The organism is Enterococcus sp. DIV1315a (assembly GCF_051712325.1).
Classification (GTDB): domain Bacteria; phylum Bacillota; class Bacilli; order Lactobacillales; family Enterococcaceae; genus Enterococcus; species Enterococcus faecalis.
Window position 1 is genome coordinate 2,086,273 of sequence record NZ_JBIOOS010000001.1, and the last position, 57,671, is coordinate 2,143,943.

At 37.1% G+C, this 57,671-nt stretch carries 56 protein-coding genes and 1 other annotated feature (2 of these 57 only partly in view); of the genes, 18 read left to right on the plus strand and 38 right to left on the minus strand.

What is annotated here, in order from left to right; translation table 11 throughout:
* Together IGJ03_RS09875 and spxA are read right to left on the minus strand one after the other, a co-directional pair.
* Window positions 1-64: the beginning of an adaptor protein MecA gene (locus IGJ03_RS09875; protein ID WP_002356478.1), read on the minus strand. 599 nt of this gene lie to the left of the window's left edge; 64 of the gene's 663 nt are visible here — the first part of the coding sequence; it begins with the start codon at window positions 62-64; its stop codon lies beyond the left edge, outside the window.
* Window positions 65-406: 342 nt separating this feature from the next.
* A complete protein-coding gene (spxA, locus tag IGJ03_RS09880) occupies window positions 407-805 on the minus strand; it encodes a transcriptional regulator SpxA (protein ID WP_002356477.1) in 399 nt (132 codons plus the stop codon).
* Window positions 806-1,164: 359 nt separating this feature from the next.
* Here spxA and trpS point away from each other — a divergent pair, with 359 nt between their 5' ends.
* Window positions 1,165-2,175, plus strand: a complete 1,011-nt coding sequence (gene trpS, locus IGJ03_RS09885) for a tryptophan--tRNA ligase (RefSeq protein ID WP_002359559.1) — start codon at window positions 1,165-1,167, stop codon at window positions 2,173-2,175.
* A gap of 43 nt (window positions 2,176-2,218) precedes the next feature.
* Here trpS and IGJ03_RS09890 read toward each other — a convergent pair whose 3' ends face one another.
* A complete protein-coding gene (locus IGJ03_RS09890; protein WP_002384099.1) occupies window positions 2,219-3,934 on the minus strand; it encodes an ABC transporter ATP-binding protein in 1,716 nt (571 codons plus the stop codon).
* A 327-nt stretch (window positions 3,935-4,261) separates the two neighbouring features.
* Here IGJ03_RS09890 and IGJ03_RS09895 point away from each other — a divergent pair, with 327 nt between their 5' ends.
* Window positions 4,262-4,975: an HAD family hydrolase gene (locus tag IGJ03_RS09895; protein ID WP_002356474.1), complete on the plus strand. Its 714-nt coding sequence runs from the start codon at window positions 4,262-4,264 to the stop codon at window positions 4,973-4,975.
* A 36-nt stretch (window positions 4,976-5,011) separates the two neighbouring features.
* On the opposite strand, the gene elrE is transcribed toward IGJ03_RS09895, so the two are convergent.
* From elrE to IGJ03_RS09945, 10 genes are all read right to left on the minus strand, one after another.
* A complete protein-coding gene (gene elrE / locus IGJ03_RS09900) occupies window positions 5,012-6,037 on the minus strand; it encodes a transmembrane protein ElrE (RefSeq protein ID WP_010815254.1) in 1,026 nt (341 codons plus the stop codon).
* Between the two features lie 74 nt (window positions 6,038-6,111).
* Complete coding sequence (gene elrD, locus IGJ03_RS09905; RefSeq protein ID WP_002362542.1) at window positions 6,112-6,888, minus strand: WxL domain-containing protein ElrD; 777 nt, start codon at window positions 6,886-6,888, stop codon at window positions 6,112-6,114.
* A gap of 39 nt (window positions 6,889-6,927) precedes the next feature.
* A complete protein-coding gene (gene elrC / locus IGJ03_RS09910; protein WP_429861506.1) occupies window positions 6,928-7,710 on the minus strand; it encodes a WxL domain-containing protein ElrC in 783 nt (260 codons plus the stop codon).
* A gap of 1 nt (window position 7,711) precedes the next feature.
* On the minus strand, window positions 7,712-8,080 hold the full coding sequence (elrB, locus tag IGJ03_RS09915) for an LPXTG anchor domain-containing protein ElrB (protein ID WP_002384096.1): 369 nt from the start codon (window positions 8,078-8,080) through the stop codon (window positions 7,712-7,714).
* Between the two features lie 3 nt (window positions 8,081-8,083).
* Window positions 8,084-10,255 (minus strand): enterococcal leucine-rich protein ElrA, encoded by a 2,172-nt coding sequence (elrA, locus tag IGJ03_RS09920; RefSeq protein WP_282897075.1) that lies wholly within the window; start codon window positions 10,253-10,255, stop codon window positions 8,084-8,086.
* Between the two features lie 189 nt (window positions 10,256-10,444).
* Complete coding sequence (gene elrR / locus IGJ03_RS09925) at window positions 10,445-11,350, minus strand: Rgg family transcriptional regulator ElrR (protein ID WP_002389794.1); 906 nt, start codon at window positions 11,348-11,350, stop codon at window positions 10,445-10,447.
* A 67-nt stretch (window positions 11,351-11,417) separates the two neighbouring features.
* Complete coding sequence (locus tag IGJ03_RS09930) at window positions 11,418-14,615, minus strand: SNF2 helicase associated domain-containing protein (RefSeq protein ID WP_375804573.1); 3,198 nt, start codon at window positions 14,613-14,615, stop codon at window positions 11,418-11,420.
* Between the two features lie 19 nt (window positions 14,616-14,634).
* A complete protein-coding gene (locus IGJ03_RS09935; protein ID WP_282897076.1) occupies window positions 14,635-17,772 on the minus strand; it encodes an AAA family ATPase in 3,138 nt (1,045 codons plus the stop codon).
* Between the two features lie 4 nt (window positions 17,773-17,776).
* Window positions 17,777-19,045 carry an exonuclease SbcCD subunit D gene (locus tag IGJ03_RS09940; RefSeq protein ID WP_174121671.1) on the minus strand — a complete coding sequence of 423 codons (1,269 nt, stop codon included), beginning with the start codon at window positions 19,043-19,045 and terminating at the stop codon, window positions 17,777-17,779.
* Window positions 19,046-19,096: 51 nt separating this feature from the next.
* The gene (locus IGJ03_RS09945) at window positions 19,097-19,723 is read right to left on the minus strand and encodes a lysophospholipid acyltransferase family protein (RefSeq protein ID WP_002356461.1); all 627 of its coding nucleotides are present in this window, start codon (window positions 19,721-19,723) and stop codon (window positions 19,097-19,099) included.
* A 188-nt stretch (window positions 19,724-19,911) separates the two neighbouring features.
* Between IGJ03_RS09945 and IGJ03_RS09950 the strand changes: the two genes are divergently transcribed.
* On the plus strand, window positions 19,912-20,646 hold the full coding sequence (locus IGJ03_RS09950; protein ID WP_002356457.1) for a tRNA1(Val) (adenine(37)-N6)-methyltransferase: 735 nt from the start codon (window positions 19,912-19,914) through the stop codon (window positions 20,644-20,646).
* Window positions 20,636-20,902 (plus strand): GIY-YIG nuclease family protein, encoded by a 267-nt coding sequence (locus IGJ03_RS09955; protein WP_142956531.1) that lies wholly within the window; start codon window positions 20,636-20,638, stop codon window positions 20,900-20,902. Before IGJ03_RS09950 ends, IGJ03_RS09955 begins: the two co-directional genes overlap by 11 nt.
* A gap of 66 nt (window positions 20,903-20,968) precedes the next feature.
* Here the strand turns inward: IGJ03_RS09955 and IGJ03_RS09960 are convergent, their stop codons facing one another.
* The 3 genes from IGJ03_RS09960 to IGJ03_RS09970 are packed head-to-tail and all read right to left on the minus strand — an operon-like array spanning window position 20,969 to window position 22,557.
* Window positions 20,969-21,664, minus strand: a complete 696-nt coding sequence (locus IGJ03_RS09960) for a 5'-methylthioadenosine/adenosylhomocysteine nucleosidase (protein ID WP_002356454.1) — start codon at window positions 21,662-21,664, stop codon at window positions 20,969-20,971.
* 15 nt (window positions 21,665-21,679) lie between these two features.
* Entirely contained in the window at window positions 21,680-21,976 is a 297-nt protein-coding gene (macP, locus tag IGJ03_RS09965; protein ID WP_002356451.1) for a cell wall synthase accessory phosphoprotein MacP, read from the minus strand.
* Entirely contained in the window at window positions 21,973-22,557 is a 585-nt protein-coding gene (locus tag IGJ03_RS09970) for an NUDIX hydrolase (RefSeq protein ID WP_002356449.1), read from the minus strand. The genes macP and IGJ03_RS09970 overlap by 4 nt, the downstream gene beginning before the upstream one ends.
* 403 nt (window positions 22,558-22,960) lie before the next feature.
* On the opposite strand from IGJ03_RS09970, the gene IGJ03_RS09975 reads away from it, so the two are divergent.
* The 4 genes from IGJ03_RS09975 (at window position 22,961) to IGJ03_RS09990 (ending at window position 26,373) form a co-directional block, all read left to right on the plus strand.
* Complete coding sequence (locus IGJ03_RS09975) at window positions 22,961-23,641, plus strand: 5-bromo-4-chloroindolyl phosphate hydrolysis family protein (protein WP_002356448.1); 681 nt, start codon at window positions 22,961-22,963, stop codon at window positions 23,639-23,641.
* A 19-nt stretch (window positions 23,642-23,660) separates the two neighbouring features.
* A complete protein-coding gene (locus tag IGJ03_RS09980; protein ID WP_002356447.1) occupies window positions 23,661-24,848 on the plus strand; it encodes a toxic anion resistance protein in 1,188 nt (395 codons plus the stop codon).
* A gap of 144 nt (window positions 24,849-24,992) precedes the next feature.
* On the plus strand, window positions 24,993-25,832 hold the full coding sequence (locus IGJ03_RS09985; RefSeq protein ID WP_002384084.1) for an NUDIX domain-containing protein: 840 nt from the start codon (window positions 24,993-24,995) through the stop codon (window positions 25,830-25,832).
* 16 nt (window positions 25,833-25,848) lie between these two features.
* A complete protein-coding gene (locus IGJ03_RS09990) occupies window positions 25,849-26,373 on the plus strand; it encodes a GNAT family N-acetyltransferase (RefSeq protein ID WP_002407244.1) in 525 nt (174 codons plus the stop codon).
* A 44-nt stretch (window positions 26,374-26,417) separates the two neighbouring features.
* Here the strand turns inward: IGJ03_RS09990 and IGJ03_RS09995 are convergent, their stop codons facing one another.
* From IGJ03_RS09995 to recX, 4 genes are all read right to left on the minus strand, one after another.
* A complete protein-coding gene (locus IGJ03_RS09995) occupies window positions 26,418-26,903 on the minus strand; it encodes a hypothetical protein (protein WP_002356444.1) in 486 nt (161 codons plus the stop codon).
* Between the two features lie 137 nt (window positions 26,904-27,040).
* Window positions 27,041-28,165 carry an LCP family protein gene (locus IGJ03_RS10000; RefSeq protein WP_010821792.1) on the minus strand — a complete coding sequence of 375 codons (1,125 nt, stop codon included), beginning with the start codon at window positions 28,163-28,165 and terminating at the stop codon, window positions 27,041-27,043.
* Window positions 28,166-28,345: 180 nt separating this feature from the next.
* On the minus strand, window positions 28,346-29,530 hold the full coding sequence (gene mutY, locus IGJ03_RS10005; RefSeq protein WP_010821793.1) for an A/G-specific adenine glycosylase: 1,185 nt from the start codon (window positions 29,528-29,530) through the stop codon (window positions 28,346-28,348).
* Window positions 29,520-30,320: a recombination regulator RecX gene (recX, locus tag IGJ03_RS10010; protein ID WP_002356439.1), complete on the minus strand. Its 801-nt coding sequence runs from the start codon at window positions 30,318-30,320 to the stop codon at window positions 29,520-29,522. The genes mutY and recX overlap by 11 nt, the downstream gene beginning before the upstream one ends.
* A gap of 131 nt (window positions 30,321-30,451) precedes the next feature.
* On the opposite strand from recX, the gene rlmD reads away from it, so the two are divergent.
* A complete protein-coding gene (gene rlmD / locus IGJ03_RS10015; protein ID WP_002384079.1) occupies window positions 30,452-31,822 on the plus strand; it encodes a 23S rRNA (uracil(1939)-C(5))-methyltransferase RlmD in 1,371 nt (456 codons plus the stop codon).
* A 71-nt stretch (window positions 31,823-31,893) separates the two neighbouring features.
* On the opposite strand, the gene IGJ03_RS10020 is transcribed toward rlmD, so the two are convergent.
* The 3 genes from IGJ03_RS10020 to IGJ03_RS10030 form a co-directional block, all read right to left on the minus strand.
* Complete coding sequence (locus tag IGJ03_RS10020; protein WP_002356434.1) at window positions 31,894-32,142, minus strand: GlsB/YeaQ/YmgE family stress response membrane protein; 249 nt, start codon at window positions 32,140-32,142, stop codon at window positions 31,894-31,896.
* Window positions 32,143-32,322: 180 nt separating this feature from the next.
* Entirely contained in the window at window positions 32,323-35,445 is a 3,123-nt protein-coding gene (gene ebgA / locus IGJ03_RS10025) for a beta-galactosidase subunit alpha (protein WP_016616069.1), read from the minus strand.
* Complete coding sequence (locus IGJ03_RS10030) at window positions 35,378-36,877, minus strand: amino acid permease (protein ID WP_002359464.1); 1,500 nt, start codon at window positions 36,875-36,877, stop codon at window positions 35,378-35,380. The genes ebgA and IGJ03_RS10030 overlap by 68 nt, the downstream gene beginning before the upstream one ends.
* A gap of 148 nt (window positions 36,878-37,025) precedes the next feature.
* Between IGJ03_RS10030 and IGJ03_RS10035 the strand changes: the two genes are divergently transcribed.
* Together IGJ03_RS10035 and IGJ03_RS10040 are read left to right on the plus strand one after the other, a co-directional pair.
* Entirely contained in the window at window positions 37,026-37,856 is an 831-nt protein-coding gene (locus IGJ03_RS10035) for an AraC family transcriptional regulator (RefSeq protein ID WP_002356429.1), read from the plus strand.
* Between the two features lie 194 nt (window positions 37,857-38,050).
* Window positions 38,051-39,553 carry a glucosyltransferase domain-containing protein gene (locus IGJ03_RS10040; protein WP_010777886.1) on the plus strand — a complete coding sequence of 501 codons (1,503 nt, stop codon included), beginning with the start codon at window positions 38,051-38,053 and terminating at the stop codon, window positions 39,551-39,553.
* Window positions 39,554-39,674: 121 nt separating this feature from the next.
* Here the strand turns inward: IGJ03_RS10040 and rplL are convergent, their stop codons facing one another.
* The 5 genes from rplL to lsa(A) all read right to left on the minus strand — a co-directional run bounded on the left by rplL (window position 39,675) and on the right by lsa(A) (window position 43,771).
* Entirely contained in the window at window positions 39,675-40,043 is a 369-nt protein-coding gene (gene rplL / locus IGJ03_RS10045; protein ID WP_002382519.1) for a 50S ribosomal protein L7/L12, read from the minus strand.
* A gap of 62 nt (window positions 40,044-40,105) precedes the next feature.
* Entirely contained in the window at window positions 40,106-40,606 is a 501-nt protein-coding gene (gene rplJ, locus IGJ03_RS10050; protein ID WP_010821795.1) for a 50S ribosomal protein L10, read from the minus strand.
* Between the two features lie 130 nt (window positions 40,607-40,736).
* Window positions 40,737-40,866 (minus strand) — a sequence feature (ribosomal protein L10 leader region).
* Between the two features lie 62 nt (window positions 40,867-40,928).
* Window positions 40,929-41,618, minus strand: a complete 690-nt coding sequence (gene rplA, locus IGJ03_RS10055) for a 50S ribosomal protein L1 (RefSeq protein ID WP_002356425.1) — start codon at window positions 41,616-41,618, stop codon at window positions 40,929-40,931.
* Between the two features lie 111 nt (window positions 41,619-41,729).
* The gene (rplK, locus tag IGJ03_RS10060) at window positions 41,730-42,152 is read right to left on the minus strand and encodes a 50S ribosomal protein L11 (RefSeq protein WP_002356424.1); all 423 of its coding nucleotides are present in this window, start codon (window positions 42,150-42,152) and stop codon (window positions 41,730-41,732) included.
* 122 nt (window positions 42,153-42,274) lie between these two features.
* A complete protein-coding gene (gene lsa(A), locus IGJ03_RS10065) occupies window positions 42,275-43,771 on the minus strand; it encodes an ABC-F type ribosomal protection protein Lsa(A) (RefSeq protein WP_048949453.1) in 1,497 nt (498 codons plus the stop codon).
* A 375-nt stretch (window positions 43,772-44,146) separates the two neighbouring features.
* Between lsa(A) and sdaAB the strand changes: the two genes are divergently transcribed.
* Both sdaAB and sdaAA read left to right on the plus strand, forming a co-directional pair.
* Window positions 44,147-44,815, plus strand: a complete 669-nt coding sequence (gene sdaAB / locus IGJ03_RS10070) for an L-serine ammonia-lyase, iron-sulfur-dependent subunit beta (protein ID WP_002414070.1) — start codon at window positions 44,147-44,149, stop codon at window positions 44,813-44,815.
* Between the two features lie 22 nt (window positions 44,816-44,837).
* A complete protein-coding gene (gene sdaAA, locus IGJ03_RS10075) occupies window positions 44,838-45,710 on the plus strand; it encodes an L-serine ammonia-lyase, iron-sulfur-dependent, subunit alpha (protein WP_048949452.1) in 873 nt (290 codons plus the stop codon).
* A 64-nt stretch (window positions 45,711-45,774) separates the two neighbouring features.
* On the opposite strand, the gene IGJ03_RS10080 is transcribed toward sdaAA, so the two are convergent.
* Genes IGJ03_RS10080 through IGJ03_RS10090 form a run of 3 tightly spaced genes read right to left on the minus strand, consistent with a single transcriptional unit; the run spans window position 45,775 to window position 49,362 of the window.
* Window positions 45,775-46,620, minus strand: coding sequence for a M55 family metallopeptidase (locus IGJ03_RS10080; protein WP_010823125.1), 846 nt, complete (start codon window positions 46,618-46,620; stop codon window positions 45,775-45,777).
* On the minus strand, window positions 46,617-47,720 hold the full coding sequence (locus tag IGJ03_RS10085; protein ID WP_429861497.1) for a M42 family metallopeptidase: 1,104 nt from the start codon (window positions 47,718-47,720) through the stop codon (window positions 46,617-46,619). The genes IGJ03_RS10080 and IGJ03_RS10085 overlap by 4 nt, the downstream gene beginning before the upstream one ends.
* Window positions 47,721-47,733: 13 nt before the next feature.
* The gene (locus IGJ03_RS10090; RefSeq protein WP_002387190.1) at window positions 47,734-49,362 is read right to left on the minus strand and encodes a peptide ABC transporter substrate-binding protein; all 1,629 of its coding nucleotides are present in this window, start codon (window positions 49,360-49,362) and stop codon (window positions 47,734-47,736) included.
* A 77-nt stretch (window positions 49,363-49,439) separates the two neighbouring features.
* Between IGJ03_RS10090 and IGJ03_RS10095 the strand changes: the two genes are divergently transcribed.
* Window positions 49,440-50,162: a MurR/RpiR family transcriptional regulator gene (locus tag IGJ03_RS10095; RefSeq protein WP_002387191.1), complete on the plus strand. Its 723-nt coding sequence runs from the start codon at window positions 49,440-49,442 to the stop codon at window positions 50,160-50,162.
* 92 nt (window positions 50,163-50,254) lie between these two features.
* Here IGJ03_RS10095 and IGJ03_RS10100 read toward each other — a convergent pair whose 3' ends face one another.
* The 4 genes from IGJ03_RS10100 to rpmG all read right to left on the minus strand — a co-directional run bounded on the left by IGJ03_RS10100 (window position 50,255) and on the right by rpmG (window position 52,266).
* Window positions 50,255-51,142, minus strand: a complete 888-nt coding sequence (locus IGJ03_RS10100) for an alpha/beta hydrolase (protein WP_429861496.1) — start codon at window positions 51,140-51,142, stop codon at window positions 50,255-50,257.
* A gap of 110 nt (window positions 51,143-51,252) precedes the next feature.
* Window positions 51,253-51,798 carry a transcription termination/antitermination protein NusG gene (gene nusG, locus IGJ03_RS10105; protein ID WP_002384070.1) on the minus strand — a complete coding sequence of 182 codons (546 nt, stop codon included), beginning with the start codon at window positions 51,796-51,798 and terminating at the stop codon, window positions 51,253-51,255.
* Between the two features lie 124 nt (window positions 51,799-51,922).
* Complete coding sequence (gene secE / locus IGJ03_RS10110) at window positions 51,923-52,093, minus strand: preprotein translocase subunit SecE (protein ID WP_002356409.1); 171 nt, start codon at window positions 52,091-52,093, stop codon at window positions 51,923-51,925.
* A 20-nt stretch (window positions 52,094-52,113) separates the two neighbouring features.
* Window positions 52,114-52,266: a 50S ribosomal protein L33 gene (gene rpmG / locus IGJ03_RS10115; protein WP_002356408.1), complete on the minus strand. Its 153-nt coding sequence runs from the start codon at window positions 52,264-52,266 to the stop codon at window positions 52,114-52,116.
* A gap of 285 nt (window positions 52,267-52,551) precedes the next feature.
* Between rpmG and cbpA the strand changes: the two genes are divergently transcribed.
* On the plus strand, window positions 52,552-53,190 hold the full coding sequence (gene cbpA, locus IGJ03_RS10120; RefSeq protein WP_002365057.1) for a cyclic di-AMP binding protein CbpA: 639 nt from the start codon (window positions 52,552-52,554) through the stop codon (window positions 53,188-53,190).
* Window positions 53,191-53,264: 74 nt separating this feature from the next.
* Here the strand turns inward: cbpA and murB are convergent, their stop codons facing one another.
* Window positions 53,265-54,152: a UDP-N-acetylmuramate dehydrogenase gene (murB, locus tag IGJ03_RS10125; protein WP_002387193.1), complete on the minus strand. Its 888-nt coding sequence runs from the start codon at window positions 54,150-54,152 to the stop codon at window positions 53,265-53,267.
* A gap of 86 nt (window positions 54,153-54,238) precedes the next feature.
* Window positions 54,239-55,153 (minus strand): Gfo/Idh/MocA family protein, encoded by a 915-nt coding sequence (locus IGJ03_RS10130; RefSeq protein WP_002356402.1) that lies wholly within the window; start codon window positions 55,151-55,153, stop codon window positions 54,239-54,241.
* 206 nt (window positions 55,154-55,359) lie between these two features.
* Between IGJ03_RS10130 and IGJ03_RS10135 the strand changes: the two genes are divergently transcribed.
* The 3 genes from IGJ03_RS10135 to IGJ03_RS10145 all read left to right on the plus strand — a co-directional run bounded on the left by IGJ03_RS10135 (window position 55,360) and on the right by IGJ03_RS10145 (window position 57,394).
* A complete protein-coding gene (locus IGJ03_RS10135) occupies window positions 55,360-56,115 on the plus strand; it encodes an exodeoxyribonuclease III (protein ID WP_002367205.1) in 756 nt (251 codons plus the stop codon).
* Window positions 56,116-56,149: 34 nt separating this feature from the next.
* Entirely contained in the window at window positions 56,150-56,683 is a 534-nt protein-coding gene (locus IGJ03_RS10140) for a 3'-5' exonuclease (RefSeq protein ID WP_002356400.1), read from the plus strand.
* 120 nt (window positions 56,684-56,803) lie between these two features.
* Window positions 56,804-57,394, plus strand: a complete 591-nt coding sequence (locus IGJ03_RS10145) for a hypothetical protein (protein ID WP_025193825.1) — start codon at window positions 56,804-56,806, stop codon at window positions 57,392-57,394.
* Window positions 57,395-57,493: 99 nt separating this feature from the next.
* Here the strand turns inward: IGJ03_RS10145 and IGJ03_RS10150 are convergent, their stop codons facing one another.
* On the minus strand, window positions 57,494-57,671 hold the end of the coding sequence (locus tag IGJ03_RS10150; RefSeq protein ID WP_033627541.1) for an FAD-dependent oxidoreductase. 1,505 nt of this gene lie beyond the right edge of the window; only the last 178 of its 1,683 coding nucleotides appear in the window; the start codon falls outside the window, past its right edge; the stop codon is at window positions 57,494-57,496.

Consider the following 57,671-nt stretch of genomic DNA (forward strand, 5'->3'; position numbering starts at 1 on the left):
CCGCCAGGTCTTCGTTGCCAATTAACACACGAATCGTATTTTCATTAATATGTTCCATTTCCATAGCGCTACACCTCTCTTTGCTTCAATCAGGAAACTTCTTACGTTCATTGTAGCGAAAACTACACAAAAGTAAAGTGGAAAGTCTGTAAATCCTAGAAAACTAGCGAACGTTTTATAAACTTTGAACTTTTTTAACGATTGGTTTTTCGCTCCTTCTACCTCTTCATCTTAACGCAGTCTCTCCAAAAAAGATACTATTTTTCCTTGACCACGTTCTGCCAAATCAAATGAATACAAGTTCTAAATATGTATTAAAAAGCCAGAGATAAAAATCCCTGGCCCTAAATTCATATGAATCGTTCTTTATTACAATTAACAAATAAAGAACAAAATTTTATATTTTTTATAAACCTGCCATTAATTGTGCTTGGCGCAATTCCAGTTGTCGAACATCTCTTGGTAAGAATCGACGAATTTCATCTTCGTTAAAACCGACTTGTAATCTTTTCTCATCAATCATAATTGGCCGACGCAACAATCCAGGGTTTTCTTGAACCAACTCTAATAAATCTTGAAGTGGAAGCTCGTCCAAATCCATATTTAATTTTTGGAAAACTTTAGAGCGAGTAGAGATAATCTCTTCTGTTCCATCTTCTGTCATGATTAAAATTGCTTTTAATTCCTCAATATTTAAAGGTTCAGAAAAAATATTTCTTTCTTTAAAAGGAATTTCGTGCTCTTGCAACCAGGCTCTAGCCTTACGACATGACGTGCAACTCGGGGAAGTATAAAGTGTCAACATTGTGCATCACTCCTTTTCGCGAATCATCGCGTTTCTGAAACAGGGAACTGTACTGTTCCTCTATTTAAAACCAGTATACCTAATTTCTAATAAAAATACTAGGGGTTTTTAAACATTTTTTATTAACTTTGTTTATTTTTCCTTCATTACATCCGTGTAAAATTAGGGTTAATTTTTATGAAATTTTATGGATATTCGTTATGATTCTGTAAAAAAGTAATACAGTTTTCTATTTTTATGGTCGCTGTTATAATTTACTTCTCTTGGTGATTTTTCAAGAAGTTCCCATGTATTTTTTTCTAATAAAATGTATAATAGAACTATTCACTATCTTAAGTCTAAAGTCAGGTGGTTATTTAATGAAAACAATTTTTTCTGGTATTCAGCCCAGTGGTACTCCGACAATCGGAAATTACATTGGTGCAATGAAACAATTTATCGAATTACAAAATGAATACAATTGTTATTTTTGTATTGTGGATGAACATGCCATTACCGTTCCCCAAGAACCGCAAAAGCTACGCCAACAAATTCGTAGCTTAGCAGCTCTTTACCTAGCGGTTGGTTTAGACCCACAAAAAGCAACAATTTTCATACAGTCTGAAGTGAGTGCGCATGCAGAAGCTGGTTGGATCATTCAGTGCAATACTTCTATTGGTGAGTTAGAGCGAATGACACAATTTAAAGATAAATCACAAAAAAATGGTCGTGCTGGCGTAAGCGCTGGTCTTTTAACATACCCTCCGTTAATGGTTGGTGATATCGTGTTGTACAACGCTGACTTAGTGCCAGTCGGAGATGATCAAAAACAACATTTAGAATTAACACGTGATTTTGTGGAACGCTTCAATAAACGTTATGCCCAAAAAAATCAAGAAATTTTAACGATGCCTGAAGTAAAAATCGCTGAGCAAGGTAGTCGAATTATGAGCTTACAAGAACCAACGAAAAAGATGAGTAAGTCTGATACAAATGTGAAGGGCTTTATTTCAATGCTTGATGAGCCAGCAGTGATTCGCAAAAAAATCCGCTCTGCTGTAACTGATTCAACTGGTGTAATTGAATATAATAAAGAAGAAAAGCCTGGCATTACTAACTTACTAAATATTTATTCTGCTGCGACAGGTCAAACTGTTGAGGAACTTGTTCAAGCTTACGAAGGCAAAGGCTATGGAGACTTCAAAGCAGATTTAGCAGAAGCAGTAGTTGCCTTATTAGAACCTATTCAAGTGCGCTACCAAGAGCTTCTAGCTTCAGAAGAATTAGATATGATTTTAGATGAGGGTGCAGAAAACGCTCGCCAGGTAGCCAACAAAACACTTCAACGAATGAAAAATGCTGTTGGTTTGGGAAGAAAAGTTCGACGCTAACTAAACATAATAAAAAACCGCGAAGTTTTATTCGCGGGTTTTTTTATGTTCTAAATTGAGCATCGTACAGTCGACGATAGTGGCCTCTTTGCGCGTACAAAGTTTCATGTGTCCCATCTTCTAAAATTCCTTGGTCACTCACTACGATTATTCGATCAGCATGTTTAATCGTTGCCAGTCTGTGGGCAATAATTAATGTTGTTCGCCCGTCAGCTAACGAGTTTAATGACTCTTGAATCACTTGCTCTGTTTCTGTATCTAATGCAGAAGTCGCTTCATCTAGAATTAAAATCGGCGGGTTCTTCAAGAACATTCGCGCAATTGCCACTCGCTGCTTTTGACCGCCCGATAATTTCACGCCACGTTCGCCAATAATTGTGTCCAAGCCATCTGGCATTAGCTGAATTACATGTTCTAAATGTGCTAATTTCACCGCTTGTTGAATGTCTATTTCTGTAGCATTTAAATTCCCATAAGCAATATTTTCTCGTAATGTTCCAGGGAATAAAAACACATCTTGTTGAACAATTCCAATCTGCTTACGTAATGAAGCCAAGGTCATTTTCTGGATATTTCTACCGTCAATCGTAATTTCACCACTACTGACTTCATAAAAACGAGGCAACAGATTGCACAAGGTCGTTTTTCCTGAACCACTTTGGCCAACGAAAGCAACGGTTTCACCAGGTTGAATTTTTAAATTGATATGGTCTAAAACTTTTGTGCCATCTTCATAAGCAAATGAAACATCTTTATAGGCAATCGTTCCTTCTAAATGCGGAACAGCAACAGCTCCTGGCAAATCTTTGATGGACGGTTGTTTGTCCATTTCTTCCGTAAAACGTTTAAAGCCAGCAAATCCTTTGGGATAGCTTTCAATCATATTGTTGACTTTTTCAATCGGCCGAATAAAAATATTGGCTAATAAAATAAATCCTACAAACTGTCCTTCTGTAATTTCTCCTTTAATTGTATAATACGCACCAAAAATTAATGAAAATAAATTTATCAGACGAATTAATAAGTAATTATAGGCGGAACTGACACCCATCACCTTATAAAAATATAATTTCGATTTTCGATACATTTGATTTAAATAATTAAACTGTTTTCGTTCAAATGGTTCATTTGCAAAAGATTGCGTGACACGTATCCCACTTACTGACGCTTCAATCCCAGCATTAAATTCACCTAAATTATCGTAAATATCCGTATTCGCTTTTGTCATTTTCTTATTAAAATAACCTAGCGCAATCGTGATAAATGGCAATAAAATAAACGTAGCGATGGCTAATTTCACGTGAATGGTTAACATTAATAAAAAAGAACCTGCTAACGTCATAATCGTAATAAAGACGTCTTCTGGACCATGATGCGCCACTTCTGAAATTTCAAAAAGATCAGTGGTCAAACGGCTCATTAATTTCCCTGTTTTTTGATTATCATAATACTCAAACGGTTGTTTTTGCAGATGTTGATATAATTCTTCACGCATATCTGTTTCAATATTCACGCCTAACATATGACCAAAATAAACCACAATAAATTGTAAAAACGTATTGATTATATAAAATGCAAATAAGCCCGCACTAGCTAATGCAATGAGGCGAAAATCTCCTTTTGGCATAATCTTATCAATTACTTGGTTGACTGCTACTGGAAAAGCCAACTCTAACAGCCCCGCAAAAACGGCACACCCAAAATCCAAAATAAATAATCGACGATACGGCCGATAATACCCAAAAAAACGCTTTAACATAACTCCCTAACTCTCCCCCTTCATTCTCATTCATTATACGGAAAAAGACTGTCTCTTGCAAAATTCTAACTTCTATCAGAACACGTGTTATTTAAGTAACTTTGACTCAAAATCATTTTCACAAACTTTTCATTATCAGAATATTTTTTCATTTATCGTTTCCATTTTTTCGGTAAAAATAACTATAATTGTCTTTCCCCGCAAGGCTTTGATTTCTGTACAAAACCTTGAAATACAGTGAAAAATACTCTATTTATTTGTGAAAATATCGGCTACAATATAACATATGAAAAGTTTTGTAAAAAAGTTAAGAGGTGCACTTGTTAAATGAGAACCATTGTTTTTGATGTTGATGACACGCTGTACGATCAGCAACAACCCTTTCGAAATGCGATGACTAAAATTTTCCCAAACGTTGCGACAGAGGATATGCATGAATTGTATCTTCGTTTTAGACACCACAGCGATGAAACGTTTCCGAAAGTTTTAGCCAATGAATGGTCCCTAGATTTCATGCGGTTTTTCCGGATGAATGAAACATTAAAGGATCTAAACTATCCAGGAATTTCACAAGAAGAAGGAAAAATTTTCCAACAAGTTTATGAAGAAGAATTGGATAATATTACGATGCATCCAGAAGTTACTAAGCTTCTTGATACTTTACAAGAGAAAGAAATTCCGATGGGGATTATTACAAATGGTCCAACAGACCATCAATTTAAAAAAGTTAAACAATTGAATCTTGAAAAATGGGTTCCAAGCCAAAATATCATTATTTCTCAAAGTACGGGTTTTCAAAAACCTGAAAAGGAAATTTTTGATTTAGCCTGTAATCAATTTTGTATGGAACCTGAACATACTTTATATGTTGGTGATAGTTATGACAATGATATTGTAGGCGCACGTAATGGTGGCTGGCATTCTCTTTGGTTTAACCACCGCTCTCGTGAACTACCAAGTTGCCAACCTGCATCACACCTTGCAGAAGTCACTTGTTTCACCGAACTTTGTCCGACTGTGGAGAAATTATTTAATCTTTAAAAAAAGCCGTTCTTCAATTTGAAGAGCGGCTTTTTTTTATTTATTTTTTTGTTTTTTCAGACGTAAAATGATGAACAGGCAGATTATCAGTAAAAGGAGCAATAAACCGATTAAGAGATAAATAAGTTTAGATTCCGTTTTTTTGACGGTTACATCTTTCTCATTAAATGTTTTTGCTTCTTCTTTTGAGATCGTAAATTCTTTCGTAAATTGCCATTTTTTTCCTGAGCCTTCCACAGTCATTGCCAATACATACGTCCCAGCTTCCATTTCATTTTCTTCATAAGGAATAGGGAAATTAAAAATTGAATTGGGCGCCATTTGCATATCTTCTTGTTCTTTCTCTAAAATAACGTTACTTGTTTTCTTATTTTTAACATTTGCCGTTACTTTCATTGATTGAAGATAGGCTGCTTCATGGTTTAGTAGTGTTGCAGAAATAACACTGCGCGCATTTCTTTGCGTCGGTTCAACTTTCTCTAAAGACAATTCAGGTTGCACAACTGTTTCATTTTCTCGAAGTAAAACAGCTACTGTATAGGCATAGCGATTTTCAATTGCTAAGCCGTTTGTATTTTCTTTTTGCTTGTCTTTCGTTTCATCGACTTTTTCACTAAACGTGATCCCGCCCGCTAGTTGCCCTGAAAACTCTTCTTTAGGCATCTTCACTCGTAGTTCAACTAATTTTTCACTTTTAGCAGGCAATTCAACACTCTCACCGCCGTCTTTCAGTTGAATGATTTCTGATAAATCTGCTGGTGCAGATTTATCTAATGCTGTCAACGACTCACCATATTCAATCACTCCGTTGCTGTTTGTTGTGGCCGACTTCACACTAACATCAATCACTAAATTTTCATCTGTACTATTGGCCGCTCGAACTTTCAAAATTTGTTCTTGGTCTGGTTTCATCATTAAATCAAAATATGTTTTTGTTTTATCTATTTGGTTTTCTGGAATTTCTGTTTCAACACTAAATCGTAATTCTGCTGCTGAGGTTTCAATCCCAAAAGCAAAGAAATAAAAACTTAGGATCATCAGAATAAAATATCTATTTTTCATTTCGCTCTACACTCCATTTCTATGTAAAGGAGAAAGGCTGAGTTCCCCTCTTCCTTTCTCCAAAAAGGTTCTTTTTATACTGGCGTATTAGCTAATGTCCAAGTAATTGTTGTTTTGTAGGCATCGTTTAATTTAACTGATTTACCTGGCACTTTTAATTGAACATCTTTCATTACTTGACGGCCGTCAACTTCAGCAATTGAACTAGCATTGCCGTATAAGTATGACCATTTCCCAGCACCTTGATCTGTTGCGGCTACCATCACGTTATGACTTTCACCCACTGTACCAAAAGTTACGCTCGCTAAACTTGTTGGTGCAGCACTTTGTCCTGCTGTCACAGCTGAAGCATTTTGAAAGACAATTTCAGTTCCTTCAAGTGTCTGACCTTTTGTAGCAGAAGTAAATGCAGAATTTTGTTTTGCAGATAAAGTCCAGCCTTCTAAAGTTCCACGATTATCTGTAATTTGAGCAAATAATGGACCCGTTTTTTCAACATTATTTTTATCTTTTAAAACTTGTGCTGATGCAAAATAGATTTCATCTTTTGTGCTGATGATATTTTCACCAAAGTTTAAACTTGAAGCATAGTCCAAGGTTAAGGGACCTGTAGAACCTTCATCAACTGGTTTGTCAGGATTTACTGGGTCGATAGGTGTCACAGGATCTTTGCCGTCTTTGTCTTCTGGATCCACTACAGGATTTTTGCTGTTAGGATCTTTTTCATCTGGTGCTTTAAATTTTACAATAGCATCTGTGTCGCGATTAGCCACTTCCTCTGCTTGAACTGGTAGTGTGCCTACCGCGATGGTTGCTAAAATTAAGCTGCTTGCGATGGTCATTTTTTTCATGTTAGTGCTCCTTCTCTTCTATTGTTATAGTTTCAATAATTATACGCTTGGTAAATCAGCGATTGTCCATGTTAAAACAGTTTTGTATTGAACAGCATCTTTTGGTGTTGCTCCTGGTACAGTTAATGTGATCGCTGTATTTTTATCTACGCTTTCACCGTCAACTTCCACTTTTTCAATCCCACCGAACGCACTAAGCCAAGTTCCAGAACCTTGACCTTCAGCGGCAGACATCACATTTGATGAATCGCCAGCTACTAAAGTTACTTCATGCGCAGTTGGTGTGACTGCTTTGGAATTAGACACTGCTTTGTTTTGACTTAATTTAATTTCTGAACCGTCTAAAACTTTATTTAATGTTTCTTTTGTCGCTGTTAATTGTGTTTCTTGTTTAACTGTTAAGGCCCAACCGGCATTCGTTCCGCGTTTGTCGGAAATTTGTACATAATTTGGTTTAGGATTAGTCAAATCAGGACCAGAACCGTCTGCCAAGAAAAAGTATTGTGGATTTGCATAATATTTTTCATCTTTATTTGAAATTTTATTTTTGCCAAAGTCTAGACTAGAAGCATAATCGATACTTAGTGGACCAGTTGTTCCTTCATTTGGCTTATTGCCTGTGTCTGGTATCGTTGGATCAAAGGGTTCAACAGGTTTTTCGGTATCTGGATTCACTGGATCGACAGGTTTGTTGATAGAGGCATCCGGAGTAAATTCAACGATAGCATTTGATTCATAGTTTTTTTCTTCTGCATTCACTTCTGGTGCAATAGCCACGCCTAAAGTGATAGCGGGGATTGTTGATAAGATAATTTTTTTCATTTTATTGTTCCTTCTTTCTTTTTTTTAAAATAAAACTAGCCATAAAGATGACTATTATTCCGAGATAATTAAACATTTGTTGCTGTTTAGTACCAGTTCGAGGTAAGAATCCTGAGCCTTTTTGATCAACCGTTTTACTTGTTGAATGCTTCAATGATTCTCCACTCATTGCTGGGATTGCTTCCGACTGCTTGGGGAAACGCTGTGGTATCTTACCATCTGGTTTTTCTTTGTTGGCTGGTGGCTCATACTCGCCATAAAAAGAAACTTCTGCATTTGTCGGATAGGCATTTGTTTCAGCAAATACATCAACTGATGAAATCAATCCTAATAGCAATACACCGCTAACTATTTTTTTGATAAGACTCACCCCCTATTTTGCACTGCCATCAGGTACGTCCATCAAGTGCCAAGTTAGTTTTGCTTCGTATTCTTCTGCTTTGGCCGTCCCTCCAGGAACAGATAATAACAACTCTTGGTCATTTTCTTTCCATTGATCAGAAATATTTGTTTCTTGATGTCCATTGACTTGGTTGTGAACAAGAATCGATTGGCCTTCTGGAATGTCCTGTAAGCGATGGTTGGTTCTAAATTTTAAAATATTCGGCAACGTAGCACCTGATTCAGATTTGAAATCAGAAGTAACGGTTAGTGCAAGCGACCAATTATTCCCCGTTTGACGAGTATCTCGTATCACTAATGGTTGATCCATGGAAACAATTGGATATTGGGTCGTGCTACTAGCGATTTGCAGCTCATTCCCAAAGGAAATCGCTGTGGGTACCGTTTTGAACCTGACAGAGCCAACCACAGTGACTGTTAGCGCTAATTCATCAATCTTGTAGCCTTTATCATAGACTTCCACGACCAACTGCTGTTTTCCATAAGTTAGTTCTGGTAATAACAAGGCTTTTTCCTTAAATGTTTTAGAATTAGTGGTTGTTTCATCTGCTAATTTCTGGATTTCTTGGCCCTCTTTTTTGACAATAAATTGTAATCTATTCCCAGCATCGACATCTTGCCAATAAAAAGGCAGGGCTGTTTTTTGAAAGTCATCAATATCGATTGTTTTTTCCATCGACTTTTCTATACGCTCTTTTGACCAAGATAGTTTCGTTTCACTTAAGAAAACTTCTTTGACAGGTTGGACGACTGTTCCAGAAAAGTTCCCTAAGTATGCTTTATCTGTTGATTCCCAGATATAAGAAACGCCTTCATGAGCTTTGGGTAAATTCCATTCAAACAGTCCTTTTGTGGCATCGTAACTTCCATAAGGGCTAATCGTCAGCGGTGGAAATAGTTGACCATCACGAGATACCACCTTATTTTTTAATTGCAGTGGTTTCCCAGCAATATAATCGACAGAAGATAAGATAATCATTTGATTAGATACATCTAGCCCTGTAATGGCCGTTAAACCTTTTAACGGACTGATATCTGAAATTTGATTTTCTCCCACATCTAAAACTGTTAGATTGAGTGTTTTCTCTAACGGTGCCAAGGAAGAAATTTGATTGTTTCTTGCATACAGTACACGCAGATTAGGAACAGTGCTTAAAGCTTCCAGACTAGTAATCGTTTGATTCATAATACTCAACTCTTCTAGACGTGGTTTATTCGCCAAGGGCGCAATTGTTTTTAATTGATTATTTTCCACATAAAGACGGAGTAGGTTATTTGCTTCCGTAAGCCCATCTAAAGTAGCAATCTGATTATTGGCAGCCCAAATGGTTTCTAAATTACGAAGAGAACGAAGCGGGTCGAAGGAAGTCACTCGATTATTCGGCGTGATTTTTGACGGATGATCTGTCGTATTTTGGATACTTAAATTTTTTAAAGCAGCCATTCCTTCAAGTCCATTTAATGTCGTTAATTGATTGTTCTCAACATACAAGCCTTCTAAACTAATTAATCCTGCTTGACCTAACGGACTAAGATCAGCTATTTTATTATTTCTCATATATAAAAAACGTAATAGCTTAAATTCACCTTTAGCAAAAGGACTCAAATCTGTTACATTGAGCGAATCTTGAAAAGATAATTCTTCTAAGTTTCTTAGGTATTGAACTCCTTCCACATTAGAAACAACGACATTTTCTAAAATAACTTTATTCAGTTTATCCAATTCTGCTTGGGTGACAGTATTAGAGGTCCGAGATTTGCTTAACTGTTTTCTGATATTTTCCGCAAAGGCTGGATCAGGAAATAGTGTACTGATAGGCGTCGCTTTATCTAAGACAGCACCTGCGTATAATTGGGGCATCATCAGTTGTGCTTCCGTTATCGCTAGTGCTTCATTTGGCGGCTCTTCACTTGTTTCAACAGTCGTTAACTCTTCTGATTGGGGAATCTCCGAACTACTGGTTGCTGAATTTTGCTCTTCTGCTGATGAAGTTTCTGGAATCTTTTCTTCTGAAACAGATGAAACATTTTCTTCACTGGAGGATGCGATTGTTTCGGTCGTTTCGGCGAAAGTTGTTACAGGAAGTAGCAAACTATTACCCAAAAGTAAGGCACTAACTGCGGAGATGCACATTTTTTTCATAAACTTCACCTCCTGATATTTTCTTAATTATAGTGAATATCAACTGAAAATGGGTTCAATTACGACAAACTGTCCAAATTAATTTGTATAGACAAGACAAAGAGCGCCAAATAGGGTTTTCTACCCCTATTTGGCGCTCTTTGTCGCTAAACACAACCAGAATTTATTATGACAAATTCTCAATTATGCCTAATTTTCTTTTATTTCTTTTAAACTATCCTCTATTTTTTCCAATTGCCCAGCAAAAAATTCTTGTTTGGCTTTTGGTAAAAACAATGTGATAGATAAAAGGATTTGTTCTTTAAAGATTGCCCAATCTGCGAATATTTCTTCATTGGTTAAAATCATTTCTATTTTTTCTGCTATTTTTTTCCAGAGGATCATTCGCCAGTTATTTTCACCCACTTCATATTCTTTAAACATGCTTAATACATGAAGAATATGGGGAACATTTTGGCTGACAATCGCCGCAAATAAAAAATCAATAATTACTTGCTCGATAATTTCTAGTGAGCGAATATCAATAATTTCCCGCTCATTGACAGATTGTAGTACACGAAAAAGTAACGAAGTTGGAAACGGCTGCAAGCCAACGTTTTTTTGTAATGCTAAAAATTTCAAATTAAAAATAGTATACACATCGGCATTAATTAATCGTTCCAGAATCTGATTTTCTAATGCAATAATTTCCTCTTTTGTCACAACCGTTTGAGGGTTAAAAAGATATTCCAACGCCAACATCGAATACATTACTTCTTGCTTTCCTAAAGCAAAAGACGATTTATCATAATACGCCCGATAATCTGCAACGATTCGACTACTTTCTTGAAAATTTTTACTAAAGATTGCTTGATTAAACTGCTCCTTAGCTAAAACTGTTTTGGACATTGGCGTTAATTTTTCTGTCATTTCCATCGGCGAAATAGACAAGATTTCGACAATAATGGCTAAATCCGAAATACGCAATTCACTATTTCCTTGGACAAAGCGTTGATAACTTCGACTAGAAACACCATTTTCATCAAAGACACGCAGAGGAATATTTTTCCCTTTACGAATCCGTTCAATTTCTTCACCTAGCGGCCGATATTCCATATATTCTTTTTGTTTCAAACGAATTACTCCATTTCTCTTTAAATAAGATAGCAACTAAGTTGAACGGTTATTCCCCAATGCTTAAAATTGTGCGAATATCTTCTTCCGTCATTTTCGCTAATTGCTCTTCATTTCCTTGAATCACTTTTTGGAACAGCTCGCGTTTTTCTTGCTGTAAGGAATTCATTTTTTCTTCAACCGTTCCTTCTGCAATCATCCGCCACACTTCAACAACCTTTTTTTGTCCCATGCGGTGCGCCCGACCAGCCGCTTGTTCTTCGACTGCGGGATTCCACCATAAATCGTATAAAATAACTGTATCTGCACCAGTCAAGTTTAGTCCGGTTCCCCCTGCTTTCAATGAAATTAAGAAGACATCTTTTTCTCCTTCATTGAAGGCATTCGCCATCGTTAACCGATCTTGAGGCTTCGTACTTCCTCGTAAATAGAACGTCTCTAAACCTAATTCATTCAATTCTTTTTCTAAGATAGAAAGCATACTTGTGAACTGAGAAAATAATAGGACACGACGATTGTTTTCTTTGGCAGCCACTAAAAAGTCTTTGACTTGTTCCACTTTGCCAGAACCTCCCGTGTAATCCTCAATAAACAAACGCGGATCGCAACAGATTTGTCGTAAACGGGTCAAGCCTGCTAAAATACTCATGCGATTTTTCTTGAAGGTCGCCTGATCCATTTGACTGACATCTGCTTGCATTTGTTTTAGATAGGCCAAATAAACCGTTTTTTGTTCTTCCGTTAAGACACTGTACATATTATTTTCAATTTTTTCTGGTAAGTCTGCGAGCACCGTTTTCTTGTCTCGTCGTAAAATGAATGGTTGAATCATTTTGGCAATTTCTTCCGGCTTAATTTCTCGAAAGGCTTTTTTGCCTGGGAACAATCCCGGTAAGATCATTTGGAAAATTGACCACAGTTCATCTAAATTATTTTCAATTGGTGTGCCACTTAATGCAAAACGTTGTGGTACTTTTAAACTTTTTAAGGCTTGCGCCGTTTTAGTCCCACTATTTTTAACCATTTGGGCCTCATCTAAAATCAAATAGCCGACACGTATTTCCTGATAAAGCTGAACATCTTGTCGCATACTTGCATAAGAAGTAATCAGAATATCTTCGGTGCTATTTTGTAAAAGCGCTGCTCGTTCTTGACGGTTGCCAGAAACCACTTGAACATTTAAGGTTGGCGCAAAACGTTTGACTTCGGCTAACCAGTTATAGGTTAAACTTGCAGGTGCGACAATCAAAGCTGTCCCTTTCAAGCGCTCTTCTTCTTTTTCCGAAAGTAAATAGGTAATGGTTTGCAGTGTCTTCCCTAAACCCATTTCATCAGCTAAAATACCGCCAAATTGATAATGGCTAAGCATTTTCAGCCATTTATACCCTGTTTCTTGGTAATGGCGTAACGTTGCTTGTAAAGATTTGGGGACTTGCGCTTCAAAGTTTTCTGGATGCGTTAAATCCGTGACCATTTTTTTAAAGGAATCTGAAAAATGTGCCCGCTCGTTGTCTTCTAATAAACTTTCGATCATGAGACCTTGATTTTTGGGCACATGAATGACATTGTCTTCTTGATGCATATTTTTTCGAAGCTTCGTTAAAATTGCACTTGTATGGAAAAATTCCTCTGAGTCAAAAGCAAGAATTTCACCACTTTTTAACGTATAAAAAGCATCATTACGTAGCAGACTAGTCAATACTGCATCGATTTCGGTTTCATCAATGCCAGTGACATCAAACCGAATATCTAACCAAGAATCCCCTTCCGCAACTTCAATCGTTGGTTGATGATGCTGGGCATCTAAATACAATTCCCGTAATTTCCGTCCCATCCGAACTTCTCCTAATTGACGGAAAGCTGGAACCTCGGCTTTAAAGAAATAATACAAGGACTCCCCAGCAGGTAAGACTTTTTCAAAGCCTGTGGTTGTTTGCTGATAGGCAAACTGTTGAAATTGTTGCTTAATTGCTGTTTCTTTTGCTTTATCTCGAACGATTTCTTGATTGACTTCAGGTAATTGAGCATATTTCGGGTTTGTCGAGAAAATGACTTCTCCATAGTGATAGTCAATTCGAGCATTAATCCGACCTTTAATTTTCTTAAAAATAAAGACTGCTTTTAAAGGATGATGGACGACTAATTCTTCAACTGATTCTTCAACAGACACTCGACCAATTTTTTCCAATAATGGTAACACTTCACTAAATAAATCAGAAACTGTTTCTTTTTCATAAATAATGGACGGCTCTTCCAAGCGTTTCATTAATTGAAGTAACGTGGTGTAGATGGCTTCCTGCTCTTCTGTTAGTAAATAAACCGTTTGATCCGCAATCGCCCAGTGATAGTGGGCTAGAAACGTTGTAATAGGATTCTGAATAGTTAATTTGAAGCTTTGTTCCTCGGTTTTTTGCACTGTAAACGTAAGTGGCAAACTGGTTTCTTTGAACGTTAGATAGCGATACTTATGAGTTTGATTGGTCAATATAAACTGACCCGTTCGATTCATTTTTTCAACTAACGATTGACTGCGATCAATTGGTAATAATAGATAACGTTTGTCGATTTTCCCTTTAACTTGAATACCGTTTGCACCTAATAATTGGCTGGTATGATAAATTGCCGCAAGTTCTGTTAAAATTTCTTGAATCTCCATTGAAAAAGAATCATGTAGCAAAGTAAATTGGTGTTGTTTATTCACCATAAAGGTCATTTCTTTTTCATATGCTTGTAAAAAATCACCAATATTTTTCACAATATATGTTTTAGGTTTGGTGCCTTCCAAACCAATTTTTAAAGAAAGACCAATCGTTGATAATTCTGGATAGTAATTATTCGTTTCGATCACATCTAAATGAAATTCTAAACGTAAAGGCTGCAAGGGAACTTCGGCAAAAGCTTTGCTTAATTTGGCAAAGCCTTTGGTAAACATTTCAGCTGTTGATCGATTTGTTTTCTCAAAACTGACTGTTTGATTCGCTTGAATAATTCTTGACACGCCTCGTTGTTTCAGTGCCAGTTCAACTGCCACTGTATGCTTGCAATAGCCATGTTCCATCCAATATTGACATTCACAAACATCTTGTTCTTTGGCGGTACCATCCAATTCAACAAGATAAAGTTCTTCCCCTAAAACCTCAGACAACCAGATCCTTTTTTCTGGATTTTGAACGATAGATAAGACCCGGCCTTCTTGCATATATTCGCGTCCTTGTTCAACGATTCGCTCTGGAATACTCCATTTCATCGACTCACCTCCTCTTCTACTAAGCTAGCTGATAGTGAACGGTACTTTGACCATTCCCATTGCTTTTTATTTGTAATTGTTGTGGAATTCGTGCTTTTAATTCGCCAATATGACTAATAATCCCAATCATGCGGCCTTCATTTTCAATCGTTTCTAACGCCTCCATTGCCATTTCCAATGCTTCTTCATCTAAGGAACCAAAGCCTTCATCAATAAACAACGCATCAATTAAGACTCCGCCTGCTTGTTCTTGAATCACTTCTGCTAAAGAAAGTGCCAAAGCTAACGCTGCTATAAAACTTTCCCCGCCTGATAACGTGTGAGCGCTGCGCACCGTCCCTGAATTGTCATCATAAATATTGATTTCTAGCCCCGTTTGATTCCGATAACTACCTGCTTCGTGATTCAATTCAAATTGATAACGACTATTGGTCAGGCGGTCTAAACGCTGATTAGCGACTGTCAGCACTCTTTCTAAATACGTTTGTAACATATACCGTTCAAAACTAATTTTTTTAGGATTATTGCCATTCACCGTATCTGCCAATTGTTGTAGTGCAGCAACTTCCTCAAACTTGTCTTCAATTGTTGTTCTTTGCGCATTAATTTCTTGAACCAACTGTTGGTTGTTCAGCATTTTTTCATGCAGTTGATAGTATTTTTTTTCTTGTTCTTCAATTTGTTGTGTTATTTGTTCAATTTCTGTGGTGATTAAAGATAATTCTGGGAACGTATCACTAGATAATTTTTTCTCAATTTCAGCGAGTTGGATAGTCAGTTGGGTTTGCTCTTGTTCAAATAAAGCAATTTGTTCTTGCTGACTTTCTAGTGTCGGTACCTCTTTCAACCACTCCGTCAATTGGTCCTCTGTCACTCCTTGTTCCGTTAAAACTGCGTTTAACTGACTCTCAAGTTGTGCGACTGTTTGTTGAAGTGTTTGTTGTTCTTTCTCCAAATGCGTCAGCGTACTTTCAAGGATCATTTCTTCTTTCTTCAAGGTTTCTCCTTGTGTCGTCACGTTTTCTTTTTGACGTTCAAATGCAGAGAGTTCTTCTTGAAGCAAAGCTTGTTGTTTGGTCATTTCTTCGTATGTGACGGTTGCATCCAATAATTGGCTAGCAATCATTTGCTGCTGGATAGTGATTCTTTCCAGACTTTGTTGCATTGTTTCTACTTGTTGTCGGAGCACTTCAAAGCGTTGGGAATTTTCAGCTACTTGTTCTTCTAGTTCCGCCAGACGGTCCTTTTCGACTGAAATTTCCGTTAGTTTTTGTGCTATTTGTTGTTTTTCTTTAGCTAATTGCGACTCAACTTCCGCAATTTCTGCAGGTGTTACTTGTGAAAAAGTTAGTCCTGTTAACGGCAACTGCAAGTCAGCAAACTGCGCTGCTAATTGTTCTTGTTCCTCAGTATACGCAGCTTCCTGTTCTTGTAATTGGCTTTCTTTCTGTTGCTTTTCCGCCCCTAATGCAGAGAGCGTTTCAGTAAATCGTTGAACCGTTTTTTCAACTTCCGTTAATTCCCGTTCCGCTTGATCAATCTCTTCTAAAGAAACTTCTTGATGAGTTTGTTGCTTTGGATGTTCTAAAGAGCCACAAACTGGGCAAGGTTCCCCCTCTTCAAGTAACAAGCTTAATCGTTGGATTTGTAAAGAGGCCCATTGACTTTTCTTTGTCTGCAACTTCGCTTCTTCGGCGCTTTTTTGTTGCTGTTCAACAGCAAACCGTTGTGTCAACTCGTGCAATTCCACTTGGTTTTGACTAATTTTTTGCCAAGCTTTTTGATTTTTTTGCCAACGTTCTACAAAATTTTGCCAATGATCTGCTACACTAGAACATTCAAAATTTGCTTTTTCAAGTGTTCCTTCTTGTTCAATAAATTGTTTGGCTGTCGCCACTTTATCCGCTAATGTTATTTTTTCCTGTTGGCAAGATTCATACTCTTTTTGAATGGCTTGATAATTGGCTTGTTCTGCTATTTGTTGTTGGGCTAACTGTTCATATTCTTGGTATTGTGGTAATTGACGTTGAATCGTTTGAAGACGTTCTTGTTTTTCAGCAATTAATGGTTGTTGTTCTTCCAACTCACTCAGGATTGCTTGCCAATCTGTCAATGCTTGTTGCGTTTCCATAAGAGCTTGTTGTTTGGACTTTGTTTCTTGCTCTTTTTGTTGTTTTTCGCTTCGTTTTTCAAAGACTTTTTCAGCTAAAGATTGCTGTTTTTGGCTCCATTTTAATTGCTGAATCTGTTCCTTTAGCCGCTCAATGACGGTTTCCTGTTCAGCTTGTTTTGTTTTCTTTTCCAGTAATTCTTCTTTTTGCTGTTGCAAGTTTTGTCGTTCTTCAATAGCATAACGAACTTGCTCTTTTGCTTGTTTGGCTTGTTTTAAGGTTGTAATTTGTTCTCTTTCAACTAATAGTTGTTGCTGAGCCTCTTGTTGTTGGCTTTCTAATAATTGAAGTTTTTCAAAAAGTGTCATTGTCGGTTCAGGTTCTTCTGACCAATGCAACTGTTCTGTTTTCAGTTCAATTTTTTGCTGGGTTTCTTGAATCTCTTGATTGGCAATTTTTAAGCGTTCTTTTAAATTTTCGCTGAACAACTGATACAATTCTGTTCCGAATAAATTACGCAAAACCTTTTCTTTTTCATCACTTTTAGCAATTAAAAAAGTCCGAAACTCTCCTTGTGGTAACAATACAATTTGAGCAAATTGATTGGCATTCAAATGTAATAATTCTTGAATGAGTTCGTCCACTTCACGTCTTTTAGAATAGGCTCGTAGTTCTTTCCCTTGAGCATCTTTGACAATTAAAGAAATTTTGGCACTTTGTTTACGGACTCCTGTGCCACGTTTTTTAAAAAGTTCTTGTTCAGGAAGGCGGTTCAGTTCATAGAGATACTCGTTATGTTTAAAAAGCAAAGTAACTTCAGTGGCTTCTGAGGGGTCAGCAAATGTGGAACGCATTTCTTTGCCTAAACGTAATTTTCCAGAACTTTCACCAAACAAAGCATAGCTCATTCCATCAAAAATCGTTGTTTTCCCAGATCCTGTTTTTCCACTAATTAGAAAAAGTGAAGAATCTTCAAACTTCGTAAAATCAATGGTTTCATTAATATACGGTCCGAAGTTTTTCAATGTTAAAGATAATGGTTTCATCCTGTTACTTCCCTCTTTCTAATTGATTAAGTGTACTCAGTTCTTCTTGGACCCATTGTGCTTGTTGTTCTGTCAGGGCCTCTCCTGTCACATCGTTAAAAAAGTCATGCAGATGTTCTTCTGGTGAACGTTGTTCTATTTGTACCACTTTTTTCTGATTTCCGTTGCTTGTTTCTCGACCATTCAAACGTTCCAGCCCAATAATTTTGGGGTAAATTTTTCGCAATTGATTCATCATGTTGGGAATGATCGCTCGGTCGGTTAATTGGACATGTAAATAATTTTCCCGATTCACTTCTTGATAAAAAGCAGGATCCGTTAACTGCTGAAACGAGCCCGTCAATTGTTGAATGTCTCGCAATGGTTTCAAAGCACGGAATTGAAAATGAACTTCAGTTTCTGTTTCAACAAGCCAAACACCCTTTTCTTGTGTCATTTCTGATAAAGAAAATTTTACAGGCGAGCCACTGTATCGAGCATTAGGTGCCTGCAACGCATTTTTTCCATGTAAGTGGCCCAACGCGACATAATCAAAAGGCTCTAACAAAGCCGTCGGTACAACATCCAAACCACCCACTGTTAATTTTGTTTCAGAATCAGTTTTTTCACTGCCAGCGACAAAAAAATGACTAACTAACACTTGTTTTTTGTTGGGGAGAAAAGATTCTTGCATTTTCGCGACAACTTTTTCCATCGCCGCCTGAATCGTTCGAATCGTTTCATCTTCAAAATATAAGCGAGCCGCAATCGGTTCAAAATAAGGCAACAAATAAAATTGGGTATTGGCGATTTCAATTGGTTGAAAGGCTTGTTCTAAACGCGTATTCAAATGAAATTGCGTTTGGTTAAACCAAGGGCCTCCTGTTTCTAAACGAGTGCTGCTATCATGGTTTCCCGAAATAGCTAACACGGGGAAATGCTCTTTGAGATTCATTTGAATCATCATTTCATTAAAAATCTCGACTGCTTCAACCGCTGGAACAGAGCGATCATACAAATCTCCAGCGATCACAACAGCATCCACTTGCTCTTCTTTCGCAATTGCTAAGATTTGTTTAAAGGCTTCCCTTTGTTCTGCCAATAAATCAAAACCATGTAATTTTTTGCCAATATGCCAATCTGCTGTATGTAAAAATTTCATTTTTTCACCGCCTAAAAAAGTCCTTCTTATTATTATAACAAATTTCTGGTATTTTTTAAGAAAATCGGACAGAAGAATTAGATTTTTAACAAACTTTTTTCTTAACGCAAGAAAAAAGACAGGGAGCATCATCTTTTGATGAGACTACCTGCCAGTAACATACCTATTCTGTAGCGGTTTGTTTTATTCTTTTTCTGTTGATTCATATTTAAAAGTTGGATCAATTTCTTTATCTAACTGATCAAATGCTTCTTGCATCCGACGTTCCACTTCAGCTAAACCGTCTTTATCCATTTTTTTAATATCGCTAATATCGATTGGCTCCCCAAAACGAACCGTTACTTTTTTACGTTTAAACAACTCTTTTAAAGTTAACGGACCTTGATAAACAGATGGCACGATAGGTACTCGCCCCATTTTAGCAATCAAGGCTACCCCACCTTTTAATTCTGAGGAATGACGCGTGCCACTAGGGAACATAATCAAACTTAAATCAGAATTTTTTAAAATTTTGACAGGTGTTTTTATCGCGCTGGGCCCGGGCTTCTCACGATCCACTGGAAACGCATTCGCATGTTTTAAAATGAAACGTAAAACAGGATTTTTAAACAACTCTTTTTTTGCCATAAAGCTAAACTTCTTAGGACTGCCAGCAACAGCTAAATACAGCGGTTCCCACCATGTTCGATGCGGCGCAACTAAGACATAGTTTTGGTCTTTTGGTAATTTTTCTTTATTTTCATAATGTGCATTTCCATTAATCACAAATAAAATGACGCGAACCACGCCACGCATAAATGTAAAAAACATAATTTTCTTCCTTTCTTCTCTCCGCTTTCTAGTATGCCGAAAGCTCTACCTTTTGACAAGCTTTTTTTACTTCTATCAATCAGAGAAATAACATGTCCCCACTAATCTAGGGAACAGATTTTGTCATACGGGTTTAAAAGTAGTATAATACATGAACAATCAGATGAAAAGTTGGAGGTTCTTAATCTATGTTATTATCCGGCGAACGAATTGATCAATTATATGCGGATGATATTCAAATTATTCAAAGCAAAGAAGTCTTTTCTTTTTCCATTGATGCAGTCTTATTGGCTAATTTTCCGCAACTACCAAAAAAAGGCAAGATTGTCGATTTGTGTGCTGGCAATGGCGCGGTCGGCCTCTTCGTTAGTCGGAAAACAGCTGCAAAGATCGACCAAATCGAATTACAACCTCGTTTGGCAGATATGGGGCAACGAAGTATTCTATTAAATAAATTGGAAAAACAAGTAACGATGTATGAACGTGATTTAAAACAAGCGACAGAGGTCATCAAAAAAGATTCTGTCGATTTAGTACTATGTAACCCCCCATACTTTAAAGAACGACCAACTAGCCAAAAAAATCCAAACCCGCATTTAGCGATTGCCCGTCATGAAATTCACACGTCTCTTCAAGAAGTGGTCACTGTGTCGGCGGATTTATTAAAAACAAATGGTCGCCTCGCAATGGTTCATCGACCTGATCGTTTCCTGGATATTTTACATGCCATGGAAAACGCCAATATTGCGCCGAAAAAAGCTCGGTTTGTTTATCCGAAGCCAGGCAAAGAAGCCAATGTTTTACTAATTGAAGGCATTAAGCAAGGCAAAAAAGACGGTTTTCGTGTGTTACCACCTCTTTTTACATACAATGAAAAGAACGAATACGAAGCAGAAATGAAGGCTATGCTGTATGGAGAATAAGAAATCCCATTATTTTTATGTTTTACTTTGCCAAGATGGTTCCTTTTACGGTGGCTATACAACTGAGCCAGAACGTCGATTAACCGAACATAATAGCGGAACTGGTGCAAAATATACACGGTTAGCCAAACGCCGCCCAGTCAAAATGATTCATACAGAGAAATTTGAAACACGTAGCGCGGCCACCAAAGCCGAATCCGCCTTTAAAAAATTAACGCGTAAACAAAAAGAACAGTATTTAAAAACCTTTCATTAAATGACAACAAGCAAAAAGAAACAGCCCTCATTTCATTGATGAAATGATGGCTGTTTCTTTCTCTTTTTAAACTAAGTTCTCGACAAAATGAATAACCATTTCGGCTGATTTTTTCCCAGCTTCATCGATGAATTCGTCAAAGCTTTGAGTTGCTTCGCCATCTGCTGTATCACTCATTGCCCGTACAACTAAGAATGGAATATTGAACTGTGAAGCGGCTTGGCCAATTGCTGCGCCTTCCATTTCGCAAGCTAAGGCTTCAGGAAACTCTTTCTTAATTTTGGCGATTTTCTCAGCGCTATCCACAAAAGTATCTCCAGTAACAATCAATCCTTTACGAATAGCTAAACCAGTTTTTTCAGCAGCTTTCGCAATTTCCATCCGCAAGTATTCACTTGTTTCAAAATACAAAGGCACACCACCAGGCAATTGTCCATAGGCATAACCAAAACCAGTGACATCAACATCAAAGTAAGCTAATTTGTCTGCAATGACTAAATCGCCGACTTTTAGTCCTTCACCGATACCACCAGCAGAACCTGTATTAATCACCATATTTACGCCATATTGATGAATCAATAAAGTCGTGGTCACAGCTGAGGCCACTTTACCAATTCCTGAACGAACCACAATCACCTCGTGTCTTCCTAACGAACCAGAAACAAATAAAGCGCCTGCTCGTTCCCATGACATCGTGTCTGTCAATTTTTCTTTTAGAATTTTGACCTCTTGATCCATTGCTCCAATAATTCCAATTTTCATAGTGATTCCTCTTTTCTATAAATTCAAAACGATATATGCCACAACGGCTAATAAAATCGCTACAATAATAATTGCCTTGTTTAACCAAGTACTCCGTTCTCGACGTTTCGAGTATTCTCCTACTCGTGACTTGTTGATCGGTTTTTGTTTTTTCTTTTCTTTACGATAAAACGTCGAAATTTCTTTTTCTTTTCGCTTATACGCTTTTTCCGCCAGCTTCTGCTCTTCCTGCTGACGACGTTCTGCTTCTTTTTCTTCTGCTTCTCTGCGTTTGCGAAGTTCTGTCCGAGTGACTAACGGACCTTTGCTCATTGCGTGTCCTCCTTAAACTGTCTCTGCAGTAAATACAATTCCCAGTATTGTATAGCAAAAAGTGTTTTGGCATCACAAATCGTGCCTTTTGCCACTTCTGCTTTGGCTTCAGCTATTGTTAGCTCGTAAAGTTCCAAGATTTCATCTTCATCTTGAGGACGCGGATTTTCGACTTTCTGCAAATCCGTTGCCAAATAGAGAGCCAATTTTTCATTAGCAAATCCTGGTGACAGATACATTGAATTTATGTAGGTGAGCTGACCTGCACGATACCCAGTTTCTTCTTCCAATTCCCGCATAGCCGTCGTTTCCAGTTGATTTTCTTCTCCAGGATCAATTTTTCCCGCCGGAATTTCTAAAATTACTTGTTCCAAGGGTTTTCTAAATTGTTTAACTAAGACGATTTTTCCTTCTGCGGTTAACGGAATCATAGCTACTGCGCCTGAATGAAAAACCAATTCGCGTTTAGCAGTGCCGCCTGTCGGTAAAGCCACGTCATCCAAAAAAACATCAATAATCTTTCCTTTAAAAATTTCTCGACGTTGAAGTGTTTTTTCTTCGAAGTCCTCATAATTTAACATATCTTTCACCAACCTTTCTTGTTTATCATACCCTAAAATGATAAAAATCGCACCCCTTCTTCTCTAGTTAAACCCTTTTCAAAGAAAAAAATTTATTGCTTTAGAAAAAAATTACATTTTCGAAAAAAAATAGACATAAAAAATTCACAACTTCCTTGTATTATTTAAGCATACCAACAAACAACCCTAACAAAACACTTTTTCATTTTTAACTCCTTTCCCGTCCTACCCCCAATTAGGACGGGTCTTTTTTTTGCGTTTTATACTTTTTTTCTTAGGATTTCACTAAATCATAAAATACATCTTCCGCTGTATGTCTTTTCTCTCACAGAGTATGCTAAAATAACTATTGTAACGAGAGCTGACTCTTTCGAGGATTAGATAGATAGGAGGAACTATATAAATGAACAAATTAAATACAAAATTACTGATTGGCTATATTCTTTTAGGAGCCTTAATCATTGCTGTCGCTAGAGAATATGGCTTCTTCGCTTTTGTGATTCTGGTAGGCTTTTTAGTATTCGTTCTCTATCGAAAAAAGAAAAATGCCGCCGACAAGAGCGATCAAATGCCTTACTTAACAAAAGATAAAGAAGCCCATTATCGTGAGTTGGGGTTATCTCCACAAGAAATTGATTTTTTCAGAAGTACAATGAGCACAGCCAAAAAACAAATCATACAATTACAAGAAAACATGAATCGTTCAACTAAATTACGGGCGATTGACTTACGTAATGATACTACGAAGGTTTCTAAAGCTCTGTTTAAAGAGTTAGTGAAAGAACCTAAAAAGTTACACTTAGCCAATCACTTTCTCTATACACATTTACCAAATATCGTTGACTTAACAAGTAAGCATTTAGAAATCGAACAACATGAAGTAAAAAACAAACAAACGTATGAAAAATTAGAAGAAAGCGCACAAATCATTGACCAATTGTCAAAATTAGTTAAAAATGATTATGAGGAAATCGTTTCCGATGACTTAGACGATTTAGATGTCGAAATGTCGATCGCTAAAAGCAGCTTGTCACAAAAAGCTGCAACTGAGGAATCACCTCAAGTAAACGAAGACCAGCAATAATCATTAGGGAGGAAAAAAAATGACTGAGCAACAACCCAAAGAAACAACATCTGTAACCAATACATTGGACGATTTATTAAGTAATCCATTTTCATCAATGGATGAACTAACACCAACGCAACAAAATGAACTATCTGAGTTAAAAGAACAGCAAGCAGCTCCTCGTTTAATTGATAAATTACCACAAGAACGTCAAGCCCAAGCAAAAGAATTAGCTTCAAAAATTGATGTCCAAGATTCACAAGCAGTAATTACCTATGGTTCAAATGCCCAAATCAAACTCGGCGAATTTTCGCAAGCGATGTTAAACCACGTTCAAGCACAAGACATTGGTCCTGTTGGTGATTCACTGACCGATCTAATGTTTCGTTTAAATGAAGCCAATCCCAATGAATTACGTGCTGGCGAAGGCAACTTTATTCAAAAAATGTTAGGTAAAGTCAAACAATCCGTTTACGAAATTACCGCCAAATATCAAAAAATTGGTGCGCAAATTGACAAAATTGCTGTCAAATTAACCCATGAAAAAGATGGTCTTTTAAAAGATAATGCCATGTTAGATCAATTGTATCAAAAAAATAAAGATTATTTTGATGCCTTAAACATCTATATTGCCGCTGGGGAATTAAAAGCAGAAGAACTACGGACGCAAATTATCCCTGAAGCCATGAAAAAAGCGGAAGAATCTGGGGATCAAATGGATGTCCAAATTGTTAATGATTATAACCAATTCCTAGACCGTTTAGAAAAAAGAACCCATGATTTACGCTTGGCTCGTCAAATTACGATTCAACAAGCCCCACAAATTCGTTTAATCCAAAATACTAACCAAGCTTTGGCTGAGAAAATTCAATCATCGGTGAATACAGCGATTCCGTTATGGAAAAACCAAGTAGTCATCGCCTTGACCTTACTCCGTCAAAAAGATGCTGTGACTGCTCAACGTCAAGTCTCTGAAACCACCAATGACTTACTGAAGAAAAATTCAGAAATGCTAAAAATTTCTGCAATTGAAACAGCAAAAGAAAACGAACGTGGCCTAGTCGATATTGAAACATTACAAAAAACACAAAATGATTTAATTGAAACTATCCAAGAAACATTACGTATTCAACAAGAAGGAAAAGAAAAACGCCAAGCTGCCGAAATCGAACTTGGCCATATGGAAGAAGATTTGAAAAATAAATTATTAGAATTAACACAATAATCAATGTTTAGAACAAACTTCTTATAGTACAAGCCTGGGACAAAAATCCAAAGTGATTTTTGTCCCAGGCTTGCTTTTCTTTTTACGCTTGAATATTGTATTTCAGCCACTTAATGATACAATAAAAGAAAACCATGTTTCTTTTTGAAAGGAGGAGCAATTGTGCCACAATTTGCTTCTAAAGCCGAAGAAAAAAATTATTATGAACGCCAAGCCAGCTTAGCAGAGTTTTTAACTTGGTATCATCAACAAGAATTACCTGAATATGAAAAACCCTCTTTAACCGTTGATATGGTTCTTCTTTGTTACAACAAGGAAGCCGATCAATTAAAAGTCTTACTGATTCAACGTAAAGGTCACCCCTTTAGAAACTCATGGGCGCTTCCTGGCGGTTTTGTTAATCGTAACGAATCTACTGAAGATAGTGTTTTAAGAGAAACAAAAGAGGAAACTGGTGTGGTGATTTCTCAAGAAAATATTGAACAATTACACAGCTTTAGTCGCCCAGATCGAGATCCTCGTGGTTGGGTCGTGACAGTCAGCTATTTAGCCTTTATTGGTGAAGAACCTTTAATTGCTGGCGACGATGCCAAAGAAGTCCACTGGTTCAATCTTGAACGGCATGGTCAACACATCACGTTATCTCATGAAGATGTGGAAATTACTTTAGACTTGAAAACAGCGGCCTCTCTTGGTAAAGATACATTAGCCTTCGACCATAGTGAAATTATAATTAAGGCGTTTAATCGTGTTGTTGATAAAATGGAACATGAACCGCAAGTGCTTCAAGTCTTAGGAAAAGATTTCACCATTACGGAAGCCCGTAAAGTTTTTGCGAAGTTCCTCGGCGTTGATTATCGTAGCATTGACCATTCAAATTTTAAAAAAGCCATGACACAATATTTTGAAGAGTTAGGTGAACGTCCCGTTGGCATTGGCCGCCCTTCAAAAATTTACCAATTGAAAACAACAACAGGTTTCTAAGAGGAGGGAATATTTTTTGACTGTTTACTTAAGAAAAGCAGAACCTTCTGATTTGCCTGACATCCTTGCTATCATTGAAGATGGACGCCGCACCTTACAAAAAAGTGGCATTCCCCAATGGCAAAACGGCGATGGACCGAATCAAGAAATTTTAGCAAAAGATATCGACCAGCAAACTTGCTATATTTTAATGGTTGATGATGCCTTGGCAGGCGTTGGTGTTTTATGTTCGGAGATTGATCCTGCTTATGAAGCGATTTTTAATGGTTCTTGGCAACCTCATTCTCAAACTACGTATACGGCAATTCATCGTGTTGCTCTAAAAAGTTCCTTTCAAGGTCAAGGACTGGCCTTGGTGCTTTTGCGCTCACTGGTTACAGCCGCTCGTTTGCAAGGTGCTACTGATATTCGAATTGATACACATCCACAAAATCTCGCTATGCAGCACCTGATTAAAAAAGCTGGCTTTGTTTATCAAGGTGACGTGATTTTAGATGTTAACGATGGCGAACGTTATGCTTATCAGATGATATTGAAATAAAAAAGTTAGGGATAACTGCCAGATTGACAGCTATCCCTAACTTTTTACATCTTATGAACACTATGAGCGCTTTGAATGCCCTCACAGGCTTCTTTACAAGCTTGATTAATTAATAAATAAGAGGATTCTTTTTGGCGGATTCCTAATTGATATTTCAATTCATCTGTCACTTGGCAAGATTCACTTAATGCCTCTAACCAGAAAAATACTCCTTCTTTATACGTATCTAATCCTTCTAGCAAGATTTTCGTTGCTTCTTTATCATAATACGGCTCTAAATTTTTACGAAACATCATTTCTTCTGTAAAAAAACGATTCACATTATTTCGGCAAAACATATAAGTGTCACGGCCTCTCCGATGTGCAGCCTGATTACAACCGTATTCTTGAACTTCTTTAGAGATGGCTTTGAAAATTTCGTTGTATACTTCAATTCTTTGCATAATTGACAAAATGGTATCTGTATAACTAAACATAACTCCTTGCTCCCTTCCCCTTCTAAGTAACAAAAATTTGCTTGTTACTTTCATTATAAAGGGAATGTTGGGTTTATATCAAATGATACGCTGTTTCCTTGCTAAAATCCTTCGTTTTTTCCTTAGAAGAATAATAAGTAAGCGGATTATTTAATCTGTTATGTTCGGATTTTCTACACTTGGAAAATAAATTATTTTATAAAGCCATTTTCCGTTTTAACTGATGGCAACGGGCCGGTCTGTGTATTGCCAGGAACACCAATATACGTATTGCCGTTGATGGAAGTCATTTCGTTTTCCTCAGCTGCTTCATCTTGAACGGTATAATCACTTTGATATAAAAATTCACCGTTCGTATGGAAGACATAGCCGTCTTGATCTCGTTCATCTGGCTTTTCTAAATTTAAAGACACACGTAATTGATGACGGACATTTTCAATACTATCTGGATATAGTTCAACCATACTGCGCCCTTCATTACTAAAAGTGCGCCAGTCAAAAGAAAGCTGTTGTTTATCATAATTGGTCCAAGTCAAACCTTCTTTGACTAAATGAGTCAATTCATTGGAATCCACATCAGTTTGAATGTTTCCATTTAACGAATCAATAATGTCCATTATTTTCATGATTGATTGACCAGATTTCAACTTGTCTTCAACTGCTTGAATAATTTCTTGTTGTCGGAATCCACGCATAATATCGTTATCGCTATGTCTTTCACGGGCATAAGATAAAGCTTTCGTACCATCTAAATGCTGTTTCCCTGCATCAAAATGAATGGATCCTGGCCCGTCTTTGGTGACACCATCAAACGCCTGCTTGACATTGACATCTATGCCGCCAACTGCATCAATTAACTTAATAAAAGATAAAAAGTTAAACACAACGTAATGATTGATTGGAATATTCAATAATTTCTCAACTGTGTTAACAGAAGCTGTTGGTCCATCGTAGGTATAGGCGGCTTCAATTCGTTGCATCCCTTGGTAATTTTTTGCATCAATTTGAACAAAACTATCCCGTGGCAAACTTAAATAGGTTATTTTCTTCGTCTTGTTATTCACGGTAATCACCATCATAGCATCAGTCCTAGTTGTGCCTAATTTCCGTTCAATTGTATTGTCTAGCCCCATAATCAAAAACGATTGACTATCTTTATTTTGCGCTTCAGTATAATCATTTTTTATGGGAACATAGCCTTTATCAATTGTTTTCTTTAAATAGCTACCCGCTACAGCAAAGTATGCTGAGCCGACTGTGACAAAAAACAAAATGATGACTAAACTAATTAAGCTGATTTTTCGCTTCCTACTCATTGGCTGTACTTCCTCTCTCTTGAAAAGTCTCCACCATCATTACTACTCCTCTAAGCAGACAAGAGACAAGTCTATCTTACCAGTCCCCTTCAAAACTAAACATAGCAGAATTTATATAGGGGTATAACCTAGAGGAAACAAAAAAGAGAGGCTTGTTTGTTTAAAAGTCTCTCTTTTTTGTTATTTATTTTTGTGTTCTTTTTTGAACAATTCCACCATTTTTTGCTGTGGTTTTGGAAAAACATAGTCCGAAAATTGTTGTGCTGCCACCCATCGCTGCGACTCTAGTGTGGCTAATTCGCCTGTATTTCGGCCATAAAAGACTAAGATATGCCATTTTAAATGACTGAAAATATGAACGACTTCGCCTAAGGCACGTTTTTGCCAGACAACTGTGTCATAGTCAGCAAAAACATTGACAGGTTCTTCAGCAACCAAAGGCTCTGTTACAGGATCTAACTCTAAAGTTAATTGTTTTTCCGTTTCTGCTGGTTGCGCCAGTTTTTGCAATTGTTGAAATTGTTTTTTGCTAATTTCTTCAATCGGAAACAGCCACATATTGGCTAACAAACCGGTTTCAGGGCGTTGTTCTAATAAAAATTCTTGCTTTTTATTTTCAATAATAGTGCCGACATAATACACATCTTTCGGCTTAACTTTTTTTGATTTGACTGGATAAGCGGTCATTTTATCTGCCTGATAGGCCGCACAATATTGCTGAAGCGGACAACTTTCACACTTAGGGGAAGTTGGGGTGCAGACGGCTGAGCCTAGATCCATTAAGGCTTGATTAAAATCCCCTGGACGCTCACGATCGATGATTTTAAGCATCGCCGCTTCAAATACTTTACGACTACTCGCTTTTGCAATATCTGCATCAATTTCAAATAAACGGCTCACTACCCGCATGACGTTACCGTCAATTGCTGGTTCGGGTAAATTAAAGGCAATACTGCCAATCGCACCAGCTGTATAGGGGCCGATTCCTTTTAAACTCCGAATATCTTCGATTGTGTCAGGCATTTTCCCACCAAATTCTGAAACAATCTGTTGCGCTGCCACTTTTAAATTACGCGCTCGTGAATAGTAGCCTAACCCTTCCCAAGCTTTCAACAACTTATCATCTGGCGCTTCCGCTAAATCTTGAATCGTCGGAAACCATTCCATAAATCGATAAAAATAATCAATGACTGTATCTACGCGAGTTTGTTGTAGCATAATTTCAGAAATCCAAATACGATATGCATCTGTATTCGCTCGCCAAGGTAAATTGCGTTTTTCTCGTTCATACCAAGCTAAAAAATCTTCCTGGAATGAACTAACTTTTGCGGGACTCCACGCCTCCCAAGGCTCTTTATTCGTCATGTTCTACTTCCTTTTCGCTAATAAATTGCTGAATCAAATCATAGTCAAACCCTTTTTGGAATAAGCTTTGTTTGACTTTTTGGACTTTTTTAGAAAAATCAAATCGCTGATTAGCACGCCATAAACGTTCGCCTTCCTTGTTTAACGCTTGTTGTTCTTGTTCTTCGTCCTTTTCAAAAGCTAAAGATTCCAAAGCTAGATCAATGATTTCATTTGTAAAGCCCTTTTGCATCAGATGCAGACGCGTTTTCTGAAGTGCATCTTTAAAACTTTTAGTTCGATAGCGTTTCATGGCTTTTTCTGCAGTTGCTGTGGCAACATTAAGTTGTTCATCTAACGTATAAAAGGTCAAGCCATGCTGAATATCTTCTTCACTAATGCCTTTTTGCTTTAATTGTTGTGCCACATTTCGTGGTCCTTTATCACTGGTTCGCATAGCTGTCCGTACGTAACTTTCACTAAAAATTGCATCATCCAACAACCGCAGCTCTTCTAAACGTTGAACGATTTTTACTCGATCTTCAGGTACAATTTCTTTCTCTTTTAAATAAGTAAAAATCTCTTTCTTTGAACGTAATTGATAGCTTAAATAATTCATCGCCATTTGTAACCCGACATCATAAGAACTGGCTTTTTTTATTTCTTCTATTAAAGTATCTGATAACTCTTGGCCTTTTAGCAGACGCTGCCGTACTAAAATATCTTCCGAGACACGCAGTTTTTCGCCTGAAGATAGCCAAAGTAGATAAAATTCACCTTTATCTTTACTAATTCGTGTGATTGTTGTCATCTTATTCTCCTGCCCCTCTAAATCAGAACATATATTCTACTATACCATAGAATCCTTGGAAGCCAAATAAATAAAAATGTGCTAAAATGGGAGGAAGTGAAAAATGTGAGATGACTAAAGGATGAAAGAATATGACCCAACAACTAGTAAAAAAAGGCCAACAAATTTCTTTAAAAATTAAACGATTAGGAATTAATGGCGAAGGTATCGGCTATTATAAAAAATTAATTATTTTCGTTCCTGGGGCGCTACCGAAAGAAGAAGTGACTGCCACGATCACAAATGTTACACCCAAATTTGCTGAAGGAACCCTTCAATCTGTCAAAAAAGCTGCTAAAGATCGCGTGGTCCCTCCTTGTCCTGTCTATGAAACATGTGGCGGCTGCCAACTACAACATTTAGCCTACAAAGCACAATTAGACTTTAAAAAAGATTTATTAAAGCAGGCACTTAACAAATTTAAACCAGCCAATTATCAAAACTATGAACTACGAAAAACAATTGGGATGGAGAATCCTTGGAATTATCGAAATAAAGCCCAATTCCAATTACGCCAAATCGATGGCCAAGTAGAAGCTGGTCTCTATCAAGCTGATTCACATCAATTAGTACCGATTGATAACTGTTTGGTCCAACAGCCTGCGACAACCAAGGTGATGAATACATTAGTTGATTTATTGAATGACTTTCAATTACCAATTTATGATGAACGTAAAAATAGTGGTATCTTTCGAACATTAATGGTTCGAGTGGGCATCCAAACTGGCGAAGTCCAAGTAGTTTTCATTACACAATCGCAGAAATTTCCACAAAAAGAAAAAATGGTTCGCGCAATTAATGAACAATTACCAGAAGTTGTTTCTATTATGCAAAATGTCCAAAATAAAAAAACCTCTCTAGTAATGGGTGATGATACCCTTCACTTATGGGGCAAAGAAAGCATTGAAGAACACATTAACGACGTTGTCTTTGATTTATCGCCGCGAGCATTTTTCCAATTGAATCCAGAACAAACGGAAGTTTTATATAATGAAGGAATCAAGGCCTTAAATTTACAACCAAATGAAACTGTTGTTGATGCTTATTGTGGCGTCGGGACCATTGGCTTAAGTTTAGCGAAACAAGCGCATCAAGTTCGTGGTATGGATACCATTCCCGCCGCAATTGACGATGCTAGATTCAATGCAAAACGACTTGGTGTTACGAACACACATTATGCTGTTGGAACAGCTGAAGACTTATTACCTAAATGGTTCAAAGAAGGCTTTAAACCTGATGCCATTGTAGTTGATCCCCCACGGACTGGTTTGGATCGTAAATTATTAACGGCCCTTTTGAAACAACCACCTAAGAAAATGGTGTATATTTCTTGTAATGTATCCACGTTAGCACGTGATTTAGTTCAATTAGCCAAAGTATATCAAGTAGACTATTTACAATCTGTTGATATGTTTCCACAAACCGCTCGTTGTGAAGTTGTCGTAAAATTAACGAGAAAATAAAAAAAGGCACCAAGTTTCACGAAATTCGTGAGACTTGGTGCCTTTAACTAATTAAACAATTATTTACTTAATTAGCTATTTTTTCGTCCGAAGAAGAATGAAACCACAGCAACTAAAATTACTGCCCCAATAATTGATGGCACAATTGCCATACCTGCTACGTGAGGACCCCAGCTACCTAAGATTTTTTCTCCGATAAATGAACCAACTAAACCGGCAACGATATTCGCAATCCAACCCATTGATTGACCTTTGCTTGTAAGTGCGCCAGCGATAGCACCGATAACAGCACCAACGATTAAAACCCATAAAGTATGCATAAAATAATTCCTCCTAAATGCTTTATCTAGCGAATAATTCGCTATGTTACTATTATGGACTACTTTTATTAGATAACAAAATAGTTTGCTTGTTTCCATGAAAAAAAAGCAATAATTTCTGATAATTTCATTAAAAAAGCTCAGAACAGGAGAAAGAAGTGCACTGTTCTGAGCTTTTATTTAAGAAATTGTTGGTCGTTTTACTCGTTCATGTGCGACATCCGCTGCTTGAATCTCTTTATTATTAAAAGGTGTTAAGCGGAATGCCAATTGGAATTCTTCAAACGTAGTCCGGTATTTTTCTAATTGCCACTGGCCACAAGAGTAGCTACCTAGGGCGTTTTGTTTGTAATCGATATTTAAAACAACATACTCACTTTCTTGTAATTCATTGGTATGCTTAGCAACATCTAGCGCTTGTTCTTCAAAATAAGAAACACTAAAATTATATGAATCAGCCGCTGTTGCTACTACCCCTTGGCCGCGATCATCCGTGAATGCGGACCATTTAGTCGCCATGTGGTTACCATTGGCTTGTGGAACAACATAATTAGTGAACATTTCCGCCACTGTAGCCTCATAAACGCCAAGTAAACCAGCTTCTTGTGAATCTACATAGTTTTCTCTCGGCCCTTTACCGAAATATTTTACTTCTGATAGAGACTTGTCTAAATGGAGAGTCACACCCAAACGTGGTAACATATCTGGCGCATTTTCAATTTTACCAGCAGGACTACCTTTTAAGTCGAAGAAAATTTCGCCATTTGGTGCAATTAAATACTGATAGGTACATTGATAATGCCAAGCACTGTTAGTCGTTCCGTTAATTGTTTTTACGATGACTTGGATAAAATCATCAACTTTTTTCCACTCAAAAGAACGGACAATTTCATGCTCTAAATGTAAGAAATATTTCTTCTTCATTTCATCAATAATTTCCATATCATTACTGATCGGTGCCCGCCAAAATGTAAATCTCGGCCCTTTATGCAATAATTTTTTACCATCTCGTGTCACATTCGTTAAGGCGCCCTTCACTTTATCAAAATTAATTGAAAAGTTTGGTCCTTCAATGTATAAATGAGGGCCAATCTCCTTTGCCATCAGCGAGCCAACTGGTGTGATCTCAATCCCTGGTGTTGCAATTGGCAATTCAAACTGTGCGGTAGCTAATTCATGACCAGCAGATGCATAGGCGGTCGTTTCTTTCAATTGATATGAAAGAGTTAAATAATAGGCGGCTCCTGCCTTTTTAGGAAAATCTAAATGATAAGGTAAGTGCAGTCTTCCTTCTGCTCTAGCAGCAATTGCTGGCACTGCTACTGTCCCTGATTGAATCACTGTTTGATCTTCAGTAATTGTATAAACCAGCTTAAAGATAGCCAAGTTTTCAAAGTCAAACCGACTCAATAATGAGAATTCACCTGACAGAACGTCAATAGCGCTAGTTGTAATGGGTTCAATGACTTTTTTGTATTCATACAAGCTAGGAGATGGCGTACGGTCAGGCATCAACATCCCATCAATACAAAAATCTTTGTTACTTGGATCATCGCCGAAATCGCCGCCATAACGATAATAAACTTCACCGCTATCTGTCACCGATTCAATGCCATGGTCAAACCATTCCCAAATAAAGCCACCTTGTAATTTATCATGAGCATAAAATAGCTCTTGGTATTCTTTTAAATTCCCAGGGCCATTCCCCATCGCATGACAATATTCACATAAAATATGCGGTTTTTTTGAATTTTCAATAATCGTATTCATCAGTAATTCTCTAGTTGGGTGTTCCAACCACGTATACATTGTAGAATAGACATCCGTGACCTCTGCCTCAAAATCACCTTCATAATGAACTAAACGTGTTGGATCCATTTCTTTGGCAATACGGGCCATTTCAATAAAGTTATGACCAAACGCAGATTCATTTCCTAACGACCAAAAGAGAATTGATGGATGGTTTTTATCCCGTTGAATCATCCGTACCATCCGAGAAACATAAGCCGTTTCCCATTCTGGATCGTTGCTAATCCAATCATATTCTCCGGTTAATTCAAAGCCGTGACATTCCAAATCAGTTTCATCAATCACATACATTCCATATTCATCGCATAAATCATAGAAATAAGCAGATGCTGGATAATGGCTGGTTCGAATGGCATTAATATTAAATTGTTTCATTAAACGAATATCTTTTTCAATTTCTTTACGACTAACCACTCGACCATTTTTCGGATTATAATCATGACGATTCATTCCTTTTAGTTTAATGGCCACACCATTGACTAAGAAAGTCTCACCAGATACATGAATATTTCTGAAACCAACTTTTTGCGGAATAACTTCGACGACTTCCCCTTCAGAAAAAACAGTGATAAATAGTTGATACAAGTATGGTTTTTCAGCTGACCAAGCAGTGACAGACGGTAAACTTGCTGAAAATTCAACCGTACCTTGATTTCCTGCGACAGTCTCTTTAAGAACCGTTTTTCCCTGCTGATCCATCAACTCCAATTGAACTTGTTGTCCTTTGTCTTGCCAAAATTTACCCGTAATTGCCAAGTGGCCATTTTGATACGAATCATCTAAATCGGAAATAATAAAGAAATCTTCCAGCCCATTTTCTGGTACACCGAGTAATTCAACATCACGAAAAATACCACTTAACCACCACATATCTTGATCCTCTAAATACGTACCATCTGACCATTGATAGACTCGCACCGTTAAATCATTTGTTTCACCAATTTTAGCGTAAGGCGTAATGTCAAATTCTGCTTCATTTCGTGCACCTTTACTGTAGCCAACTTCATGGCCGTTCACCCAAACATGATAAGCTGAATCTACGCCACAAAAGCGTAAAATGATTTTTTTATCGTGAAATGTTTCATCTATAGCAAATGTCCGTTTGTAAATACCTGTTGGGTTTTCCGTTGGTACATACGGCGGATTAATGGGAAAATTGTACCATAAATCAGAGTAATGCATTTTGCCATATCCTTGGACTTGCCAATTTCCAGGAACAGTGATTTGATCCATTTGGCTTGTATCAAAGTCCGTCGCAAAAAAGTTTTCTGGGCTGTATTCTGGTGCTTCTAAAAAAAGAAAATGCCAGCGTCCGTTTAAATTTTTGTATGCTTGTGTATATTTATTTTCATTTAATAACGCTGTTTCTTTCGAGGGAAAGCTCGAAAAGTGTGCTCGTCCAGGCAACCGATTAATACTATCTACTTTATAATTTTCCCAAGTCTTCATAATCCATTTCTCCTTTACCAACTTCATTTTTTTCTTTTGTTTCATATCGTTTCCAACAAATCCAAGCAAAGCCCATAAAAACAATTAAACCAATGATGTTATACGCCAACATGCCCAGTGGACTAGCGGTTCCTTTCGGTAACGTGCCATTGATTTCTTCCATGATTAATTTTGGATCCGGCACAGTTGACATAAAGAATACAAAGATAAAAATGGCTAATAAGAAAATCCCCGCAATTAAGCCAAAGGTTCGATTACCAAAGCGGAAACTTCTCGGCATTGTTTCTTTTTTCCAACGAAGCCCAATATAGGCGATTAACAAGAATAAGACAGGCACAAGTGACGTAGAAGCTGTCATATTAATTAACGTTTCTAAAAAGCTATCCATATTTCCAATTCCTAATGCTGGAATGGCAACTAAAATCGTCACAATAATTCCTTGAACTAACAAAGCATTGGTTGGATTTCCCTCTTCGTTCGTTTTCACTAGCCACTTACCGAAGACCCCATCAGGAATTTCTGAGAAAAATACTTTAACTGGTGCTGCTGTCCACAGAGCCAAAGAACCAAGACTTCCGACAAATAAGATAATTCCTACTAAGCGCACCATCATTGCTGCGGGAATATGGAAATACGTACCTAAAATTTTAAAGATATCAAAAATACCATTTGAAAAATTTCCTTTTAAGACGTCCGTTGGCACTACCAAACCTACAGCAACGGCACCAAGAATATACATGATACCGACCGCAATCGTTGCACCAATCATCGTGCGGACAAACGTTTTATTGCCGCCTTTAACATCCTTAATATATACACCGATACTTTCACCACCGCCAACAGCTTGTAAAATCCACGCCATCGTCATGAAAAAAGTCCAATTAAAAGTTGGCATAATTGACGTCGTGGTAAACTCTTGTGCTGGTTCATTGCCAAAACCAAACACGACGACAAAGGCTAAAACCACAAAAGCTACGCCCATAAATAAACGTGCACCACCCGCTAAGCTAGTCACTTTCGAAATCCACGAGACCCCTTTAATACAAACCCATGTCATTAACCAAAATAACAGAATAGAAATCACTGCAATTATTTTAGTACTATGGTTTCCTTGAAAAACGTTTTGACCTAAAAAAGCGTATGAACCATAAATCAATGTATTCGGTAGTAATGAACAGAAGAAAAACAAGTTGACAAAGAAATACGACCAAGCACCTAAAAATGCCCATTTAGGTCCTAACACAGATTCCAACCAACTGTGAACACCTGATTCATTTTCAGAATTAGCAGAAGCAAATTCTGCAATCATTAGAATAAATGGTAAAAAGTAAAAAATAGAGCCGAATAAATAGCCTGGAATAGTTGCTAGGCCAATCTGAATACTGTTGTTAACAATGCTGGGAAAGGCAAAAACCGCTGAAAAAGTCATGAGCATCAATGCGACAGAACCTAATCGTTCCCGTGAATGTGTTGCCATTTTACTACATCCTCTCTTTATCAAATTAATTAGTACTCACACATTGTAAAACGCTTACAGTTTTTTAAAAATAAAAAATGTTGCCTATTTCTTGTAAAGATGTTGACTTTTAGAAAGCCTTTACATACTCTTATAAAGAGGTGATAGCATGCAAAATGTTTTTACAAATAATGTCAGCATCCTGATTAATGATCAACCTATTAGCCAAGAATTTCATCTTTATGAAGCTGGCTATGAAAAATGCCGCCCGACAAAACCAACTGAGTTTGCCCCCATTAATTATTGGGTTTTGCATTATTGTAGCGATGGTGAAGGTTATTTTTCAACACCCTTTATGGAAAAACAACACATTACCGCTGGCGATTTGTTTATGATTCCAGCCAATTGTCGCAATATTTATTATCCTAATCGGCAAAATCCTTGGACCTATCATTGGGTCGGTTTTGTTGGAGATCTTTCGTCTCAGTATTTAGAAAAAATAGGCCTGACTACCGAAAATTGTATTTTAAAAGGAACTGTTGATAAGAAATTAGAAAGTTTATTTAAAAATATTTACCAAGAAGCGAAGAAACATAATCATTTTGGCAGTTTAAGTGAAAGCTTTCAATTGTTGAATTATCTAGAGCATCATTCCGTTACACAGCACGAAAACCAAAGCCAACAATTATTTAACCAAATTAAAATGGCTATTCACGAAAATTTTTCAAACAATCTTTCAATTAGTCAATTAGCTTCTGAATATAACATTGATCGTAGCTATTTATTTAAGCTGTTTCAGCGTTATGAACAAACAAATCCTAGTATTTATGTACAAAACTTAAAATTGCAAAAAGCCTGTTCTCTGTTAAGAAAAAGTTCCTTAACCATCACGGAAATCAGTTTTGAAGCAGGTTTTTCTTCACCTTCTTATTTTTCAAAATTTTTCTTCCAGAAAAAAGAGATGACACCTCGACAATATCGTCAACAGTTTTTGACTTAAAATAAATTGTTGCTTATCTGTAGTTAAAGAAAAAAACGATTTATTTAATAATTTTCAAATTTAGGTAGTTCTTATAATTTATCTATTTTATAATTAATTAGGGTTTTATTATAGGTGGGAGTGTGATATATAGACTAATCAAAATCAATAAATAATTTACAAGTTTTAGCAAATAAACAATATTGGAGAGAAAAATGAAACATTTTATTAAAGAAAACAAAGGTTTAGCCATCTACAGCTTTTTAATCGTCTTTGCTACTTATGGTATTAAACTATTTAACAATACTTACGCTATTGATACTATGCACTTAATGACTAACTACAGAGGCTACTTAAAACATTGGGTTTCGATTGGTAGACCAGGATTAGTAGCTTTAAAGCTTTTAACATACAACTATGTAAATGTTTATTTTTTAAATTTGTTAGCTATTATTTTCTTTGCTATCGCCACTATCTTGTTGTGCTATTATGTTGATCTTTCAACTAAGCAGATTTATAACAAAAAGTATTTATATATTATCCCAAGTATTTTTCCAACCAGTCAATTATTTAGCGAACAATTTTACTTCGTCCTACAAAATTTTGAATTTTCATTAGGTATCTGTTTGGTTATACTTTCTCTCATTGCTATTTACCATATTCCCAATAAAATTTTTAAATTATTCGGCTTTTTGTTGCTGACATTTACACTTACTATGTACCAATCATTCTTTGTATTTGCGTGTACCTTAATTTTATTCAAGATTTTAATGACATTGTATTTTGCTCAGTTGAATGACCTTAAAATTTCTTTTAAAGACTATGCCTTCAAAATTGGTCATTTTATTCTACTAGCTATTTCATCTCTCGTTCTATCTCAACTAATGGCGATGTTAGCGAAAAAAGTTTTAAACGTTGAAAGCTCCTATCTAGATAATATGATTCTTTGGGGTAAACGTCCCTTGATAGATTCTATCAATGATATTAAAGATTACGCCAAAGAACTATTTTTCCCTCCAGTCGGAGACACTTTTTTTACACCGCTGTTTTTGATATGTATTCTTTTACTGGTCATTGTATTAATTAATATGTCCTATCTGAAACGCAAAAATGTTTTCTTCATCTTTATTACCTTGTTAGGTATTCTAATCACTCCACTCATGTTTACAATTTTAGGTGGAAAACGTCCGGCAATTAGAGGTGAAGTACCTAACTTCCCTGCTGTTTTAGCGTTATTACTCATCTTTATTATGATTTACTGGGGATACAACTTTGTGCTTAAACATTTATTAGTTGGCATAGTAATTCTCTTTACTTTTATTCAAGTTCGGGAAACAACCAACCTAGAATATTCTGAGTATCTAACAGCGGAAGAAGATTTACGTACTGCGGAAATGATTACAAATAATATTTATTCAATGGAAATTGAGAATCCTGAATCCTATAAACTTTTAATGTATGGAAATCGTTCTCCTCGGAATGTTTCAAATATAAAAGGTGAAACAAACGGTGTCTCATTATTTGAATTCATGCCTAACTCGGTGCATACTAGTTTAAATACTTTACTCTATATGAAAACATTTGGATTAAATTTTAATGATCCTACCCCAGAAGATTTTGAAAAACACAAAGCTTTACAAGCAGAAATGAATGTCTGGCCTAGCAAAGATTCTATCCGAGTGGTAGATGATTGTATTGTTGTTAATTTGTCAAAGTAGACAATTAAATTTTATAGATATTTTACTAACGGTAGTTGTTTTAGCAAAAGACAACTACCGTTTGCTATAAAAAAGAACCCTTGCCACACAAGGGTTCTCGAACATTCAAAAGTTGAATGAATTATTTTACTGTTACTGAAGCGCCAACTTCTTCTAAAGCAGCTTTTAAAGCTTCTGCTTCTTCTTTAGAAACGCCTTCTTTAACTGGTGCAGGAGCGCCATCAACTACAGCTTTAGCTTCTTTCAAGCCTAAGCCAGTTGCTTCACGAACTGCTTTGATAACTTTAACTTTTTGATCGCCAGCTGCTGTTAATTCAACAGTGAATTCAGTTTGTTCTTCTGCTGCTCCACCTGCTGCTGGTCCAGCTACTGCTACAGGAGCTGCTGCTGATACGTCAAATTTTTCTTCGATAGCTTTAACTAATTCGCTTAGTTCTAAGATAGTTGCTGTTTCTAACTCAGCAACGATGTTTTCAATGTTTAATGCCATTTTGAATTTCCTCCATTTAAATTAAAATTGTTTGTTTTTTATTTGTTTGAATTAGACTGCAATTAAGCAACTTCTTCGTTTTTCTCTGCCACTGCTTTGACAGCGTAAGCCACGTTGCGGACTGGCGCTTGTAATACAGATAATAGCATAGATAGTAAACCTTCGCGGTTTGGTAGTTTTGCCAACGCAGTAATTTGTTCCACTGAAGAAACTTTTCCTTCGATGACGCCACCTTTGATTTCTAATGCTTTTGCATCTTTAGCAAATTCGTCGATGATTTTAGCTGGTGCTACTACATCGTCGTTGCTGAATGCGACAGCAGTTGGGCCTGTAAAGACTTCGTCTAAGCCGTCTAAACCAACTTTTTTAGCTGCACGAGAAAGGATTGAGTTTTTGATGACTTTCATTTCTACGCCTGCTTCACGTAATTGTTTACGTAAGTTAGTGACTTCTTCAACTGTTAAACCACGGTAGTCCACGATTACAACTGATGCTGCTGATTCAAATTTCTCAGCGGCTGCTTGAACTAGGGTTTCTTTTTTAGCGATTGCTGCTTCACTCATTTATTTCACCTCCTGATTTTGATGGTGGAGTTGGACTTGGTTTACGATATGTAAAGTAGAAGAATCAAATGAAACTTCGCTCACTTCGTTCGCCAAGTATTGTTTTACATCGGCTTTTTTTCAAAAAGTCGTGTAAAACAACAAAACTCCATGCCACCGTAGACATAGAGGGACCGAATTGTATATAACTCAACAATTGTCCTCGGTAGGAAATTAAGACTTGCGTCACCTACTGTCTTCGGTACAGTTAATTATTAACCTCACTCACTTTACCATAGGGTAAGTGAGTGAGTCAAGAATTTTTTAATTATTTTCTTTCAAATTAGAAAGAAGCTTGGTCAACGTGGATTCCAGGTCCAAATGTTGTTGTTACTGAAATGTTTTTGATGTATTGACCTTTAGCAGTTGATGGTTTAGCTTTCAATAATACGTCGTTAATTGTGTTGAAGTTTTCAACCAATTTTTCGTTATCAAATGAAACTTTACCGATTGGTACGTGGATGTTACCAGCTTTGTCAACGCGGTAAGTTACTTTACCAGCTTTAACTTCTTCAACAGCTTTTGTAACGTCCATTGTTACAGTACCAGTTTTAGGGTTTGGCATTAAACCTTTTGGTCCTAAGACACGGCCTAATTTACCAACTGTAGCCATCATGTCAGGAGTCGCAACAACTACGTCAAAGTCGAACCATCCACCTTGGATTTTTGCAACCATGTCGTCGTCGCCTACGAAATCTGCACCAGCAGCTTCAGCTTCTTTAGCTTTTTCGCCTTTAGCGAATACTAAAACAGTTTGTGTTTTACCAGTTCCGTTTGGAAGCACAACTGCTCCACGGATTTGTTGGTCTGCTTTTTTAGGGTCAACGTTCAATTTGTAAGCAACTTCAACTGTTGCGTCAAATTTCGCGATGTTTGTATCTTTTGCTAAAGCTACTGCTTCTTCAACTGAGTAAGCTTTTGTAGCATCAACTTTTTTCAATGCTTCTTGCATTTTTTTGCTCTTTTTAGCCATTTTGTTTCCTCCTTGATTGTGGTTATAACGGTTGTACCTCCCACGTCTTTCATATCTTTAAATATGAAACGAACTGAGAAGCTACTTCTTTGAGTAAGTGTGGAATAAAAATTATTCTACGATGATACCCATGCTTCGTGCAGTTCCTGCAACCATGCGCATTGCTGCTTCAACGTCAGCGGCGTTTAGGTCTGCCATTTTAAGTTCAGCGATTTCTTTCACTTGATCGCTTGAAACTGTTGCAACTTTAGTTTTGTTTGGTTCACCTGAACCTTTTTCGATTTTTGCAGCTTTTTTCAATAAGACTGCAGCAGGTGGTGTTTTAGTAATGAATGTAAATGAACGATCTTCATATACAGAGATTACTACTGGAATAATCAAGCCTGCTTGGTCAGCTGTACGAGCATTGAATTCTTTAGTGAATCCCATGATGTTGATACCTGCTTGACCTAACGCTGGACCTACTGGTGGAGCTGGTGTTGCTTTCCCCGCAGGAATTTGTAATTTAACGATTTTTTCTACTTTTTTAGCCACGAAAATACCTCCTTAAGTTCTCGTGCGTGGTTAATGGGGTTGAGATTTCCCCTCCCACTCAACGTACATTTAAAACATACCCTATTACTATACAGGATTCCCTTTACTTTTTCAAGATATTTTTATGATTTCAAGACAATTTTTTTATCCGTTATTTTCTTCATGAAATGCGCATCATGCTCAATCACTAGCATTGCAGGCTTCACAGATAAGATTAGCGCTTCTAATTGTTGATGATTAAACACATCCAAGTAATTAAGGGGTTCATCCCAAATATAAAGTTCAGCTGATTGAGACAATGATTTGGCTACTTCGACTTTTTTTCGTTGGCCCATACTCATTTGTTCAATTCGATTAGTGAAGACGGCGCGCTCCATCCCAAGTTTTCGTAAGTTATTTAAAAATTGGGTGTAGTCTAACTGATTTTTCTCTGCAAATTCGGATAAAGTTCCTTGATTGTCTTCATAATCTTGGCGCACATAAGAAATGGTTAATTGGTGAGCCAAAGTGGCTTCGCCTTCTGAATCCCCAGAAAAATTATCCAATAAATACTGAATTAAGCTCGATTTTCCTGAGCCATTTTTTCCTGTTATTCCAACAATTTCTCCCGCGTTTATTGAAAAAGAAATTGGCGCAAATAGCCAATTTTTCTCGTAGCCCAGACGAAGCTCTTCCACCGTCAATAATGTTTTGTGATGCGTTGGCTGATAATCCATTGACAAAGGATCAATATACTCAAGATCTTTTAATAGTTTTTCTTTTTCTGCTAATTGTGTTTCGGCGCGTTGTTGAATATGTTTCGAGCGCTTCATTACGCGCGCTGCCCGGGCACCAATGGCTCCTGTATCAAAAATCGCCCCGCTCCCTTTTTCTTTAGCATTGCCGTACTTATCACCTTCACGGTTCATCGACCATTCCGCTTTTTTACGAGCGGTTTCTTTCAAGCGATTGACTTCTTTTTTGATTTTTTCATTTTCTGCTAGTTCAAAAGCATCTCTTAATTTTTTTTGCTCTTCATAAATAGAAAAATTCCCTTGATACAGCGTCAATTGACTTTTTTCAATCGCCAAAATATGATCAACCACTTCATCAACAAATGCCCGATCGTGGCTGACTAAAATAAACCCGTGTTTCTTTTTCTTCAAATATTCAGCCACTTGTTGTCTGCCAGCTAGATCTAAGTGATTTGTTGGCTCGTCAATTAAAGGGAAGGCATTTTCTTCAATAAAAAGAAGACCTAATAAAACTTTCGTCTTTTCGCCGCCTGATAAAGAAGAAAAGGGCCGCCATAAAACTTCAGGATCAACGTTTAAAAGCGTTAACTCTCGTTCTAATTTCCACTGTTCAAAAGAAGTCACCTCTTGTAAGACATAATAAGTGAGCTGTTGTTCTTCTGCAACTGTTTGTGGAAAATAGACGAAATCGACTTGATGAAGAATCTCTCCTTGGTAATCCAACTGCTTTTGTAACAATCTTAATAAGGTTGTTTTCCCACGGCCATTGCGGCCAATCAATCCTAATTTCCAATTGGTATCCATCGTGATATTTGCCTGATCAAAAAGCAATACTTCTTGATTATCATAGGCAAAAGATAGTTGTTTTAGTTCAATTTTCGACATAAATATACCTCCATAAAGCAAAATTGATGCAGCTTTACGGAAATCAGCGGCATCAATCCAAGGTATACAAAAAGACCCGTGGCTGAATTCTTTAAGCTAATTTCCGAAAATCCGCACACTCCACCCGTTATATTCAGGCAAAGTTATACAGTTTCTCTAAAAAATTAACTTAAATTTTCAACGCACGAATCCCTCTTTTCGTCTTTTATTATCTAGAATTTAGCATCTCTTCACTGATTTGTCAACGAAGGCCCCTTGCTTTCATTCTGATAAAAATTTAAATTATTCGCTAAAACACAAGCGATTGCCTAGTTCCCCGTCATTTTTTGTGTTAGACTTCCAATGAAAACATATTCTAATGAAGAAGGTGCTGAAATGGAAGAGTTACGCTTTAATAGTGTTTTTGATATTATCGGACCCGTTATGATTGGTCCAAGCAGTTCTCATACAGCTGGAGCAGCAAGAATTGGAAAAGTGGTTCGCAGTATTTTTGGACAGCAACCTGATAGCGTTGACATTTATTTATATGAGTCTTTTGCCAAAACTTATCGTGGTCACGGAACAGATATCGCCTTAGTTGGCGGCCTTTTAGGCATGGAACCAGATGATGAGCAACTAGCCAATTCTTTGGAAATTGCCTATGAACAAGGAATGGAAGTTTGTTTTATTCCTAAAAGTGAAAAAGCAGACCACCCTAATTCCGTTAAAATTGTGGTTTCTTCTGGCGACCGAAAACTATCTGTGACAGGAATTTCAATTGGTGGTGGAAACATTCAAATTTCTGAATTAAATGGCTTCAAATTGTCTTTAAGTATGGGCACGCCAACATTTATCGTTGTTCATCAAGATGTTCCTGGCATGATTGCTAAGGTGACCAACATCCTTTCAGCTAGCGATATCAATATTAGTACAATGACCGTTACCCGAGAATCTAAAGGGGAAAAAGCGATTATGATTATTGAAGTTGATCAAGCCGAAGTCGGTGACATTGTCATGCAATTAGCTGAAATCCCTCATATATATAGCGTTAACTATTTTGACTAAATGAACGTAAAGGAGTAATACGATGTTTTATTCAATTGAAGATTTGGTAGCTCAAGCGAAAGATTACCCTTCTGTGAGCGAATTAATGATTGCAACAGAAATGGCTCATGGTGGGTATTCTCGTGAACGAATTATTGAAACAATGGAAAAAAATCTAGCCGTTATGAAACAATCCGTCGCTGAAGGAATCGCTGGTGTTACCTCAGTAACAGGGCTAACTGGTGGCGATGCAACCCGCTTAAATGATTACATACATTCAGGCAACTTTTTAAGCGGTGAGACCATTTTACAAGCCGTGCGAAATGCGATTGCTGTTAATGAGGTTAATGCAAAAATGGGCTTGATTTGTGCTACACCAACCGCAGGCAGTGCCGGAGTAGTTTCTGGCGTCTTGTTGGCAGTTATTAATCGCTTAAAGTTAACGCATCAGCAACAATTGGATTTTCTATTTACAGCTGGGGCTTTTGGCTTAGTGATTGCCAACAATGCCTCAATCAGTGGTGCCGAAGGTGGTTGTCAAGCTGAAGTCGGTTCTGCTAGTGCAATGGCCAGTGCCGCTTTAGTTGCGGCTTCTGGCGGTACGCCTGATCAATCTGCGCAAGCTGTAGCCATTACGATAAAAAATATGATGGGCCTCATTTGTGATCCTGTTGCGGGACTTGTTGAAGTCCCTTGCGTGAAGCGAAATGCATTAGGTTCTTCTCAAGCCTTCATCTCAGCTGACATGGCTTTAGCGGGGATTCGAAGTGTCATTCCACCAGATGAAGTCATACACGCTATGTACCAAGTGGGTCGCCAAATGCCACAAATTTTCAAGGAAACCGCTGAAGGCGGTCTTGCGGTGACACCAACTGCACAACGTTTAAGCAAAGAAATTCTAGAGAAACAAAAATAGAAATAACTATAGCAAGAAGCTTACAGAAAAAAACGTCCATTCGTTTTTTCCGTAAGCTTCTTCTTTAATAACTTGTTCCGCCTAAACCAACCACAGCGACAATTCCATTCATGACATCTTTCATCGTTTCACCCACAAATGAAACGGTTCTACCATCAATACGTTTAATCATTGGTAACATTTCAATACGATCTGCTTGTGCTGTCGTCACACATTGCAATTTTACGGTTGCTGGCGTTCGCAAAGTATATTTGGGTAATTCAGACAACGCAAAGGAAGTTAACACCTGACTTGTAGTTGCTACGATAGCTTCTCGAACTTGTTGCATGGGTCTATTTTTGATTGCATAACGTCCCAGAGATTCTTTGGTGGAAACAAAGGGAACTTCGGGCATCATTTTTTCTTGAAAAAGTTGTTCCTCTAAGCCTGATTCACCGATAATTAAACCAACAGGGACACCTAATTCGCTAGCGTAAGCTGCATTAATTGTCGTTTCATTCATCGCTAAGTCGTTTATTTTTAAATCATAAGCAACACTAGCGCTATACCCATGATCCATATTCCCTTTTTGTTTACCAATACCGGCATGATAACCTAAGAAAAAGACTACATCATAGCTACTATCCAAGCCACTCATCATATAATCCATGCGAGGAAAGCCGCTCACTAAGGAAATTCGTTCATCCATTTCTGCTAAGCGCGCATAAGCTAAATTCAATCCACGGCTATGCGAATCGGCAATAGTAATTTCTGTAATTTGTTCATTTTTAGCACTCTTTTGAATCCCTTCAATCAACCAAGCCACATGTTGGTGATATAATTCTCGGAATAAAACGGTGTCTTCTTTTTCCATATCAAATGTCGCAATACCTGCTAATCCTTCAATATCGCATGACACATAAATCTTCATTTGTTCCACTCCTTTGACAATGGCTGAACCAGCGCTTGAATTTTGTCAGCGTCTAAATTTTTGATTAATTGAATGACTAATTCTTTCGCCGCTTGGTAATCTTGAAAGTCCACATAGCAATGGGGTGTGTGAGCGTAACGGACAGGAATTCCTACAACAATCGTCGGGGCTCCTTGAACTTGTGTAATCGCCATGCCATTGGTTCCACCACCACTTCGAACAGAAACTTGAACAGGAATTTTGTGTATTTTAGCAATCTCTAGTACATACTCTTGAAATTCTGGATTCGTAATCATAGAAACATCAAAATAGCGTAACATCGGTCCTTTTCCCATTGCTGATTGAATCATCTCTGGCGTTTCTGCCGTATCATCAGCCGGGCAGCCTTCGAAAACAATAGCTAAATCAGGATTGACTTGTTTTGCGGCAATAAGTGCTCCTCTTTCGCCAACTTCTTCTTGTGCAGTTACTGTCGCAACTAACTTGAATGGAAGTGTCTCTTCTTTCAACTCCTCCATGACGTCCACTAAGCAAGCACAGCCAATGCGACAATCAAAAGCTTTTCCTAAAAAAAGATCTGTCTGTTCGTTGTAACAGCACGTCACATCTGGAATGACCGGTGCACCAAGATCGATTTTGTAAGTTTCAATTACTTCTTCTTTTGAGGTAGCACCAATGTCGATCGTCAAATCAGCAATGGTTAACGGTCGCTGACGTTCCTCTGGTGTCATAAAATGAGGGGGCCGACTAGTAACTACGCCTGGCAGATAGGTACCTTCCCGGTTACGAATCCGAACTTTTTGTGCAGAAATCGTATTAGGGACCCAGCCACCTAACGGAAGAAAACGCAACAAGCCGTTTTCTTTAATTGCTTGAATCATAAAACCCACTTCGTCACTATGAGCATCAAAAAGCACTACTGGACCTTCACTTAGATTATTTTTCTTCTCAAGATATAAATTTTTAATGGAATCTAGCCGTTGAATAGTAAAATCCGCAGTTGCGTGTTGAAGGATTCTAACGACTTCTGTTTCAAAGCCTGAAACACCATTAGCATTTGAAAGTTCCTGAATTAATTGAACAGCTTGACTTTTTTTCATTTTTTCCCAACCTTTACTTGTCGCCGATAGAGACTGATTTGTAATAGCCTGAACCTAATGGACCATAGACTAAATTTTGGACAGAATCGGCCACTAAGCGTGCTTCTGTTAATTGATAAAGAGGAACTAGGGGGGCTTCTTCCGCAACCAATTGATCCGCTTTTTGTAATGTTTTCCAACGTTCTTCATATTTATTTGCATAAGTTACGTTTGCTTCTTGAAGCAACTGATCAAAGGTCTTATTAGACCATTTACCAAAATTATTGGAATTTTTTGATTGCAGTAAGTTTAAGAAATCGATTGGATCAGCATATACTGGCGTCCAGCCACCAACCACAATGTCGAAATCTCCGCTGCGACTTTTTTCTAAACGATTATTAAAAGGAACTGGTGAAACATTGACTGTTAAATTTTCTAAATTATCTGCTAAAGCTCCTTGAACATACTCACTGATTTTTTTAGCATTTTCTGTATCCGAACTTAAAATCGTTAGCTCCGCTTTTTCAATTCCTAATTCTTTTTTAGCCGTTTGCCATAACTCTTTCGCTTTTTCTGGTTCACTAGGATTTAAATCTCCTAATTCCTCTGCAAAATCTTTTTGCGTTTCTTGATTAGTGAAACCTGTTGGCACGAAGCCAAGTGCTTTTTTTGAGCCATCATTTAAAACATTTTTAGCTAAACGCTCAGAATTCAATGATAATGCTATTGCTCGACGTGCATTCTTATTTGCCAAAAGATCTTTTTGCGTATTTAATTGGATATAATACGTTCCAGGAATTTCACGAATTTTCAAAGCTGCATTGCCTTGTTCTTGTGCAACAATTTCTCCAGAAATTTTTACAACATCTAATTCTTTCCCTTCGAAAAGATTTTTCCCAGTATTGACTTCTTTAACTACTTGGACATCCACCTTATCTAGCGAAACATTCGCTTGATCCCAATAATTTTTATTCTTCACATAGGACCAAGTATTATTCGTGCCATCCCAACCTTCTAATGTGAAGGCGCCATTGTAAAGTGTTGACTCAGCTGATGTACCATAGTTTTTGCCCGTTTTTTCGACAAATGCTTCATTTAAAGGATAAAAAGCTGGTACCGCCAATAATTGTTGAAAATAACTCATAGGATAGCTTAGCTCTACTTCCAAGGTATGGTCATCAATGGCTGTTACCCCTAACTCTTCTTTAGATTTGCTACCGTCAACAATAGCACGATAATTTTTTAACCCTTCAAAGTAATACGCTTGCGGGGAAGCTGTTTTTGGGTCCACTGTGCGCTTCCAAGAGTATTCAAAATCATTTGCTGTGATTGGCTCGCCGTTACTCCATTTTGCATCTTTTCGAATCGTAAAAGTATAGCTTAAACCATCATTGGAGGGCTGTACTTTTTCAGTTGCCAATGCTGGTTTCGCTTCTCCTTTTTCGTCAAAGGAGAAAAGTCCCTCCCCTACTTGGCTCATTACATCTGCTGCGGTATTATCCATTGCCAACGACACGTCTGCCGTTGATAATTCCGAATCAATCCCGACCCGTAATACCTGTTGTTCTTGCTTTTTGGTTTCTTTCCCAACACTTCCACAGCCCGAGAGAAGTAGAACCATGATTGCTGCCAAAGACAGCCTTTGCTTTGTTGCCCTTTTCATAAAAACACCTCATTTTTTTATTTTTTGATACCTTTTTCCCACAAAATTATTTATAATCTGATAAAGGAGGTTTGCTCATGAACTTAGATTACTTAAAAGAAACGTATCATTTAACGAAAACAGAAAGTCAGATTTTGTATTATTTGGATCAACAAAGTACGAATGCGGCCGATTTGAGTATTCGGGAAGTTGCAAAACACTGCTTTTCTTCGCCTAGTTCCATCATTCGTTTAGCCAAAAAATTAAATTTATCAGGTTATAATGAACTTATTTACAAATTAAAAGAAGCCCATTTTTCTCAGCCAATCCCTTTTGAAACAGCACCTTCATTTGAAACAACCAACGAGTTTTGTCGACTGCTTGCCAAACACAAGAGTCATTTATTTGTTATTTTAGGTCATGACTTTTCACGACATTTGGCGGCTTACATTAGTGAAGTTTTCAATTTTCATGGCATCCCCAGCATCACAACAGCCTATACTCATTCGATAAATAGTCAAAATAATCAGAATTTTCTTTTTATCATCCTTTCACATTCTGGTGAAGAAAAATACTTAAAAGAAACAGCTCTGCTTGCGAAAGAGAAAAAACATCCTATCATTTCTTTTGTTGGCGCCAAAAATTCAACTCTTGGTCGACTGGCAGATCTCGTTTTTTCAACTGACTCTTACAGCCCGTTTTCAACAAGTGTCGCTCAGCCACAAATGTTTTTTGGCCAAACATTAATCACCTTTGAAGCCTTGATTTGTGCTTATTTAAATCATGAGGATTCCATTCCAATATCTCATAAAAATAAATAATTTTATTTATTATAGCTGAAAAAAGCTATTTCGCTAGCCAAAGTATAGAAAAAGGCACATGTTCCATTTTTTATGGAACATGTGCCTTTTTGCTATTTTTTACTCGGCCATAGAAATTCGATTAGCAATTGATCTACTTCAGGATTTTCATGTAATTGACTATGTTGTGCATTTTCTCCTTTAATAATCTGGCTAGTGACTTGAGTTCCTCGCTGTCTTAGCAAGGCGTTGACTGCTAAGGCACTAGATAACGGCACCGTTCCATCACTTAAATCTGTTGGACTTAATTGACCACCAATTAATAAAATGGGCAGTTTTTCTGGAACAACATTAATCATCTCTTGATAATCCAAATAGCGGCTACTTTTTTCTGTGGGGCCGTTTTCTAGTTCCGTTTCGATGGTTTTCTGTTGACTCGTATCAATAAAATCATTGAAAGGTGCTCCAATGCTGACGAATTTTTCAATTTTAGGTAACGATGTATCTTGCCCATAGGTTCCTAAATAACGTAAACCACTAACACCACCCATAGAGTGCCCGACAATATTGGCTTTGTTCACTTGATAATTTTTTTGTAAATAGAGTAATGTGTTTTTTATCCATTCTGTTTGATTCCATTCATTGTTTTTATTATCTTCAAATAGAACTTGAACACTGGGATTCGTCGCTTTGCCACTTAAAGCTCCTCGCTCTTTAACCACGGTCCCATCAGGTTTAACGAGTAGCACTAATTCTTGAGTTGTGGCACCTTGTTTCTCCAAGCGATGCAGTAACGAGCCAAACGAATTTTTAGTTCCTGCGTAACCATGAAAAAAAAGCGTTGGTGTTGTTGTGCGGTTTAACTCAACAGTTGCTTCTTTTGTGGCGGCTTGGTTGTCATCCTTCGTAGTTGCCCCAATTTGGCAAGCACTTAATAATAGAACAAGACCCATTAGCAAAGAAAAATAACGATATTTTTGGGCATGTTTCATTTTTTTCATTCCTTTCTGCGATGAACTAAAAAAGGGCTTGGAAAAGAAGTCAGTTGACTGCTTTTCCAGACCCTACAATCTGTATCAATCAGCTGAACAATAGTTTGTCAGCTTGTTTATTAATCAATGTTATCGACTTGTTCAAAGTCTAATTCTGTACTTGTTTCACGACCAAACATATCGATGTTTACTTTTAATTTTTGTTTTTCTTCATCGATTTCTGTCACAACACCTTCAAGACCAGAAAAGGCACCTTCGATAATTTTCACTGTATCGCCTAGCGCTACTTCTAAGTCTGATTGACGGGTGCTCATGCCAATTGAACGTAAAATGTGGTTAATTTCTTCTTGTAATAAAGGAGCGGGTTTACTACCAGCACCATGTGAGCCTACAAAACCAGTTACGCCTGGCGTGTTACGAACAATATACCAAGAATCATCGGTCATAATCATTTCCACTAACACATAACCAGGGAAAGTTTTATGAACGATTTCTTTTTCTTTACCATTTTTGACTTCTTTTTCTGTTTCTTCTGGTACAACGACACGAAAAATATAATCGCCCATCCCCATGCTTTGTGCACGTGATTCAATGTTTGCTTTTACTTTATTTTCATAGCCTGAATAGGTGTGCAATACGTACCAATTTCTTTCAAAAGTTTCCATTACTGATTCGGCTCCTTTAAATGTTTTAGTTTATTTTTTTCGAGCAAATAAAAAAAGCTCAGTTTCCCGAAGCTTTTTCTCGAATACTATTATAGCACCCCTCGTCGGGAAATACTAGAATTAATTATTTTAAAATCCAGCCAAATGCCGTTTGGATAACAGTATCCATGATAAAGAACAATGCTGCAAATAAAATAGATGTTTCAATTACAACTAATGTATCTTTACGCAATTGTTTTTTTGTTGGCCAAGTTACTTGCTTCATCTCATCAGCAACGCTGCGGAAAAATTTCATGTTGATACCCTCCTCTAAATCTATTTCGTTTCTTTATGTAACGTGTATTGATTACAATATTTACAGAATTTATTGATTTCTAAGCGTTCGCCACGTTTACCTTCACTAACGGATTTAGAATAGTTGCGAGAGCCACAAACGGAACAAGCAAGAGCTGCTTTCTTTGTTGCCATGTTCTTCGACCTCCTCTATTCACAAATTTACTTCTTAACAGTACCATTATTCGAAAAAGTTGTCAAAGTTTAATTTACTTTTTAAAGAAGCGCTGTGCCGATTCTTACGTAATTTTTTACCCTTATCGCGAATACGTGCTTGATTTCTTTTATAAAATATCTGATTTTTCTTTATTTTCTATTTATTTTAACAAAATTGCTTTTATTCTGAGGTCTCAGCTATTGTTTTCTGCTAAGTTATGATATGATAAATTTATTAAAAATGAACCCTTAGGAGGCCTGTTTATGTTATTAAAATCTGTAGTTATTAAAAAAGATAATTTAACAACCGTCAATGAATCTTGTACTCTAGAAGAAGCTCTTTCTATTTTAGAAGACTCAGGTTACCGTTGTGTCCCAATTTTAGACGAATCTGGAAAAATTTTCCGAGGAAATATTTATAAAATGCATATTTACCGCCATAAAGCAAACGGTGGCGATATGAGTTTACCTGTTACCTATTTGTTAAAAAATGCCACAAAATTTATTTATGTCAACACTTCATTTTTCAAGGTATTTTTTACTATTAAAGAACTGCCTTACATTGCTGTTTTAGATGAAAATAATTATTTTTACGGCATTTTAACACACAGCACCTTATTAAATATTTTAGCGCAATCTTGGAATGTAAAACAAGGGAGCTACGTTTTAACAATTGCTTCAGTTGGTCAACAAGGCGACTTAGCAGCCATTTCAAAAATCATTGCCAAATATAGCAGCATCGCCAGCTGTATTACATTGGATGTCGATAGTGAAGAATTTGTTCGTCGCACACTTATTACTTTACCAGCCGGCACAACTGCCGAAACGTGTACAGCCATTGTAGAACATTTAGAGCGGAAAAACTTTAAAGTTGTAGAATTGGAAAATTTAGAAGACGAGTAAAATTTACGACCTTTAGCTTAGGATTTAAAGCTAGGGAGGTAAGCCAATTTGACTTACCTCCCTAGCTTATTTTTTTAGACTTCTTCACCAATAATTCGAACTTCCGTTTGCAATTCAACATCAAATTTTTCTTTAATCACTTCTTGGATATGTGCAATTAATTCCACATAATCTGTTGCGGTTGCATGATCGATGTTAACAATAAATCCCGCATGCTTTTCGGAAATTTGAGCACCGCCCCATTTTAAGCCTTGTAAGCCAGCGTCTTGGATTAATTTCCCTGTAAAATGACCAACAGGGCGTTTAAAGACACTGCCACAAGAGGGATACTCTAGCGGTTGCTTCAGTTCACGAAGTTCCGTTAATTCATCCATTTGGGCTTTAATTTCTGCATGGTTTCCTTTTTCTAAAGCAAACGTTGCTTGCAAGACAATACAATGTAATTCTTGAATTTCACTATGACGATAACGGAAATTCAGGTCTTCTTTCGTCATTGTTTGGATAGTTCCATCTGCCAACAGCACTTCTGCAGATTGGAAAACATCTTTAATTTCCCCGCCGTATGCTCCAGCATTCATATAAACAGCACCACCGACACTTCCCGGAATGCCACAAGCAAATTCAAAACCAGTTAAATCAGCTGCTAAGGCTTCGTAGGTTGTATCAATCAGCTTGGCACCAGCATCCACAATCATGGTGGTACCGGCTACTTTGATTTCTTTCATTTCTGTTAGCATAATCACGACATCGCGAATACCGCCATCACGAACAATCAAGTTGCTAGCATTGCCTAATACTAACCATGAAAGTCCTTGTTCTCGGCAATACGCCACAATCTCTTCAACTTCTTTTTTTGTTTTGGGTAAGGCCAACACATCAGCTGGGCCGCCTGTTTTGGTAAAGGTTACGTTTTTTAATGGTTCATCTACTAATAAAGTAATTTCGTTTAATGTTTCTAACATAGCTTTAGTGTTCACGAAAGTTAGTCCTTTCTTTTCAAAATATCTGTCTTATTCTAGCATGATAGAAAGAAAGTTGCTAGTCCTCTTTAAAGAACATGCCGTTGTTGTTGGCGTAGCATTTCTTCACATAACGCATGACTTTCATAGACTTTTTCTTGCTTTAACTCTTGCTCTTGCGGTTTTTGAATGGCCTGAATGAAAGCAGTAACCATTTGGTAAAAACCTCTTTTTTCCAATGTTGGCGTCCAATCTCCCATCTCTTTTACTTGGTATTCTTCTTCTGTTTGGATGGTCAAATGCGTTAAATTTTCCAAGCGATAAGTACCTGTGGGGCTGGTGACTTCAAAAGTTTCTGTATTGGCCCCAGAGTGTAAATCCATGGAACAAACAATCGTTGTCTGTTCGGTTTCTAATTGTAAAATTGCTCGTTTTAAATGACCGTTTTCTTCCACTAATTTTGACTGCACCACGTGGAGCGGTCCTTCCGCTAAATAAACTGCGGTATCAACGACATGTAAAAATAAATCATACATCATAAAACTTGTTTCTCTCGTTGTATTGATGCGGTTCTTTTTAATAAAAATTGTTTGTTTTTCAGGAATATTTTTCAATACTTCCGTATAAGGGGCAAAACGACGATTGAAGCCAACCATCAGGCGCAGATTTTTTGCTGCCGCCAATGCTTGTAATTCTTTGACTTCAGCAAGGTCTTCACTTAAAGGTTTGTCCACAAAGACGTGAATACCAGCCTGTAATAATTGGCGAACGACTGCACCATGCACTTTTGTGGCTACATGGACAAAACAAGCATCAATCTTTACTTCAATCAATTCTTCTATGGTCCCAACGGTTTCTGTAAAGCCATACTGATCAGCGATTTTTTGTCGTGTTTCTGGGTTTCTAGTTGCTAATACAAACTCTGCCAAGTGGCGGCATTCACTATAAGTTGGCAAATACGCTTTTTGTGCAATATTTCCTAAACCAATGACTCCAATTTTCATTCGTTTGTCCTCATTTCTGCTCTTTTTACTATTTTATCATAGACTACTTCTTTCCAAAAATCAGTCATTTTCTCTTTTTCTTTTCAAGTATTTAAAACTTCTTTAAAAAGTATTAGAATAGAAGAAAGCACCAAGCGACCTTTTCTTTGGTTCTGGTTTGCACTGAAACGAGCAAAAGCGTTTCTTATTTGAAAGGAGTTTCAACAATGAAATGTATTTCTTGGAATGTCAACGGCTTACGAGCGGTTGTTAAAAAGAATTTTATGGATGTTTTTAATGAATTGGATGCAGATTTTTTCTGTTTACAAGAAACAAAATTACAAGCTGGACAAATTGATTTAGAACTTCCTGGCTATCATCAGTATTGGAATTACGCCGAAAAAAAAGGCTATTCTGGCACAGCAATTTTCGCTAAAGAAGAAGCGTTAAGTGTTCGCTATGGCTTAGGTATCGAGGCTCACGATCAAGAAGGCCGCGTGATCACTTTAGAATATCCAGAATTTTTCATGGTCACTTGCTACACACCAAACTCACAAGCTGAACTAAAGCGTTTAGCTTATCGAATGACATGGGAAGATGCGTTTCGTGCCTATTTAAACGAATTAAATCAAGAAAAACCCGTCATTCTTTGCGGTGACTTAAACGTAGCTCATCAAAAGATTGATTTAAAAAATTGGAAAACCAATCAAAAAAATGCGGGGTTCACGCCTGAAGAACGGCAAAAATTTACTGAGTTATTAGACAGTGGTTTCACTGATACATTCCGTTATTTTTATCCAGAAGCTGAGGGCATCTACTCATGGTGGAGTTATCGCTTTAATGCACGAAAAAATAACGCAGGTTGGCGGATTGACTATTTCGTTGTGTCAGAATCCTTGAATGAACGTTTAGTCAGTGCTAAAATCCATACAGATATTCTTGGTAGTGATCATTGTCCAGTGGAAGTTGTACTTGATTTTTAAGTGTTACTCAACGCGTTGAAAGGAGTTTTTTTTAATGAACTTTTACGCTTTTGACTTTGAAACAGCTAGTTATGATAAACATAGTGCCTGTTCCATTGCAATTGTTAAAGTAGAAAATAGTCGGATTGTGGATGAATTTTACACGTTAATCAAACCAGAAACACCTTTTTTCTGGCGAAATACGCAAATTCACGGCATTCATGAATCAGATGTTGTCAATGCGCCCAAATTCCCTGAAGTCTGGCAACAAATTCAGCATTGTTTTCAACCAAATCGGTTAGTGGTCGCTCACAATGCAAGTTTTGATTGTAGTGTTTTGGCTGGCTGTTTAGATTACTATGGCTTAGAACAACCTAATTACCTTTCTTTATGTACAGTCAAAACGAGTCGCAAACTGTTTCCTGAATTTCCTAATCATAAATTAAATACCGTTTGTGAAAACCTCAATATCACTTTAAATAATCATCATGATGCTTTAGAAGATAGCCGAGCTTGTGCCGAAATTCTTTTACAGCAAGAACAACGATTTGGGGTTGAACCTTTAAAAAAATTAGTATTGGTGAAATAATCCAGTTCTTGTTTCCAGCGAAGGCGTTATCTCTTTCAGTGGCTAGTTGGCAGGAGATAACGTCTTTTCTTTTACATAACTTTTCCCCTAAAACAAAAATTTTTCAGAAAGGACGCGATGATGTATTCGATTCTTTACTTATTCACAGACTCTCTCAAAAATGCGTGGCGCTCAAAAAACCAATTTAGTACGTTGATTCTTATCTTTATTATTAGTTTTCTGACTTTTTCTGCTCTATTATTGACTTTGTTGTTTTCTCGATGGCTTTCACAAATGATTCTTCTTGATAATTATGCAGTGATTCCTCCCTTGAAAATTTTCAGAGGTTTGGCTGGAATCAGCGCTGGAACACTCTTTTTCTTCCTGATTAGTTATATTTGCCGAACTTTCTTCCTAACTTTTTTAGAGCAAAAAAACGACTTACTGATCTTAGCTCTTTTAGGTACGACAAAATTACAAATTTTAATTAACTATGCCTTACAACCCATCTATTATTTGATTTTTATTTTGCCTTTAGCTGCTTTTCTAGCCAATAAGCTCATTCAACAGTTTATCCATGATTTTTTCAGCGAGGTACCTGGTTTAATGCATATCGATAGCTACATGCAAGGTATCTTTTTACCACTAACAGGAAGCCTATTGTTCATTTGCTGTTGTGTCTTTTTAATTCTTTTTAGGAAACTCAATCGCCTAATCAAAAGAGAGACTTGACTAACTATGCGAAAAAAGTGAGAAATACGTCATCTCGACGTACTTCTCACTTTTTTGAATGACTTAGGTTCTTTAGGCTAATTACTTTTCCCGCCTCTTTTAAGCCAAGGCTTCAATAATTTCGGTCATTGTTTTTGAACCAAAAATCATTTGTTCGCCATCAATCAGCATTGCTGGAACGCTCATAATTTTCTTTTCTTTTTTCAACTCTGGAAATAGACTAATGTCCACCATTTCTGCTTCCACATGAGGATTAATTGATGCAATACGTTGGCAA

Bases quoted from the DNA above. Each gene is read 5' to 3' on its own strand.
- spxA (WP_002356477.1), bottom strand. From the start codon at position 805: ATGTTGACACTTTATACTTCCCCGAGTTGCACGTCATGTCGTAAGGCT.
- trpS (WP_002359559.1), top strand. From the start codon at position 1,165: ATGAAAACAATTTTTTCTGGTATTCAGCCCAGTGGTACTCCGACAATC.
- IGJ03_RS09890 (WP_002384099.1), bottom strand. From the start codon at position 3,934: ATGTTAAAGCGTTTTTTTGGGTATTATCGGCCGTATCGTCGATTATTT.
- IGJ03_RS09895 (WP_002356474.1), top strand. From the start codon at position 4,262: ATGAGAACCATTGTTTTTGATGTTGATGACACGCTGTACGATCAGCAA.
- elrE (WP_010815254.1), bottom strand. From the start codon at position 6,037: ATGAAAAATAGATATTTTATTCTGATGATCCTAAGTTTTTATTTCTTT.
- elrD (WP_002362542.1), bottom strand. From the start codon at position 6,888: ATGAAAAAAATGACCATCGCAAGCAGCTTAATTTTAGCAACCATCGCG.
- elrC (WP_429861506.1), bottom strand. From the start codon at position 7,710: ATGAAAAAAATTATCTTATCAACAATCCCCGCTATCACTTTAGGCGTG.
- elrA (WP_282897075.1), bottom strand. From the start codon at position 10,255: ATGAAAAAAATGTGCATCTCCGCAGTTAGTGCCTTACTTTTGGGTAAT.
- elrR (WP_002389794.1), bottom strand. From the start codon at position 11,350: ATGGAATATCGGCCGCTAGGTGAAGAAATTGAACGGATTCGTAAAGGG.
- IGJ03_RS09930 (WP_375804573.1), bottom strand. From the start codon at position 14,615: ATGAAATGGAGTATTCCAGAGCGAATCGTTGAACAAGGACGCGAATAT.
- IGJ03_RS09935 (WP_282897076.1), bottom strand. From the start codon at position 17,772: ATGAAACCATTATCTTTAACATTGAAAAACTTCGGACCGTATATTAAT.
- IGJ03_RS09940 (WP_174121671.1), bottom strand. From the start codon at position 19,045: ATGATGCTCCCTGTCTTTTTTCTTGCGTTAAGAAAAAAGTTTGTTAAA.
- IGJ03_RS09945 (WP_002356461.1), bottom strand. From the start codon at position 19,723: ATGTTTTTTACATTTATGCGTGGCGTGGTTCGCGTCATTTTATTTGTG.
- IGJ03_RS09950 (WP_002356457.1), top strand. From the start codon at position 19,912: ATGTTATTATCCGGCGAACGAATTGATCAATTATATGCGGATGATATT.
- IGJ03_RS09955 (WP_142956531.1), top strand. From the start codon at position 20,636: ATGGAGAATAAGAAATCCCATTATTTTTATGTTTTACTTTGCCAAGAT.
- IGJ03_RS09960 (WP_002356454.1), bottom strand. From the start codon at position 21,664: ATGAAAATTGGAATTATTGGAGCAATGGATCAAGAGGTCAAAATTCTA.
- macP (WP_002356451.1), bottom strand. From the start codon at position 21,976: ATGAGCAAAGGTCCGTTAGTCACTCGGACAGAACTTCGCAAACGCAGA.
- IGJ03_RS09970 (WP_002356449.1), bottom strand. From the start codon at position 22,557: ATGTTAAATTATGAGGACTTCGAAGAAAAAACACTTCAACGTCGAGAA.
- IGJ03_RS09975 (WP_002356448.1), top strand. From the start codon at position 22,961: ATGAACAAATTAAATACAAAATTACTGATTGGCTATATTCTTTTAGGA.
- IGJ03_RS09980 (WP_002356447.1), top strand. From the start codon at position 23,661: ATGACTGAGCAACAACCCAAAGAAACAACATCTGTAACCAATACATTG.
- IGJ03_RS09995 (WP_002356444.1), bottom strand. From the start codon at position 26,903: ATGAAAGTAACAAGCAAATTTTTGTTACTTAGAAGGGGAAGGGAGCAA.
- IGJ03_RS10000 (WP_010821792.1), bottom strand. From the start codon at position 28,165: ATGAGTAGGAAGCGAAAAATCAGCTTAATTAGTTTAGTCATCATTTTG.
- mutY (WP_010821793.1), bottom strand. From the start codon at position 29,530: ATGACGAATAAAGAGCCTTGGGAGGCGTGGAGTCCCGCAAAAGTTAGT.
- recX (WP_002356439.1), bottom strand. From the start codon at position 30,320: ATGACAACAATCACACGAATTAGTAAAGATAAAGGTGAATTTTATCTA.
- rlmD (WP_002384079.1), top strand. From the start codon at position 30,452: ATGACCCAACAACTAGTAAAAAAAGGCCAACAAATTTCTTTAAAAATT.
- IGJ03_RS10020 (WP_002356434.1), bottom strand. From the start codon at position 32,142: ATGCATACTTTATGGGTTTTAATCGTTGGTGCTGTTATCGGTGCTATC.
- ebgA (WP_016616069.1), bottom strand. From the start codon at position 35,445: ATGAAACAAAAGAAAAAAATGAAGTTGGTAAAGGAGAAATGGATTATG.
- IGJ03_RS10030 (WP_002359464.1), bottom strand. From the start codon at position 36,877: ATGGCAACACATTCACGGGAACGATTAGGTTCTGTCGCATTGATGCTC.
- IGJ03_RS10035 (WP_002356429.1), top strand. From the start codon at position 37,026: ATGCAAAATGTTTTTACAAATAATGTCAGCATCCTGATTAATGATCAA.
- IGJ03_RS10040 (WP_010777886.1), top strand. From the start codon at position 38,051: ATGAAACATTTTATTAAAGAAAACAAAGGTTTAGCCATCTACAGCTTT.
- rplL (WP_002382519.1), bottom strand. From the start codon at position 40,043: ATGGCATTAAACATTGAAAACATCGTTGCTGAGTTAGAAACAGCAACT.
- rplJ (WP_010821795.1), bottom strand. From the start codon at position 40,606: ATGAGTGAAGCAGCAATCGCTAAAAAAGAAACCCTAGTTCAAGCAGCC.
- rplA (WP_002356425.1), bottom strand. From the start codon at position 41,618: ATGGCTAAAAAGAGCAAAAAAATGCAAGAAGCATTGAAAAAAGTTGAT.
- sdaAB (WP_002414070.1), top strand. From the start codon at position 44,147: ATGGAAGAGTTACGCTTTAATAGTGTTTTTGATATTATCGGACCCGTT.
- sdaAA (WP_048949452.1), top strand. From the start codon at position 44,838: ATGTTTTATTCAATTGAAGATTTGGTAGCTCAAGCGAAAGATTACCCT.
- IGJ03_RS10080 (WP_010823125.1), bottom strand. From the start codon at position 46,620: ATGAAGATTTATGTGTCATGCGATATTGAAGGATTAGCAGGTATTGCG.
- IGJ03_RS10085 (WP_429861497.1), bottom strand. From the start codon at position 47,720: ATGAAAAAAAGTCAAGCTGTTCAATTAATTCAGGAACTTTCAAATGCT.
- IGJ03_RS10090 (WP_002387190.1), bottom strand. From the start codon at position 49,362: ATGAAAAGGGCAACAAAGCAAAGGCTGTCTTTGGCAGCAATCATGGTT.
- IGJ03_RS10095 (WP_002387191.1), top strand. From the start codon at position 49,440: ATGAACTTAGATTACTTAAAAGAAACGTATCATTTAACGAAAACAGAA.
- IGJ03_RS10100 (WP_429861496.1), bottom strand. From the start codon at position 51,142: ATGAAAAAAATGAAACATGCCCAAAAATATCGTTATTTTTCTTTGCTA.
- nusG (WP_002384070.1), bottom strand. From the start codon at position 51,798: ATGGAAACTTTTGAAAGAAATTGGTACGTATTGCACACCTATTCAGGC.
- secE (WP_002356409.1), bottom strand. From the start codon at position 52,093: ATGAAATTTTTCCGCAGCGTTGCTGATGAGATGAAGCAAGTAACTTGG.
- rpmG (WP_002356408.1), bottom strand. From the start codon at position 52,266: ATGGCAACAAAGAAAGCAGCTCTTGCTTGTTCCGTTTGTGGCTCTCGC.
- cbpA (WP_002365057.1), top strand. From the start codon at position 52,552: ATGTTATTAAAATCTGTAGTTATTAAAAAAGATAATTTAACAACCGTC.
- murB (WP_002387193.1), bottom strand. From the start codon at position 54,152: ATGTTAGAAACATTAAACGAAATTACTTTATTAGTAGATGAACCATTA.
- IGJ03_RS10130 (WP_002356402.1), bottom strand. From the start codon at position 55,153: ATGAAAATTGGAGTCATTGGTTTAGGAAATATTGCACAAAAAGCGTAT.
- IGJ03_RS10135 (WP_002367205.1), top strand. From the start codon at position 55,360: ATGAAATGTATTTCTTGGAATGTCAACGGCTTACGAGCGGTTGTTAAA.
- IGJ03_RS10140 (WP_002356400.1), top strand. From the start codon at position 56,150: ATGAACTTTTACGCTTTTGACTTTGAAACAGCTAGTTATGATAAACAT.
- IGJ03_RS10145 (WP_025193825.1), top strand. From the start codon at position 56,804: ATGTATTCGATTCTTTACTTATTCACAGACTCTCTCAAAAATGCGTGG.